The sequence below is a fragment of the Gemmatimonadaceae bacterium genome (genome assembly GCA_030647905.1).
Lineage (GTDB): Bacteria > Gemmatimonadota > Gemmatimonadetes > Gemmatimonadales > Gemmatimonadaceae > UBA4720.
In genome coordinates this window covers 57,672-114,544 of sequence record JAUSJA010000027.1, presented here as the reverse complement: position 1 = coordinate 114,544, position 56,873 = coordinate 57,672, and the positions used below count along the sequence as shown (strand labels likewise).

General features: G+C 63.8%; 57 protein-coding genes, 1 tRNA gene and 1 pseudogene (2 of these 59 cut by a window edge). 38 read left to right on the top strand and 21 right to left on the bottom strand.

All coding sequences use genetic code 11. The features are described from left to right. From feoB to Q7S20_09505, 6 genes are all read left to right on the top strand, one after another. Positions 1-1,937, top strand: partial view of a ferrous iron transport protein B gene (feoB, locus tag Q7S20_09530; GenBank protein MDO8502074.1) — the 3' portion only. 64 nt of this gene lie to the left of the window's left edge; the window shows 1,937 of its 2,001 coding nt (coding positions 65-2,001); its start codon lies beyond the left edge, outside the window; it ends in the stop codon at positions 1,935-1,937. Then, a complete protein-coding gene (locus Q7S20_09525; protein MDO8502073.1) occupies positions 1,934-2,077 on the top strand; it encodes a hypothetical protein in 144 nt (47 codons plus the stop codon). The genes feoB and Q7S20_09525 overlap by 4 nt, the downstream gene beginning before the upstream one ends. 192 nt (positions 2,078-2,269) lie before the next feature. After that, positions 2,270-3,550: a hypothetical protein gene (locus tag Q7S20_09520; protein ID MDO8502072.1), complete on the top strand. Its 1,281-nt coding sequence runs from the start codon at positions 2,270-2,272 to the stop codon at positions 3,548-3,550. 128 nt (positions 3,551-3,678) lie between these two features. Next, entirely contained in the window at positions 3,679-4,350 is a 672-nt protein-coding gene (locus Q7S20_09515; GenBank protein ID MDO8502071.1) for a heavy metal response regulator transcription factor, read from the top strand. Continuing rightward, positions 4,331-5,818, top strand: a complete 1,488-nt coding sequence (locus tag Q7S20_09510) for a heavy metal sensor histidine kinase (protein ID MDO8502070.1) — start codon at positions 4,331-4,333, stop codon at positions 5,816-5,818. Before Q7S20_09515 ends, Q7S20_09510 begins: the two co-directional genes overlap by 20 nt. Positions 5,819-5,858: 40 nt before the next feature. Continuing rightward, the gene (locus tag Q7S20_09505; protein MDO8502069.1) at positions 5,859-6,395 is read left to right on the top strand and encodes a multiheme c-type cytochrome; all 537 of its coding nucleotides are present in this window, start codon (positions 5,859-5,861) and stop codon (positions 6,393-6,395) included. Positions 6,396-6,429: 34 nt separating this feature from the next. Here Q7S20_09505 and Q7S20_09500 read toward each other — a convergent pair whose 3' ends face one another. Beyond that, positions 6,430-7,881 (bottom strand): DUF2867 domain-containing protein, encoded by a 1,452-nt coding sequence (locus tag Q7S20_09500; protein ID MDO8502068.1) that lies wholly within the window; start codon positions 7,879-7,881, stop codon positions 6,430-6,432. 322 nt (positions 7,882-8,203) lie between these two features. Between Q7S20_09500 and Q7S20_09495 the strand changes: the two genes are divergently transcribed. Beyond that, positions 8,204-8,497, top strand: a complete 294-nt coding sequence (locus tag Q7S20_09495; protein MDO8502067.1) for a BrnT family toxin — start codon at positions 8,204-8,206, stop codon at positions 8,495-8,497. Then, positions 8,472-8,804, top strand: a complete 333-nt coding sequence (locus Q7S20_09490; GenBank protein MDO8502066.1) for a BrnA antitoxin family protein — start codon at positions 8,472-8,474, stop codon at positions 8,802-8,804. Before Q7S20_09495 ends, Q7S20_09490 begins: the two co-directional genes overlap by 26 nt. Positions 8,805-8,827: 23 nt before the next feature. On the opposite strand, the gene Q7S20_09485 is transcribed toward Q7S20_09490, so the two are convergent. The 3 genes from Q7S20_09485 to Q7S20_09475 form a co-directional block, all read right to left on the bottom strand. Continuing rightward, a complete protein-coding gene (locus tag Q7S20_09485; protein ID MDO8502065.1) occupies positions 8,828-9,328 on the bottom strand; it encodes a ferritin in 501 nt (166 codons plus the stop codon). 98 nt (positions 9,329-9,426) lie between these two features. Then, positions 9,427-11,058, bottom strand: a complete 1,632-nt coding sequence (locus Q7S20_09480; GenBank protein MDO8502064.1) for a GMC family oxidoreductase — start codon at positions 11,056-11,058, stop codon at positions 9,427-9,429. A 19-nt stretch (positions 11,059-11,077) separates the two neighbouring features. Beyond that, entirely contained in the window at positions 11,078-11,482 is a 405-nt protein-coding gene (locus Q7S20_09475; protein ID MDO8502063.1) for a tetratricopeptide repeat protein, read from the bottom strand. A 192-nt stretch (positions 11,483-11,674) separates the two neighbouring features. On the opposite strand from Q7S20_09475, the gene Q7S20_09470 reads away from it, so the two are divergent. Continuing rightward, entirely contained in the window at positions 11,675-12,889 is a 1,215-nt protein-coding gene (locus Q7S20_09470; GenBank protein ID MDO8502062.1) for an MFS transporter, read from the top strand. Here Q7S20_09470 and pnuC read toward each other — a convergent pair. Further along, complete coding sequence (gene pnuC / locus Q7S20_09465) at positions 12,886-13,467, bottom strand: nicotinamide riboside transporter PnuC (protein ID MDO8502061.1); 582 nt, start codon at positions 13,465-13,467, stop codon at positions 12,886-12,888. The genes Q7S20_09470 and pnuC overlap by 4 nt on opposite strands. A 125-nt stretch (positions 13,468-13,592) precedes the next feature. Here pnuC and Q7S20_09460 point away from each other — a divergent pair, with 125 nt between their 5' ends. After that, positions 13,593-14,273, top strand: coding sequence for a M15 family metallopeptidase (locus Q7S20_09460; GenBank protein ID MDO8502060.1), 681 nt, complete (start codon positions 13,593-13,595; stop codon positions 14,271-14,273). Here the strand turns inward: Q7S20_09460 and Q7S20_09455 are convergent. Beyond that, the gene (locus Q7S20_09455; protein ID MDO8502059.1) at positions 14,228-17,569 is read right to left on the bottom strand and encodes a glycosyl hydrolase; all 3,342 of its coding nucleotides are present in this window, start codon (positions 17,567-17,569) and stop codon (positions 14,228-14,230) included. The two genes, Q7S20_09460 and Q7S20_09455, sit on opposite strands and share 46 nt — an antisense overlap. 133 nt (positions 17,570-17,702) lie before the next feature. Between Q7S20_09455 and Q7S20_09450 the strand changes: the two genes are divergently transcribed. Beyond that, the gene (locus Q7S20_09450; protein ID MDO8502058.1) at positions 17,703-18,050 is read left to right on the top strand and encodes a hypothetical protein; all 348 of its coding nucleotides are present in this window, start codon (positions 17,703-17,705) and stop codon (positions 18,048-18,050) included. 15 nt (positions 18,051-18,065) lie between these two features. On the opposite strand, the gene moaC is transcribed toward Q7S20_09450, so the two are convergent. Genes moaC through Q7S20_09435 form a run of 3 tightly spaced genes read right to left on the bottom strand, consistent with a single transcriptional unit; the run spans position 18,066 to position 22,264 of the window. Further along, a complete protein-coding gene (gene moaC, locus Q7S20_09445) occupies positions 18,066-18,545 on the bottom strand; it encodes a cyclic pyranopterin monophosphate synthase MoaC (GenBank protein ID MDO8502057.1) in 480 nt (159 codons plus the stop codon). Beyond that, entirely contained in the window at positions 18,542-19,615 is a 1,074-nt protein-coding gene (locus Q7S20_09440; GenBank protein MDO8502056.1) for a hypothetical protein, read from the bottom strand. The genes moaC and Q7S20_09440 overlap by 4 nt, the downstream gene beginning before the upstream one ends. A gap of 12 nt (positions 19,616-19,627) precedes the next feature. Beyond that, the gene (locus tag Q7S20_09435) at positions 19,628-22,264 is read right to left on the bottom strand and encodes a DUF5916 domain-containing protein (protein MDO8502055.1); all 2,637 of its coding nucleotides are present in this window, start codon (positions 22,262-22,264) and stop codon (positions 19,628-19,630) included. 134 nt (positions 22,265-22,398) lie between these two features. Between Q7S20_09435 and Q7S20_09430 the strand changes: the two genes are divergently transcribed. The 7 genes from Q7S20_09430 to Q7S20_09400 all read left to right on the top strand — a co-directional run bounded on the left by Q7S20_09430 (position 22,399) and on the right by Q7S20_09400 (position 26,378). Further along, complete coding sequence (locus Q7S20_09430) at positions 22,399-23,022, top strand: type 1 glutamine amidotransferase domain-containing protein (protein ID MDO8502054.1); 624 nt, start codon at positions 22,399-22,401, stop codon at positions 23,020-23,022. A gap of 100 nt (positions 23,023-23,122) precedes the next feature. After that, the gene (locus Q7S20_09425; GenBank protein ID MDO8502053.1) at positions 23,123-23,740 is read left to right on the top strand and encodes a hypothetical protein; all 618 of its coding nucleotides are present in this window, start codon (positions 23,123-23,125) and stop codon (positions 23,738-23,740) included. Further along, positions 23,733-24,113, top strand: coding sequence for a transcriptional regulator (locus tag Q7S20_09420; GenBank protein ID MDO8502052.1), 381 nt, complete (start codon positions 23,733-23,735; stop codon positions 24,111-24,113). The genes Q7S20_09425 and Q7S20_09420 overlap by 8 nt, the downstream gene beginning before the upstream one ends. A gap of 19 nt (positions 24,114-24,132) precedes the next feature. Beyond that, positions 24,133-24,864 carry a di-trans,poly-cis-decaprenylcistransferase gene (locus Q7S20_09415; protein MDO8502051.1) on the top strand — a complete coding sequence of 244 codons (732 nt, stop codon included), beginning with the start codon at positions 24,133-24,135 and terminating at the stop codon, positions 24,862-24,864. Positions 24,865-24,966: 102 nt separating this feature from the next. After that, positions 24,967-25,503, top strand: a complete 537-nt coding sequence (locus Q7S20_09410) for a Spy/CpxP family protein refolding chaperone (protein ID MDO8502050.1) — start codon at positions 24,967-24,969, stop codon at positions 25,501-25,503. 64 nt (positions 25,504-25,567) lie between these two features. Then, on the top strand, positions 25,568-25,783 hold the full coding sequence (locus tag Q7S20_09405) for a hypothetical protein (protein ID MDO8502049.1): 216 nt from the start codon (positions 25,568-25,570) through the stop codon (positions 25,781-25,783). Positions 25,784-25,874: 91 nt separating this feature from the next. After that, a complete protein-coding gene (locus Q7S20_09400; GenBank protein ID MDO8502048.1) occupies positions 25,875-26,378 on the top strand; it encodes a hypothetical protein in 504 nt (167 codons plus the stop codon). A 9-nt stretch (positions 26,379-26,387) separates the two neighbouring features. On the opposite strand, the gene Q7S20_09395 is transcribed toward Q7S20_09400, so the two are convergent. Then, positions 26,388-26,564: a hypothetical protein gene (locus Q7S20_09395; protein MDO8502047.1), complete on the bottom strand. Its 177-nt coding sequence runs from the start codon at positions 26,562-26,564 to the stop codon at positions 26,388-26,390. 54 nt (positions 26,565-26,618) lie between these two features. On the opposite strand from Q7S20_09395, the gene Q7S20_09390 reads away from it, so the two are divergent. The 6 genes and pseudogenes from Q7S20_09390 (at position 26,619) to Q7S20_09365 (ending at position 30,891) form a co-directional block, all read left to right on the top strand. Further along, complete coding sequence (locus tag Q7S20_09390; protein ID MDO8502046.1) at positions 26,619-26,762, top strand: hypothetical protein; 144 nt, start codon at positions 26,619-26,621, stop codon at positions 26,760-26,762. Continuing rightward, positions 26,762-27,670 carry a YegS/Rv2252/BmrU family lipid kinase gene (locus tag Q7S20_09385; protein MDO8502045.1) on the top strand — a complete coding sequence of 303 codons (909 nt, stop codon included), beginning with the start codon at positions 26,762-26,764 and terminating at the stop codon, positions 27,668-27,670. The genes Q7S20_09390 and Q7S20_09385 overlap by 1 nt, the downstream gene beginning before the upstream one ends. A 42-nt stretch (positions 27,671-27,712) precedes the next feature. Then, positions 27,713-29,059 carry an amidohydrolase family protein gene (locus Q7S20_09380; protein MDO8502044.1) on the top strand — a complete coding sequence of 449 codons (1,347 nt, stop codon included), beginning with the start codon at positions 27,713-27,715 and terminating at the stop codon, positions 29,057-29,059. Positions 29,060-29,623: 564 nt separating this feature from the next. Further along, on the top strand, positions 29,624-29,953 hold the full coding sequence (locus tag Q7S20_09375) for a hypothetical protein (protein ID MDO8502043.1): 330 nt from the start codon (positions 29,624-29,626) through the stop codon (positions 29,951-29,953). 47 nt (positions 29,954-30,000) lie between these two features. Then, a pseudogene (locus tag Q7S20_09370) lies at positions 30,001-30,234 on the top strand (ISNCY family transposase). 237 nt (positions 30,235-30,471) lie between these two features. Then, entirely contained in the window at positions 30,472-30,891 is a 420-nt protein-coding gene (locus tag Q7S20_09365) for a hypothetical protein (GenBank protein MDO8502042.1), read from the top strand. 184 nt (positions 30,892-31,075) lie between these two features. On the opposite strand, the gene Q7S20_09360 is transcribed toward Q7S20_09365, so the two are convergent. Continuing rightward, positions 31,076-31,148 (bottom strand) — tRNA-Asn (locus Q7S20_09360). 130 nt (positions 31,149-31,278) lie between these two features. Between Q7S20_09360 and Q7S20_09355 the strand changes: the two genes are divergently transcribed. Then, positions 31,279-32,082 (top strand): SDR family oxidoreductase, encoded by an 804-nt coding sequence (locus Q7S20_09355; protein ID MDO8502041.1) that lies wholly within the window; start codon positions 31,279-31,281, stop codon positions 32,080-32,082. On the opposite strand, the gene uvrA is transcribed toward Q7S20_09355, so the two are convergent. The 3 genes from uvrA to Q7S20_09340 form a co-directional block, all read right to left on the bottom strand. Next, complete coding sequence (uvrA, locus tag Q7S20_09350; protein MDO8502040.1) at positions 32,079-34,916, bottom strand: excinuclease ABC subunit UvrA; 2,838 nt, start codon at positions 34,914-34,916, stop codon at positions 32,079-32,081. The genes Q7S20_09355 and uvrA overlap by 4 nt on opposite strands. Before the next feature lie 151 nt (positions 34,917-35,067). Beyond that, positions 35,068-35,328 carry a GlsB/YeaQ/YmgE family stress response membrane protein gene (locus Q7S20_09345; GenBank protein MDO8502039.1) on the bottom strand — a complete coding sequence of 87 codons (261 nt, stop codon included), beginning with the start codon at positions 35,326-35,328 and terminating at the stop codon, positions 35,068-35,070. 34 nt (positions 35,329-35,362) lie between these two features. Further along, positions 35,363-35,629: a GlsB/YeaQ/YmgE family stress response membrane protein gene (locus tag Q7S20_09340; GenBank protein ID MDO8502038.1), complete on the bottom strand. Its 267-nt coding sequence runs from the start codon at positions 35,627-35,629 to the stop codon at positions 35,363-35,365. 54 nt (positions 35,630-35,683) lie between these two features. Here Q7S20_09340 and Q7S20_09335 point away from each other — a divergent pair, with 54 nt between their 5' ends. The 6 genes from Q7S20_09335 to Q7S20_09310 all read left to right on the top strand — a co-directional run bounded on the left by Q7S20_09335 (position 35,684) and on the right by Q7S20_09310 (position 43,098). Continuing rightward, positions 35,684-37,615 carry an ABC transporter ATP-binding protein gene (locus tag Q7S20_09335; GenBank protein MDO8502037.1) on the top strand — a complete coding sequence of 644 codons (1,932 nt, stop codon included), beginning with the start codon at positions 35,684-35,686 and terminating at the stop codon, positions 37,613-37,615. Between the two features lie 78 nt (positions 37,616-37,693). Next, complete coding sequence (locus tag Q7S20_09330; GenBank protein MDO8502036.1) at positions 37,694-38,488, top strand: Stp1/IreP family PP2C-type Ser/Thr phosphatase; 795 nt, start codon at positions 37,694-37,696, stop codon at positions 38,486-38,488. Beyond that, positions 38,481-38,699 carry a hypothetical protein gene (locus Q7S20_09325; GenBank protein MDO8502035.1) on the top strand — a complete coding sequence of 73 codons (219 nt, stop codon included), beginning with the start codon at positions 38,481-38,483 and terminating at the stop codon, positions 38,697-38,699. The genes Q7S20_09330 and Q7S20_09325 overlap by 8 nt, the downstream gene beginning before the upstream one ends. Before the next feature lie 25 nt (positions 38,700-38,724). Continuing rightward, positions 38,725-39,849 (top strand): 4-hydroxyphenylpyruvate dioxygenase, encoded by a 1,125-nt coding sequence (gene hppD / locus Q7S20_09320; protein MDO8502034.1) that lies wholly within the window; start codon positions 38,725-38,727, stop codon positions 39,847-39,849. Positions 39,850-39,884: 35 nt separating this feature from the next. Next, entirely contained in the window at positions 39,885-41,078 is a 1,194-nt protein-coding gene (locus tag Q7S20_09315; GenBank protein MDO8502033.1) for a homogentisate 1,2-dioxygenase, read from the top strand. 25 nt (positions 41,079-41,103) lie between these two features. Continuing rightward, positions 41,104-43,098 carry an acetoacetate--CoA ligase gene (locus Q7S20_09310; protein ID MDO8502032.1) on the top strand — a complete coding sequence of 665 codons (1,995 nt, stop codon included), beginning with the start codon at positions 41,104-41,106 and terminating at the stop codon, positions 43,096-43,098. Positions 43,099-43,142: 44 nt separating this feature from the next. Here the strand turns inward: Q7S20_09310 and Q7S20_09305 are convergent, their stop codons facing one another. The 5 genes from Q7S20_09305 to Q7S20_09285 form a co-directional block, all read right to left on the bottom strand. Further along, positions 43,143-44,378 (bottom strand): HD domain-containing protein, encoded by a 1,236-nt coding sequence (locus Q7S20_09305; protein ID MDO8502031.1) that lies wholly within the window; start codon positions 44,376-44,378, stop codon positions 43,143-43,145. Positions 44,379-44,393: 15 nt separating this feature from the next. Further along, the gene (gene pckA / locus Q7S20_09300; protein ID MDO8502030.1) at positions 44,394-46,016 is read right to left on the bottom strand and encodes a phosphoenolpyruvate carboxykinase (ATP); all 1,623 of its coding nucleotides are present in this window, start codon (positions 46,014-46,016) and stop codon (positions 44,394-44,396) included. 34 nt (positions 46,017-46,050) lie between these two features. Next, on the bottom strand, positions 46,051-48,324 hold the full coding sequence (locus tag Q7S20_09295) for an NADP-dependent malic enzyme (GenBank protein ID MDO8502029.1): 2,274 nt from the start codon (positions 48,322-48,324) through the stop codon (positions 46,051-46,053). Between the two features lie 70 nt (positions 48,325-48,394). Then, complete coding sequence (locus Q7S20_09290) at positions 48,395-48,895, bottom strand: DUF4440 domain-containing protein (GenBank protein MDO8502028.1); 501 nt, start codon at positions 48,893-48,895, stop codon at positions 48,395-48,397. A 16-nt stretch (positions 48,896-48,911) separates the two neighbouring features. Continuing rightward, on the bottom strand, positions 48,912-49,043 hold the full coding sequence (locus Q7S20_09285; protein ID MDO8502027.1) for a hypothetical protein: 132 nt from the start codon (positions 49,041-49,043) through the stop codon (positions 48,912-48,914). Positions 49,044-49,301: 258 nt separating this feature from the next. On the opposite strand from Q7S20_09285, the gene Q7S20_09280 reads away from it, so the two are divergent. Both Q7S20_09280 and Q7S20_09275 read left to right on the top strand, forming a co-directional pair. Further along, positions 49,302-50,330 (top strand): cytochrome b N-terminal domain-containing protein, encoded by a 1,029-nt coding sequence (locus Q7S20_09280; protein ID MDO8502026.1) that lies wholly within the window; start codon positions 49,302-49,304, stop codon positions 50,328-50,330. A 10-nt stretch (positions 50,331-50,340) separates the two neighbouring features. Further along, positions 50,341-50,907, top strand: coding sequence for a hypothetical protein (locus tag Q7S20_09275; GenBank protein MDO8502025.1), 567 nt, complete (start codon positions 50,341-50,343; stop codon positions 50,905-50,907). 43 nt (positions 50,908-50,950) lie between these two features. On the opposite strand, the gene Q7S20_09270 is transcribed toward Q7S20_09275, so the two are convergent. Continuing rightward, a complete protein-coding gene (locus tag Q7S20_09270; protein ID MDO8502024.1) occupies positions 50,951-51,115 on the bottom strand; it encodes a hypothetical protein in 165 nt (54 codons plus the stop codon). A 267-nt stretch (positions 51,116-51,382) separates the two neighbouring features. On the opposite strand from Q7S20_09270, the gene Q7S20_09265 reads away from it, so the two are divergent. The 5 genes from Q7S20_09265 to Q7S20_09245 all read left to right on the top strand — a co-directional run bounded on the left by Q7S20_09265 (position 51,383) and on the right by Q7S20_09245 (position 56,152). Then, positions 51,383-52,057: a response regulator transcription factor gene (locus tag Q7S20_09265; protein MDO8502023.1), complete on the top strand. Its 675-nt coding sequence runs from the start codon at positions 51,383-51,385 to the stop codon at positions 52,055-52,057. A gap of 200 nt (positions 52,058-52,257) precedes the next feature. Continuing rightward, positions 52,258-53,664 (top strand): HAMP domain-containing sensor histidine kinase, encoded by a 1,407-nt coding sequence (locus tag Q7S20_09260; GenBank protein MDO8502022.1) that lies wholly within the window; start codon positions 52,258-52,260, stop codon positions 53,662-53,664. An 836-nt stretch (positions 53,665-54,500) separates the two neighbouring features. Then, positions 54,501-54,818 (top strand): DUF5676 family membrane protein, encoded by a 318-nt coding sequence (locus Q7S20_09255; protein ID MDO8502021.1) that lies wholly within the window; start codon positions 54,501-54,503, stop codon positions 54,816-54,818. A gap of 57 nt (positions 54,819-54,875) precedes the next feature. Then, on the top strand, positions 54,876-55,463 hold the full coding sequence (locus Q7S20_09250) for a DUF2933 domain-containing protein (protein ID MDO8502020.1): 588 nt from the start codon (positions 54,876-54,878) through the stop codon (positions 55,461-55,463). A 53-nt stretch (positions 55,464-55,516) separates the two neighbouring features. After that, positions 55,517-56,152, top strand: a complete 636-nt coding sequence (locus Q7S20_09245; protein MDO8502019.1) for an isoprenylcysteine carboxylmethyltransferase family protein — start codon at positions 55,517-55,519, stop codon at positions 56,150-56,152. 78 nt (positions 56,153-56,230) lie between these two features. On the opposite strand, the gene Q7S20_09240 is transcribed toward Q7S20_09245, so the two are convergent. Next, positions 56,231-56,873: the 3' end of a copper-translocating P-type ATPase gene (locus Q7S20_09240; GenBank protein ID MDO8502018.1), read on the bottom strand. Its footprint extends 1,460 nt past the window's final position; 643 of the gene's 2,103 nt are visible here — the last part of the coding sequence; the start codon falls outside the window, past its right edge; it ends in the stop codon at positions 56,231-56,233.

Genomic DNA, 56,873 nt, shown 5'->3' with positions numbered 1-56,873 from the left:
TTCGGGTGGCGCTCATCGGGAACCCGAACAGCGGGAAGAGCACGCTGTTCAACGCACTCACGGGTATGCGACAACGCGTCGGGAACTTTCCCGGCGTCACCGTGGAGCGCGTCGAGGGCGGCTATACCCACGACGGTGCGTCGCGGGTGATCGTCATCGACCTTCCCGGCAGCTACAGCCTCGTCGCGGAGTCGCCGGACGAGGCGATCGCGCTCGATGTGCTCAACGGCACGGCGCCGGGAGTGCCGCCCGTCGACGTGATCGTCGTGGTCGTCGATGCCGAGAACCTCGAGCGCAACCTGTATCTGGCGACGCAGATCCTCGAGCTCGGACGTCCGACGGTGATCGCGCTCAATCGCGCCGACCGCCTCGCCGCCGCCGGCATCCAGGTGGACGTGCCCGCGCTCATCCACGAACTGGGCGCCGTGGTGGTGCCCGTGGTGGCGACGCGGCACGAGGGCATCGATCGCCTGCGGCACGCGATCGCCCTCGCGCCGTCGTTGCCGCTCTCCACGATTGGGGCAAGCGGCGCGCTGTCGTCGACAGGCGGCGACGACATGGCGTCTGCGGGCGCCGACGCCGACCGTCGCTACCGGTGGATCGGCTCGGTGCTGGAGCGCACCGTGTCCCGAAGCGCGCGGACGGCGCACGCGGTCAGCGACCGCGTCGACGCCATCGCGTTGCACCGTGTGTGGGGTCCGTTGATCTTCCTCGCGTTGATGACGCTGGTCTTCCAGGTGATGTTCACCTGGGCTCGCCCGCTCGGCGATGCGGTGCAGGCGCTCATTGACGCGGCGGGATATCTGCTGCGCGCGGCGTTGCCGGCGGGCGAGCTGCGCAGCCTGCTCGTCGATGGAGCGCTCGGGGGCGTCGGCAGCGTCGTCGTGTTCCTGCCGCAGATTGCCGTGCTCTTTCTCTGCATCGGACTCCTCGAGGATTCCGGCTACATGGCGCGGGCGGCGTTCGTGATGGACAGGTTCATGCGTCCGCTCGGGCTGCAGGGGAAGAGCTTCATTCCCCTCATTTCCGGTTACGCCTGCGCCGTGCCGGCGATCATGGCGACGCGCACCATCCAGCAGCCGAAGGAGCGCGCGGCGACGATCATGGTGTTGCCGCTGATGAGTTGCTCGGCGCGCCTGCCGATCTACACGCTGCTCATCGGCGCATTCGTTCCGGCCACGACCGTGGCGGGCCTGTTCAACCTGCAGGGACTGACGCTGCTCGGCATGTATCTCCTCGGCACGGTGGCGGCGCTGGCGGCGGCGGCGGTCTTCCGGCGCACGCTGCTGCGTTCGGCCACGCGGGCACTGATCATCGAGCTCCCATCGTACAGTTGGCCGAGCGCCCGGGTGCTCGCGTCGTCCGTGTGGCAACGGGTGCAACTGTTCCTGCGCAAGGCGGGCACAATCATCTTCGCGATCTCCGTGCTGCTCTGGGCGCTGGCCAGCTATCCCAAGCCGGCGGCGGAACGGGTGCTGTCGCAGGAAGCGCGGCTCGAGCAATCTGCGCTGGGCCGCATCGGCCACGCGATCGAACCGGCGGTGCGGCCGCTCGGATACGACTGGAAGATCGGGGTATCGATGGTCGCCTCGTTCGCCGCTCGCGAGGTGTTCGTGTCGACGATGGCGACGATCTACGGTGTCTCGAGCACGGAGAGTGCGCCGCAGGCGCTGGCGTCCCGCCTGCGCGCGGAGCGGAATCCCGCCACCGGGACGGCCGTGTACACGCCGCTCGTCGCGATCGGATTGATGTGCTTCTACGTCTTCGCGCTGATGTGCACGAGCACTATCGCGGTGACCATGCGCGAGATGGGCGGCGGCGTGCGCGGCGCGGGCTGGGCGGCGCTCCAGTTCGCCTACATGCTCGGCCTCGCCTACGGCGCGGGGCTGCTGGTGTACCGGGGTGGTCTCGCCCTCGGCATCGGAGGTGGCGCGTGACCGCCATGTGGGTACAGCGCGTGATCGCGGCGGCCATCGTGCTGATGTGCGCCGCGTTTCTCGCGCGGCGCGCGTGGAGGGCCGTCTCGGGCGCGGCACGCCCGCGCGGCGGCGGCGGGTGCGGGCCGGGATGCGGTTGAGGCGAGGCGCACTGCTGATGGGCGCACCGGGTCACAATGAGAGCAGGGCGCGGAGTGCACGCCACGCCAGATGACAGAACTGTAATCTCCCGGTCATCCTCCGGTCAGCGAGCGGGTCACAGACTTATTCGCACTGGGAGCACCGACCGACTGCGTACGCTCCCGCACTCACCCGCAACCGGACCGGCTTTCATGAAAAGACATGCATTGGCACTAATTGCGTTGGTCGCGCTGCTCGCACCTGCTAACCTCCACGCAATTCCTGCGTGGTCGCGTCAGCTCGGCGTGTCGTGCTCGATGTGCCACGCCACGCCAACCAACCAGCTCACCAAGGAAGGGCTGGACTTCCTGAAGAACGGGCACCGGTCCGAAGCGCTGAAGTTCAACGAGAAGGACCAGAAACTGGAGAACTACTTCAGCCTCCTGTTCAAGGCCCGGTTGACCAACGACCACTGGGACGCCGCGCGCACGGGGAACCTGTACGCGAACCGGGCGCTGACGCAGTTCGAGCTACACTCGATGGCCATCTACAGCGGCGGCGCGCTCAGCAACCGCCTGTCGTACTTCGCCGAGATCTACCTGAGTGAGAACACCGGTTCGACGTCCGGCAGCAACATCGTGCAGGGTGACGCGTCGCGCAAAAAGCTGGCCGAGGCGTTCCTGCAGTACAACGCACCGATCGGCAGCGGCGAGCAGGCGTTCCTGAAGGTCCGGGCCGGCTCGATCGTGCCGGAGCTGATGCACGTGTTCGGCGTCGGCGCGCGCAGCGCCGAGCAGCGCGCGATTGTGCTGAATGAGGCGCTGGCTGGCAACAGCAACACCTACCGCCCGTTCACCCGCCAGCAGGGGCTCGAAGCATCGATCATTCACAAACGCTTCGACGTCTCGCTCGGCGCGCTGAACGGTTCGGATGCGTCCACTACGAACTCGCTCGACGCCGACCGCGACAAGGACTTCTACGCGACCGCGCTGGTGAACCTCGACGACAACGCGTCGGGCATCGGCGTGATGCGCTACAACGGCAAATTCTCCAACTACAAGACCAAGCAGGATCCCAGCACCGACATCGTGTTCAAGGACGCATTCAACAAGACCGGCGTCGTCGGCCGCTTCGTGCGCGATAATTGGCGCGTGGTCGGCACATACTTTGCCGGCGAAGAGACGATGAATGCGGCCGGGAACAAGACCAACAACGCTGGCTACTACGCGCTGGCGGACTACAACTTCAACGAGAAGTACGGCGTGTACACCCGCTACGACCGCCTCGATCCGAACACCGACCTCAAGAGCAATGAAGTGTCGATGATCATGTTCGGCGTGAACGGTTACTTCTTCCAGAGCGAGAAGTCCGGCGCGCGTTGGAATCTCGAGTACACGCTGAAGAACACCTACCTCAATGGCGGCATCTCGACCGCCGGCACGACGAAGTACACGGATGGCAGGCTGTTCGGCCAGCTTACGTGGGCCTTCTAGCAACTCGTATGTTTGAAGCGTCGCTCGACCGGACCGGCACGGTGCGCCAGCTCCGGTCGAGTGACGCGCCCCCCCGGTTCTGATTCGGACGGGTTGGCGGCCGGCCTTCTCCCCCTTCGGGTACCGTCATGCGCATTCTCATCGTGGACGACGAGCGCAAGGCCGCCGACTACCTGCACCACGGACTCACTGAGTCCGGCTTCGTGGTTGACGTGGCGCTCAATGGCGATAACGGGCTGTCCCTCGCGCTGAGCGAGTACTACGACCTCATCGTTCTCGACGTGATGATGCCCGGCCGCGATGGATGGTCGGTGCTCACGTCCCTGCGCCGCGCCGGCCGCCAGACGCCCGTGCTCTTTCTGACGGCCCGCGACACTGTGGTCGACCGGGTCAAGGGGCTTGAGGGCGGCGCCGACGACTACCTGGTGAAACCGTTCGCGTTCTCCGAACTCCTCGCCCGCATCCGATCGATCCTGCGGCGCGGGCCGAGCCGGCAGCTGGAGACGCTGACCGTCGCCGACCTCGAGCTCGACATTCTCCGGCACCGCGCATCGCGCGCCGGACAGCGTCTCGATCTCACGCCCAAGGAGTTCGCGCTGCTCTCGTTGCTCGTTCGGCGGCGAGGCGAGGTGCTGTCGCGCACGCTCATTTCCGAGCTGGTCTGGGAGATGAACTTCGACAGCGACACCAACGTCGTGGACGTCGCGGTGCGCCGGCTCCGGACGAAGGTCGACGATCCGTTTCCCCTGAAGCTCATTCGGACCGTGCGCGGAGTCGGGTATGTCCTCGACGAACAGTAGCCCACCGCACGAGGGCACTGTCGGTACGCGCGCGCGCCGGCCGTGGTCAATCGCCGGCCGACTGACCCAACATTACGCTGGATCAACCGTCGCGCTCCTGCTCATCGCCGCGAGCTTCCTGTACTGGGGACTCATCCGTGAACTGCACCGACAGGACCGGCGGCTCGTGGCGAGCAAGTTGCTGGTGCTGCGTCACCTGGTGGCGCAATACCCCACCAGCGCCGACGCGCTCTCCAGCGAGATCGAGCACGAGGCCGGCGAGGGAGGCCCGCTGCAGTATTACCTTCGGATCGTCGACGGCCGTGGCGTCACCCTTCTCGAGACTCCGGGGATGGACACGCTCGTCCCGTCGTCGGCCTTTCCACCGCCGACCAGCGGGCCGGTCGGTCCGGACGAGTGTTCGGCGTGCAAGGCAAGCGACGACCACCGCTATCTGCTGCTCGCCGCTACCGGCACAGCGACAGGAGTCGGCGCCGAGTACCGCCAGCTGCAGGTGGCACTGGACGTCTCGGCTACGACGCAAATCCTTGCGGACTACCGCGCGAAGCTGATCGCGGTGCTCGGCCTGGGCCTGCTCGCGGCGGTGGCGGTGGGCGTGGTGGTCGCGCGCGTCGCACTGCAGCCGGTCAACGACATCTCGCGCCGCGCGCAGGCCATATCCGCCAGCCGGCTCGACGCCCGGCTCTGCGACGAGCGGCCGTGGCCCACGGAACTGCGCGGACTGGCCAGTGACTTCGACGCCATGCTCGATCGCCTGCAGGCCGCATTCACCCGCCTCTCCCAGTTCTCAGCCGACCTTGCGCACGCGCTTCGTAACCCCATCAACAACCTGCGCGGCGAGGCCGAAGTGGCGCTGGCGCGCGCGCGAACCCCGGAAGAGTACCAGCAGGTGCTTGGATCGAGCCTCGAGGAACTGGTGCGACTGTCGCGGCTTATCGACGGACTGCTCTTCATCGCGCGCGCTGAGGATCCCAACCACGCCGTGGAACACACGCGCTTTCCTGTCCGGCGAGAGCTGGATGCCGTGTGCGACTTCTATGAAGCACTCGCCGCCGAGCGCCATATCGGCGTGGAGTGCGAGGGTGACGCCTGGCTCAATGGCGATTCCGTCCTCTTCCGGCAGGCCGTAAGTAATCTGCTAGCCAACGCGCTCAATTACACGCTGAACGAGGGCCGCGTGACGATGACCGCTACGCAAAAAGTTGACGGTGGCGTGGAGGTGCGAGTGAGCGACACGGGGCCCGGCATTTCTACGTCCCATCTGCCGCACGTCTTCGAACGATTCTATCGGGTCGAAGAGGGGCAGGCACGCGTCACCGGCGGAGCCGGACTGGGATTGGCAATCGTGCAGTCCATCATGCAGTTGCACGGTGGTAACGCCCGCATCGAAAGCGCGGTGGGGCACGGCACGACGGTACGGCTTGAGTTCCCGGCGGTGGTGCCAACCGCGGACGCGGCCGCCACTTGAACTTTCATCGTACGTCCAATCAAACGACCAGGGGGATCACGTGACACGGTGTATTTTTCGGATCGTAGGCGTCACATTCGCGCTCCTTCCCGGCGCCGCGTTGGCGCAGGAGAAGTCAGTGGGCAGCTACGTCGGCGTCGAGCAGTGCGTCATGTGCCACAAGTCGGAGAAATCGGGCAACCAGGCCGGCATCTGGAAGCAGTCGAAGCACGCGGAAGCGTACAACACGCTGTCGACGCCGCGCGCGGATGAGATCGCCAAATCCAAGGGTCTTGCGGTGCCGGCGAAGGACGCGCCCGAGTGTCTGGAGTGCCACACGATGCGCAGCAGCGAGCCCGAGCACCGGAAGCTCGGCGTGCAGTGCGAAGCCTGCCACGGCCCGGGATCGGCGTACCGGAAGATGTCGGTCATGAAGGACAAGGCACTCTCGATTGCCGCTGGGATGACCCCGCACGAGGACAAGGCCGCGATTGAACGGCAGTGCCGTTCCTGCCACAACGAAAAGAGCCCGACCTTCAAGGAGTTCAACTTCGAGGAGCGCTGGGCGAAGATCCGGCACCCGAAGCCCGCTGCGTAGCCGGCCCGCCGTTGCGCGTGGCCGCTGACGCTACCTAAGAGCGTGGCGGTTTCGTGCCCGCGCGCTCGGCGCGGCGCGCGATCGCGTGCGACATTCCGGCGAAGAACAGCTCGTGGATGGGGTGCAGCAGGTACCAATAGAGCAGGCCGAGGAAGCCGTACGGCTCGAAGAACGCCGTCTGCACGAGTAGCGCGCCCCCTCCGGGCCTGTTCGAGGCCTCGAATTGCAGCCACGCCCGGCCCGGGACTTTCATTTCGGCACGCAGGCGGACGAGGCGTCCCGGGTCCACCGCTTCCACCCGCCAGAAGTCGAGCGCGTCGCCCGGACGCAACTCGTCGGGGTTGCGGCGTCCTCGTCGCAATCCGACGCCTCCCACGAGCCGATCCATCGCCCCTCGCAGCTTCCATCCCCCTTCGCCATAGAACCAGCCGCGTTCACCGCCGATCCCGGAGAACGTCGCGAACAACTCGGCGGCGCTGGTTGCCGACTCGACCCGGCGTTCGTCGAGGATCATTCCTTCGGAAACCTTGAGTGTGACTCCCGGCTGGAGTCCGGTCCGCGCACCGGTCCAGTAGGTCTCGACGTCGCCCGATTGAATGCGCTGCAGCGCGCGCCGAACCGCCTCGTGGTATGGGATGAGTGCCACCGCGAACAACGCTTCTGCAGCGTGATCGTGCACCACGACTTCGTTGCGCATGCCTTCGATCAGCGCGCGCGAAATCGACGTCGGGATTGGGGTGATCATATGGAGGAACAGCGCCGACAGTCTCGGCGTCGGCACCGGGAGCGGAATGAGAATTCGAGTGAGTTTTCGCGCTGCTGCGTAGCCCAGCATCATCTCGCGGTACGACAGCACGTCGGGACCGCCGATCTCCAGTGTGCGCCCCACCGAACCCGGCTCTTGCAGCGCGAGCGTCAGGTAGTCGAGCACGTTCGCGATCGCGATCGGCTGGCAGCGCGTCGCCATCCATCGTGGCGTGAACATCACGGGGAGCCCCTCGGTGAGGTACCGGATGATCTCGAACGAGATGCTTCCCGAGCCCACGATCACCGCGGCGCGGAACTCTGTGACTGGCACCCCGGAGGAACGCAGGATGCGGCCAACTTCGTGCCGCGACGCGAGATGCGGAGAGAGCGCTTCGTCGGCCTTGCCAAGCCCGCCGAGGTAGATGATCCGACGCACGCCGGCCGCGCTCGCGGCCATGCCGAAATGCTCGGCGGCCATCCGGTCGTGGTCCTCGAATTTCCCCTTGCCCTGCGTCATGGAGTGGATGAGGTAGTACGCGACGTCCACGCCCTCCATCGCCGGGAGGAGGCTTCCAGCATCGAGCGCGTCCCCTCGGCGGACGTCGACCCGCTCCCAGCCGCGTCCGGAAATGTGCGAGGGATCCCGTGCGAGGCAGACGATCTCGTGCCCCATGGTGAGCAGGCGCGGAATGAGGCGACCCCCGACGTACCCGGTGGCGCCAGTGACGAGGATCTTCATCGTCGCTCAGAAGGGACGTCAGAGTCCAGTTTCCAAAGCGTAGTCCTGGGAGTGCTCAAGAGACGCTACCTCACTGACCGAATGGACAACTACGAATGGTTTATTGGCCGGACTGTCGGCGGCCAATCCAAGAAGCTGCCTAACCAATTTGACGGTGACTCATCCTCTCTGCGCGAGATCGCACATGATTGGAGTGCGTTCAGAAGCATAGCCGCAACTCGCCTTGGTCGCCGGGCGGAGTTGAGCAACCCGTACGGCCTTGGAACGCTGGACGGATCTGCCGACTCTTGCGCTAGCGTATATACATACGTAGATTATCCCGGTGGAATATGACTGGGATCCCGCCAAGAACGACGAGAACCTCCAGCGCCGAGGGTTCGACTTCGCGTTTGCGTCGCAGATCTTTCGCGGCATCTACGTCCAGTATCCGGATGATCGGGCCGACTATGGCGAGCGACGGATGATCGCGTTGGGCCTCGCTGAGGGTTTGCCACTCAGCGTCGTCTTCACCGATCGGATCCGCACGGATGGGACCCAGGTTCGGCGTATCATCAGTGCACGCGTAAGCAATCGCAAGGAGCGCACGCGATATGGAAAAGCGATCCAGGTTCTCTAACACCGCGAAGCACGGTCAGGCCGACTTGGCGCGCCTCCGCCGGATGACGGACGCCGAGATTGAGCGCACCGCGCCATCGGAGCTGCCGTTTCTTCCCGACAACTTCTGGAAGGACGCGCGCGTTGTCGTGCCGTCTACGAAGGAGGCCATCTCGTTCCGCGTGGATGCGGATGTGCTCGAGTGGTTTCGCGCGGCCGGCCCGCGGTACCAGTCACGCATGAACGCCGTGCTGCGCAGCTACGTCGAGCACATGGGACCACCTGCACGGCGCCGACGCACCGGACCCACTGCGAACAAGGAACGTTGAATGTCCCGCCAAGTCGCCAGGCACTACTTCTTGGCTTCCGCATCTTTCCCAAGGTGGCGGTCCAGGAAGTAGATCGCCGAGTTGGACGGCCCGATCCTCTTGACTTGTTCGAGAATCGTCTTCGCCGTCTTCTCCTCCTCCACCTGCTCGGTGACAAACCACTGCAGCATCGTCTGCGTCGCGTAGTCCTTCTCCTGCGACGCAAGCGCATACAGGGCGTGGATGCTTGCGCTCACACCCCGCTCTTGCTTCAGCGTCGACTCCCAGATCTCGACGGTGGACGAGAACTCGGCCTGCGGCTCAGGAATCGCCTTCAGCACAACCCGGCCATCGCAATCGTTCACGAAGTCGAAGATCTTCATGGCGTGCGATACCTCCTCGCGGGCCTGCCGTCGCATCCACTGGGCCGAGCCCTGGAGGTTGGACGCTTCCAAGTGGGCGGCCATCGCCAGGTAGAGGTAGGCGGAGCCGAGTTCCGCGTTGATCTGGTCGTTGAGGGCGCCTTGCAGCTTCGGACTCAGCATTGTTTGTATCTCCCGGTAAGGTTGCTGAGACGCTAGCGTACCTGGGCCGACGCTGCAAGCATCGGCGTCCGGCCATCGGCGTCCGGCCATCGCTGGACTCAGACTCGTCGGGTGGCAGCCGGCAGCCGGCTCATGGCGTACTCGGCTAGCGCGGTGATCGTGAGACTGGGATTGACGCCTGGATTAGCGGGCACAATCGAGCCATCCACCACGTACATGCCCGGATAGTTGTGCACCTGGAAACCCAAATCCACCACGCCCTGTTCCGCGTCGCGCCCAATTGGGCAGCCGCCCAGGATGTGCGCGGTCGTCGGAATATTCAGGAGACTCTCGTTCAGCGCACCCAAGGCGATGCCATTCGTCCTGGCAGCGAACGCGCGCGCCACGCGGTGGGCAATGTCGATCTCGGCTTGTACGGGGCGCTCGCGGTCTCGTTCGGAAACCAACCTGCGGCGAAAGAGCGTGGAGAGATGCCGCTTCCAACGCAGGCGCATGAAATTGTCCGTCGTCTGCATCACCAGGAGGATCGTAGTGCGCCGCGCCGTCGGGGGAAGCAAACGCGCATTTACAAAATCAATCGGATGACGGACCGTCGTCCAGATAATCTTGAGGAGCCGCGCCAGGATGTTGTTGCCGGCTTCGATCAACGGCGCCGCCGTCAGGAACAGCATCAGAGATGAGCCCGCGGGATAACGCACCGGCTCAACCCGCGTGACCGCATCCGCGCTGAAAATCGAAGTGATCGCAACGCCTTTTGAAAAGTCGGCTTGGCGATCACGATTGAGGATGGCAAGGAGTGCTTCGCTGTTCGTCCGCACCATCTCGCCGAGGCGGGGCGAAAGATCGGGAAGCGAGCGCGTGATGTTGCGGCAGCGGAACAAGAGACCCAGCGTGCCCAGGACGCCCGCCGACAGCACGATGTTGCGTGCGCGAACCCGCTGCGGCGGCTTGAACAACCACCCAGTGGAGCGGTGATATTCAATTTCGTAGCGCGCGCCATCGGGCTGCAGTGCCGGTAGTGGGTGGATGTCATGCACCCGGGCTTCCGCTTGAATCTGCGCGCCCCACTTTTCGGCAAAATAGAGGTAATTTTTGACGAGCGTGTTCTTGGCGTTGTTGCGGCAGCCGACCATACACGCACCGACGTGCTGGCAACCCGCGCGCGCCGGGCCTTCGCCGCCGAAGTAGGGATCGGGAACCGTCTTGCCTTCCTCACCGAAAAAGACGCCGACCTCGGTTGGGCCAAACGTATTCAACTGCCCCAGCTCTTCGGCGATCGCTTTCAACGCGCGGTCGGCGGGCCATTCGCGCGGATTCGCGGTCACGCCCAACATTCGGCGCGCTGTATCGTAATGCGGACGCAGGAGGGTCTTCCAATCGGCGAGATCGCGCCACGCCGGCGCATCGAACAACTCATCGCCCGGTTCCAGGAGGACGTTGGCGTACCCCAGACTGCCGCCGCCAACGCCGCTGCCGTGGAGAATCAGCACGCCGTTGAGGAGCGACATTTCCAGGATACCGAAACAGCGCAGCGCGGGCAGCCACAAATACTTCCAGACGATCCAGTTGCTGCGCGCGAAATCCTGGTCGCGGTAGCGCTTGCCGCGCTCCAGCACGAGCACGCGGTAGCCCTTTTCCGTCAGGCGCATCGCGGAAACGCTGCCGCCAAATCCGGAGCCAACCACCACATAGTCGAATGTTTCTGAGTTCGCAACTGCCGCTTGTCCCAATGACACTCTGCGTCCGATCCTACATCGCCGCGACGATCGTCTGGAATCGCGGTAGCTGGCGCAGCGAGTCGAGATCCGAATCATGCTCCACCCAGTCCTTCTGGCCGTATCCCTTGTCCACGGCCTTCTCCAGGCAACTGAGCGCCTCGTCCGGATTGCCGAGCATCGCGTACATGCAGGAGATATTGTAGAGCAGCAGGGGATCGTCGGGATTGATCGCCAGCGCACGCCGCGCATAATCGGCGGCGTCCGCGCTCATGTTGGCGAACGGCAGCACTGCAACCGATTTCGCCGCCGATACTGCCGCCTGCGGAAGTGTGGCGGTATCGGTCGGAGTCGCGAGTATTTCGCTTCCAAGGGCCTGAGCGAAGAGCGCGGTGGACGTGAAACGAGCGGTGGGGTCCGTCGCCATCGCCTTCGTCACGGCCCGTTCGATGTGGTCGGGGACGGCGCCGCGCGCAACCGTTCGATGGGGAGAGCCAAGGCCGATACCGGAATGGGAGCCGACCTGCGGAACCTATGGACGGGCAAATTACAGTCAAGAAGCGCATTGGGGCAAAGGACCGTGTTCAGCGTCCCGATGCCGGCCACGGGCAACGGGTTAGTTTCTCTCCGCATGAATGGTGACTCCCATCCCCGCCGATGGCGCATCCTCGCGCTTCTCTCGCTGGCAGAGCTGCTCGGAATGTCGCTCTGGTTCGCCGCGAGCGCCGTGTCGGCGCAGCTTGCGGCGCGGTGGTCGCTCGATGCGGCCCAGACCGGATGGCTGACGACGATCGTTCAGCTCGGGTTCGTCGCCGGGACCGCCGTATCGGCGACGCTCAATCTCGCCGACGTGATACAGTCGAGGAAACTGTTCGCGATGTCGGCGATCGCTGGCGCCGCGGTGAATGCGGGCATTCTCGGGGCTCCGGGTTACCCGGCCGCGCTCGCCTTGCGGTTCCTGACCGGCTTCTGTCTCGCGGGCGTCTATCCCCCGGCGATGAAAATGATCGCGACATGGTTCAGGACTCAGCGGGGACTGGCGATCGGGACGGTGGTCGGCGCTCTCACCGTGGGAAAGGCGACGCCGTACCTCGTGCATGCGATACCGGATGTCGGCGTCTCATCGGTAATCCTGACTGCCTCGGCCGGCGCCTTCATCGCCGGTGTCCTCGTGCTCGCCGGCTATTCCGATGGTCCGTACCCGTTCGCGCCGCGGGCGTTCTCGTGGGGACTCGTCGCCACCGTGGCGCGCGTGCGAGAATGGCGACTCGCTACAGGGGGATATCTCGGCCACATGTTCGAGCTGTACGCGTTCTGGACGTGGATTCCTGCGTATCTCGCCTCGAGCGCCGCGCTGTCGCGTCCGAACCGCGACTCGTCGGCGCTGGTGTCGCTGATTGCCTTCGGGACGATCGCTGTCGGCGGGGCCGGATGCGTATGGGGAGGACTGTTCGCCGATCGCTTCTCGCGTGAGAGACTGGTGACGATCGCGCTCGCGACCAGTGGTACTTGCTCGCTGATCGTCGGACTCTTCTACGGAGCGAGCATGTGGATCCTCGCGCCGGTCGCGCTGGTTTGGGGATTCTTCGTCGTCGCCGACAGCGCGCAATTCAGCGCGCTCGTCACGGAGTCGGTGCCAAGCCACGCGGTAGGGACGGCGCTCACGGTTCAGACGTCGCTCGGCTTTCTCCTCACGATGGTGACGATCCAGGCCGTACCGTTTCTCGCCGCGCGTATCGGCTGGCAATGGTCGTTCGCGATGCTCGCGCTCGGCCCGGCTGCTGGCATCGCCGCCATCCACGCGCTCGCGCGCGTGAAACGATCGCCTGCCAAAGCGACGGGTTAGACGGGAACGAGCTCGGCGCGGGCGTCCGCGACCGTCTGCCGCCACTTGGTGTATCCCATCGCCGACAGGACGAGGAACACGAAGTAGAGCACCGCCGTCACGTAGAGTGACTTGTAGATGTACATCCCGATGTAGACGACATCCACGGCGACCCATATCAGCCAGTTTTCGAGCAGCTTGCGCGTCATCATCCACTGAGCGACGAGACTCGTGCTGGTCGTCATTGCGTCGAGATAGGGAAGGGCGGCGTCGGTGCTCCGGGCAAGGAACGTCCCGATCACGGCCGTGCCGATGCCGCCAAGGGCGATCAGGAAGAGGCCGAGCCGCGCTCCCGTCCGGGTGACCGGAAGCCCGGTACGATTCTTTCCTCCGTAGAGCCAGTGATACCAGCCGTACGCGTTGAGCACGACGTAGATGACCTGCAGGCCCGTGTCGGCGTACAGCTTTGCCTCGTAGAAGACGACGATGTAGAGCCCCACGTTCACGATCGCCGTCGGCCAGCTCCAGATATTCTGCCTGACGCTCAGGAAGACACTCACCACCCCGAAGACGGCCGCGATGATTTCCAGTGAGTTCATGCGACGAGGTGTACAGGATGACGAGTGAGCATTCCCCTTTCCCTGAGCGAGGCGGGGAATATACGGGCGAGGAGTGGCGCGGCCCAAGGCTGACACCGCCGGTCGCGCCCGCATATCTTAGCAGGATGTCATTCCGATTTATGCGCGCCGCGGCGCTGCTCGTACTTCTCAGTGGCTGCGGCGTTCTGCACCGGCGGGCTCCGGAACCGGTTAACACTCCCGAGCTGCCGACGGTTTCCGACGAGGCCGCCGACACTCTGCTCGTGGACCTCCAGCGGGTGGACAGCTCGCTCGTGGTGGACATGCGGTATGCCACGTCGAACAACTTCACTGGCGTGCCATTACCGGGGTACGAGGCGAACAAGGCTTATCTACGCGCCGAAGCCGCGGCCGCGCTCGCGCTCGTGAACGAAGATCTCCACGCTCAGGGCTACGGCCTCAAGATATTCGACGCCTACCGGCCCGTGCGGGCAAGTGAAGCGATGGTCGCGTGGACGCAGCGCGCGAATCGCGGCGATCTCCTTCGCGACGGCTACATCGCCGCGCGAAGCCGGCACAACCTCGGAGTCGCCGTGGACCTGACGTTGGTCAACACGGCGACCAAGTCCGAGATAACGATGGGTACCCCGTTCGACAACTTCTCAGCTGCCGCGCACACGATGAACGCGCGCGGATTCCTCGCGAAGAACCGGCAGATCCTGAAGAAAGTCATGGAGCGCCAGGGCTTCGTGAACTACGAGAAGGAATGGTGGCACTATAGCTACACGGTCGAAAATCCCGTGAGGTTCGATCGCGTGATCCGTTGACTCTCGGCTGTGCTCTCGACGATCGGAGGAAGACTCACGGCGCTCAGATCCCTGTTCAGGATGGGGAGCGACTGGTTGAGCGCCGATCGGATCCTGCCGAGCTGCGCGTCGAGCTGCGCAGACAGGATGCGATAGACCTCCAGCGTCTGACTGGTCGGACGCGCGTCGGTGCTGGCGGCCACGCCGGCAAGCGCGGCGATCTTGTTGTTCAGGCGGATGGGGTAGTTGAGCGGATCCTGCCCCGAGCGGTTCTGCACCTGATAGATCTCCCGCTCAGCGGCGGAAAGCTGGCTCTCGAGCGCGTTGGCGCTTGACTCGAACGCGCTTCGCTTGTCGGCCGGCATGCGCCTCGTCCTGTCGGCGATCTGCGAGCGGATGTTGCGGACGAGCTTCACGGCGTCATTCGCCTTGCTGATCTCGTCTCGCACCTTCAGCAGAAACGCGAACTGGTCCTCGAGATCGGCCTGCGTCGCCTTCGACCGCGGGTCCTTCACCACCTTGAACGACTCGGACTGTGTCACGCCGTTGACGCGCATGTGTACCGTGTAGCTGCCCGGGACGGCCACCGGACTCTGCGTGCCGGCTGCCCACATGATGATGTTCTCGAACGTCGACGCGTCCGGATAGCGGAGGTTCCACGCGAACGTGTTCAGACCCGCGCGATTGGATACACGCGGCGGAGCCTGCTGGCGACGTGGCCCGTCCTCGCTCACGGTCTCTTCGCCGCGGGCTTCGGTGCGGACGCTGGTGTCGGCGGGGAGTCCGGCCCGCTTGAGACTGTCGGCTCGCGCGGTGCGGATGCTGTCGGCGCGCAGGGAATCCCGCGCGGCCTGCGGACCCTGGTTGCTCGTGAAGGTACGGATGACTTTGCCCGTGCGATCGAGGAATTCCATCGTCACGGTCTGGTTCGGCGCCTTGAGCCAGTAGTACACGATCGCTCCCGACGGCGGATTCAGTCCCGTGGGATGACCGCCCGCGGCGCCCGTGCCGCCGCCGCCGTTGAAGTTCGCGCGATACACGTCGCGCGGCTTGAACAGATGCGCGGCGGCAGCCGTGATCGCGGGGTTCATCTGACGCATCGCCGAGACGTCGTCGAGGATCCAGAATGAGCGGCCGTGCGTCGCCGCTACGAGATCGCCTTCCTTCACAGCGAGATCGTGAACCGGTACGAACGGCAGATTGCGCCGCAGCGACTGCCATGCGCCGCCATTGTTGAAGCTGACCCACACACCGCGTTCCGTGCCGGCGAACAGCAGGCCACGGCGCACCGGGTCTTCACGGACGACGCGCACGAACTCGGTCGGCGGAATTCCGTCCACGACGAGCTGCCACGTCGCGCCGTAATCGGTGGTGCGATAGATGTAGGGCCGCATGTCGTCCATCTGGAAATGATTGGACGCCACGTATGCCGTGCCCGGCACGAAATGCGAGGGCTCGATGATGGAAATGCGGCTCCACTCCGGAATGTTCGGCGGCGTGACGTTTTTCCACGACTTGCCGTTGTCGCGCGTCACGTGCACCAGCCCGTCATCCGAACCCGCCCAGATCACTCCGGGCGTCACCGGTGACTCGGCGATCGCGAACACAGTCGCATAGTACTCGACCGACGTCTGGTCCTTCGTGATCGGACCGCCCGATGGACCGAGTGTCCGCGGATCGTGGCGCGTGAGGTCGGGGCTGATCGGCTCGAAGCTCTGGCCGTCGTTCTTCGACCTGAACACGACGCTGCTTCCGACGTAGATCGTCTTCGCGTCGTGCGGCGAGATCACGATCGGGAAAGTCCACTGGAAGCGGTACTTCGCATCCGCGGCATCGTGGCCCATCGGATTGTCGGGCCACGGATTGATGTTGCGCTCGAACCCGGTGCGCTGATCGTGGCGGGTGAGCAGGCCACCGTACGAGCCGGCGTAGATGATGTCCGGATCGTCCGGCCGCACGGCGATATACCCGCTCTCGCCGCCGCCGACGTCGTACCACTGGTCTCTGGATATTCCGCCCGGCGAACGGCTTGGTCCGCAGAGCGTCGAGTTGTCCTGCTGCGCGCCGCAGACCCGATATGGAAAATGATTCGTGGTCGTGACGTGATAGAACTGCGCCGTCGCCTGGTCCTGCTCGGTCCACGTGCGCCCGGAGTTGAACGAGACGTTCGCGCCGCCGTCGTTGCTCTCGATCATCCGGTTGTTGTCAGTCGGCGAGATCCAGAGATCGTGATTGTCGCCGTGCGGCACCTGAATCGGACGGAACGTCTTCCCGCCGTTGGTGGAGCGATACATTCCCGTGTTGAGCGCATACACGGTACTCGTGTCCTTCGTGTCCGCGAAGATGCGTGTGTAGTACCACGCGCGCTGGCGGAGATTTCTCTCGGAGTTGGTCTTCGTCCACGTCGCGCCCGCGTCATCGGAGCGAAAGACTCCACCCGAATCCGCTTCGATGAGAGCCCACAGCCGCCGCTGATTCGCCGGTGAGACCGTGACGCCGATCTTGCCCAGTATTCCTGAGGGGAGTCCCGGATTACGCGTGATGTTGGTCCAGTTCTCGCCACCGTCGGTGGATTTGAATATTCCGCTTCCGGTGCCGCCGGAGACGAGCTTCCACGGCTTGCGGTAGGCATGCCATAACGATGCGTAGAGCGTGTTCGGGTCGGTCGCGTCCATCGCCAGATCCACGGCGCCCGCGGAATCGCTCTGGAACAGCACGCGGCGCCAGCTCTTTCCGCCGTTCTCCGACTTGAATACGCCGCGCTCCGCATTCGGTCCCCACACATGTCCCAGGGCCGCGACGTAAACGATGTCCGGATTTTTCGGATGGACGCGAATGCGGCCAATCTGTCTCGTGTCGGCCAGTCCGATGTATGTCCATGTCTTTCCCGCGTCGGCGGACTTGTAGACGCCGTCCCCGTGCGACACGTTGCCGCGGATCGCGTGCTCGCCGGTCCCGACGTAGACGATGTCCGGATTCGACTGGCTGATCGCGATCGCGCCGATCGTACCTCCGAAAAACTTGTCGGTCACCGGCGCCCACGTCATGCCGCCATCGGTCGTCTTGAAGACACCGCCGCCCGTCGTGCCGAAGTAGTATTCCCACGGCCGGCTGGCCGAGCCCGCGACGGCGACCGAGCGGCCTCCACGGAACGGTCCGATCTCCCGCCACTTGAACGCCGCGAAGGCGGCCGTGTCGTACGGTGCGGCGGATGATGCCGAAGGTCTGGACGCGGTGGTGCTCTGCGCGTCCGCTACGAAGGGGATAGCCGCGATCAAGGCGGCCGAGGCGACGATGCGGAATTGCTTTCTGTGCACGGCGGGCTGCTCCGGGGGGTGGGGGCTTTGAAGGCCTCTAACTAGCCGATCAGGCGCGATATCGGCAAGGGCGCCGACACCGCGGGACGCGTCTTGCAGGTAGATCGGTTGGCCACCACAACAGGGAGACAGGATGCATTTGCCGCCAGACGGATCGGAGCTGCGCAACGAAATGCTGGACCCGCACCGGAGGCAGGAGCGCGCGGACGCCGCTACGGAGATATCTGGCCGCCTTCTGCAGAAGGGTGTGGAAGTCAGTGCCGACGAAGACGCGGCGCAGCTCGCGGACCTGCTCAGCGCCGTCGAGCTGTTCGAGAACGCGGTGATCGAGCGCGGCGGCGATCTCATGGTGAACATGCCGAGCTCCACCGATCCTCAGAATCCGGAGTTCGTTCTCCCCCCGCGCACGGCGGACGAGGATCTCACGGCCTACATTCGGCGGATCAGCGACGCCGCGAAGCAGCTCGCCGCGGAAGTGTAGTGCCGAAAGCGCGGCTCAGCCCGGGCTCTTCCAGTCTCCCGACGCTCCACCGCTTTTCTCGATCAGCGCGATCTCACTGATCGTCATTCCGCGATCCAGCGCCTTCGCCATGTCGTAGATGGTGAGGAGCGCAGCCGCGGCGGCGGTCAGTGCTTCCATCTCGACACCGGTTCTGTCGAGCGTGCGCGCATATGTCTGTACCCGCACGCCGGGAAGCGTATCGTCGAGAACGAACTCCACGCCCACGTCGGTCAGCGCAATCTGGTGGCAGAGGGGGATCGTGTCGGACGTGCGCTTGGCGGCCATGATTCCCGCGATTCGGGCGACCGCGAGCACGTCTCCTTTTTTCAGCGCATTGGCGCGAATGGCGTCCAGCGTCGTCGCCGACATCCTGATCGCACCCGACGCGCGGGCGAAGCGGTCGGACCGGTTCTTCGCGCCTACGTCAACCATCCTTGCGTGGCCGGACTCGTCGGTGTGAGTGAGATCGCTCATCGTACAGCGGCTGAGAGATCGCGCAGCAGGCTCGATGTGATGAGCTGCGGATTGACGTTCCCGCCGGCGAGGAGTCTGGCGCGGCCTACACTGTCGGCCGCGCGGCTGACTGCAAGCGCGCGCTGCTCATTGCCATCGTGAAGCGCCGCCCGCATGCGCTCGGCGAGTATCAGGATGAGTGAATCGAGCACGTCTGTGAAGCTACCGCGGGCTCCCGATGCTCCCACAGCCATCGCCGCCGCGTGGCGCTCTGATACCTGCGGTGCGGCGGCGGCGTCGAGAAGCCGGCGGGCCGCCGCCATCGCACGGCCCCGCGCATCGTCGCCGAACAGCGTGCCGGGCGCACCCGAAGCGAGCTGTATGCGCTCGTTGATGGATCGGGCGCCGTGGGCTGTGTCGAGCGCTTCTTCCACGACCGGATCCGAGAGGAATGCCCTGACCGCGGGCTCGGGCAGCGGCGCGACACGCACCGCCACCGTGCGCGAGCGAATCGTCGGAAGAAGCGCACCGGGCTCGCTCGACGTGAGAATGATGTTCGTGTTATGCGCCGGCTCCTCGAGCAGCTTGAGAAACGCATTTGCCGCCTGGTCCGCGCCTTCCTGCGATACCATCCGCTCGGCGTCGCCAATCACGAAGACCTTGCGGCTCCCGATCGCCGGCGACATGACGGCTTCCTGAACGATGGCTCGCACCGTGGCGACGAAGATCCCTTCATTGCCTGGTGGGGCCGCGTAGAGTCCCCCGTTGGAGACGCGTTCGGCGATCGCGTCCTGGTAATCGTCCCTGACGTCGGCGAGATCGGGGTCAGCGTCCTTGAGCCGCGGTCGGGGGAAGTACCAGTGGAGGTCCGGATGTGTGAGATTGCGGGAGTACTGGCAGTTCCTGCACTTCCCGCAGGGGCGAGGGGGATTCTCACAGAGCAGCAACTGGCCAAGCCAGAGGGCGAGTCGCTGCTTCCCCGTGCCGCGCGGACCGTGCAAGAGCAGGCTTGCGGGAAGTGAGCCGGCGCCGGCAGCGCGCGACAGGCGGGTCCGGAGTTCTTCGTGGCCGTAAAGGTCTACAAGAGGCATAGTGTGGACGCCTTAGAAATTCACCCAGTAATTCGCCTTCACGAGGACGGTGTTGTCGGGACGAATCTTCAAAATATCCGGGAAATCGCCGAACCCGCTGAATGTTGGATTGCTTTCCGAGCCGGTTCTCCCGTGCTGCCAGGCGACGAAAAGCACCGACCCGGGCCGATATTCCCAACGCAGTACGGCGGTCGATCTCAGCTGGAGAAAGCGAAAGTCGGGACGCCCGAAAGAGAATTCGGCTACGCCATCCGCATTGTAATCGGTTGAGCATACACCCGTATTTCCACAGGTGAATCCAGGCAACGGGGAAAAGCGATTCGCGAGACTCTTCGCCGCCGGATCTACAACCTGCTTGAAATTGTCATACGAACCTGATGACACGAATGGCTGGGCATAGAACTCGAATGAAAGTTTGGGATTGACCGTCCAGTTGAGGCGATTGGTGAGGTACACCGTTTTCTGGTGAATTTCGCCGAGCACATACCGCGTCGAGTCCAACGCCCGCCGAGCTGTCACATACTGGTAGGGATCATCCGACGGCGAGTACCTGGTCGTCACGCTGCCATTCAGTGTCTCACTCGCCTTCCAGTAGAGAGTTTGTGCGACGGATCCCGCGCGCGGACCAGTGGTAAAGGCGGCGTTCCAGTAACCTTCCATGCCAAAGGCAATATTGCGTCTACGATCGGTCGTAATTCTCAGAAAGTGGGCATGAAAGGGATCCGTACGAAGTGATGGGCCTCCGCGCAAACATGTTATGCAACGCCGGCTGAAATCCACATTCATCGGATTTGCCATAAGCGTCCAGTTATTTTTAAACGTGGCCCCCACATAGACGAATGGAAAAAAAGTTTCGATCAGCTCCCCGCCGGTAGTCCATCTTCGCCATCCGGTAGCGCTGATCTGATAATCCCTGAAAACCCCCTTCGGACGTGTATGATTGTAGCCCGCTCCAACGCGTAAATCGCGATTGTCGCCTCCAAACTGGAATCCCAGGTCGTTTACGTCGAAGCCCGGAGAGGTTTGACTGGCCAACCCCCAGTAGGTCCACGTTCCCGTCTCCTTGCCGAAGTTTGCTGTCGCGGTCCAACCGCTGAGCTCCGTCCGGCTTGTGTCAAGGTCTGTATGACGAGCATCAGGACGCTGGTAATATCGAAAGGATGATCTTTGAGCGGCGGTGATAGCGGCTCTGCTTCCGCGGATATCGCTTCCGGCGATGTTCCAGCGCAATGCGTATGTCCCGTTCGCCCAGCGATGCACGCCGTCAGCAACACCGACGTATGACGAAGAGCGCAGAAACCTCAGCTCCGGAGTCAGCTTTCGATTGACGCCGGTTATCATTGCGCCGACGGTGTTCGATCCGTTCCTGAAATCCTTTTCCAGTCGTCCGACCAGATAATGCGTAAGCGGCTCAACTGGCGAATCACCGGAAACGTTTCCGGCTGAATCGCGCAGAAGCGCTTTTTCTTGAGCTGTCATAACGCTAACGAGTCCAACGTTGAAGCCGCGGACCTTCTTTCCGGTCAGTTTAGCCGCGCCGATAATTCGCGTCTGATCGGGAATCTCGACGCTACCATTCGGCGGCGGGGCCGCGCCGCTTTGCGGACTTCGCCCGATTCTGCGCGAATAAAACACCTGGCCTTGCTGAACGTAGGTTCCAAAGAGTCCGGAACCTTCCACGAAAAACGGCCGCTTCTCCGGAAAGTACGACTCGAAAGCGGACAGATTTACAACCGATGGGTCGGCTTCGACCTGACCGAAATCCGGGTTCACTGTAACATCCAGAGTCAAGTTGGACGTCAAGCCGAGTTTGACGTCTCCACCTCCACTAAGCCGCGTATCCACAGGCGGGGCGTACGAGCCGACGGAGCTTGCCTTGCGTGTCCGGCGTGAGCTCACTGTATATGGACGCAGTTCCAACCGCACGGGCTGGCTCAAGCTATCGAGGCCTGTCAATGTCCCAAAGCGCGATGCCAGACCACTCGTTTTTTTCGAGTATGGCATCCAGTAGGCGCGCTCGGATTTACGCTGAACCCGGCGCATCACCTGAAATCCCCAGCGATTGCCACGCCGATCGTAGCGCAGCTGCGTGAGCGGGATGCGGTACTCAGCCGTCCAGCCGGCGCTATCCACGCTGGTGACCACTTCCCAAACCGGATCCCAGGAGATATCGCTCGTGTACTCGTCCTGGTAATACACGTCCCGAATGGCGCCACTCGGATTTACCGCGAACTCGAAGGCCGTCCGCCTGTCGAAATAGGAATCGAAGAAAACGGAGATCTCGTCGGCCTGAACGGTGCGGTCGCGGCGCGCGACCTCGGAGATAATTCGTCTGGGCTCCGAATCGAAGGCGCGAACCCCAACGTAAATGGCGGATTCCGAGTAAAGAACGCGTACCTCGGTGCGCTCGCTGGCCGGGGTACCGTCGGAGGGATCCCTCTGGGTGAAGTCGGTCCCTGCTTTAACTGTTGCCCACGCGGTCTCATTGAGGTGGCCGTCAATGTGGATGCGTCCATCAGCCACACGCGCAGCGCGCAACTCCTTTGACGTCGGCGCGGAACTGCTCTGGCACCAGGCCGACGAGCGAGTACCCAGGAACGCAAGCAGCAACAGTACGCCGACCGTGCGACTCAATAAATCCTCGCGCAATCCGGGTGGCTGGAGGAAACGTGGGTATGGACGTTAAATGTGTACGCGCTCGGGATGTGCGTCAACATCGTCCAACTGTGGCACGTTTCCTGACTGGTCAGGACCGTGCCTGACAATAACGGCAGGGGGATTGAATGGCGGGAGATCTGACGGGTCGGAAGGTCGCTGTATTGGCCACGGACGGTGTCGAGCAGGTGGAGCTTACCGCGCCCTGGCAGGCGCTGAAGGAGGCCCGCGCCGAGGTCACGCTTGTGTCGCTCAAGGCGGGGACTATTCAGGGATTCATTCACGAAGAAAAGGCGGACACGTTCAATGTGGATCGTCTCGCCGGAGAAGTCAGCGCGCGGGATTTCGACGCCCTGGTTCTTCCTGGCGGCATCCGCAACACGGAAGCGCTGCGGGCGACTCCCGAAGCGGTGGGCTTGGTGCGTGGCTTCATGGAATTGGATAAGCCGGTCGCCGCGATCTGTCATGCGCCGCGCATCATCGCCGAAGCGGGCGCGCTCGAGGGCCGGACTGTGACATCGCATCCGGACATCGCCGAGGACATCCGTGCCGCGGGCGGATCATGGGTGGACAAGCAGGTGGCGGTGGACCAGAACCTCCTGACGAGCCGCAGGCAGGAGGACCTGCCCGCGTTCTGCGGCAACCTGATCGCGATGCTTGCGGAAGAGATCGATGAGCGGCGGCTGGACAAGATGGTGGAGCAGAGTTTCCCGGCCAGTGATCCGCTGCCGGGGCCGATCTCGCTGAGCTGACGTGAGCTGGGCGCCGTGACACTCCACGGGTTTGCGGGCGGCCGCGCTTTGTAGGGCAAAGTACTTGACATCCCTCGGGAAGCCGCCATATGATATGCACATGACATCGGTCCGCCCGCTCAGGCCACCGCCCCCGAAGGAGCTTTCATCGCTCCACGGCCGCGCGATGGACAACCTCGCGTTCATCAGGAACACGATGGAGGCGGCGGGCTCGTTCACCGCGGTTTCGGGATGGGGAATGGTTGCCATCGGCGTGATTGCGATCGTTGTCGCGATTGTCGCCTCGCTGCAGCAGACGGCGACGGGTGCGCTCAACATCTGGCTGGTATCTGCGATTCTATCGCCGCTGATCATGGTCTGGGCGATGGTCCGGAAGGCGCGGGCGGCGAAAATGCCGCTGCTCTCCGGGCCCGGGCGGAAATTCGTGCTCAGCTTCTCGCCGCCGATGATCGTCGGCGCACTGCTGACCTTCGTGTTGTATCGGGCAGGGATGCTCGAAGTGATTCCGGGCGTCTGGCTGCTTCTCTACGGTACCGCGGTGGTCGCCGGCGGTGCGTTCTCGGTGCAGATCGTTCCCGTGATGGGCCTCTGCTTCATGGTTGCTGGCGCCCTGTCGCTTTTCATTCCCGCAGACTGGAGCCACTGGATACTCGGTCTGGCATTCGGAGGTCTGCACATCGCGTTCGGTATCCCAATCGCCAGGAGTTACGGTGGCTAAGAATGGCGCGGCACGGGATGACTCCGGCACGCGCAGTCCAATGAAAGGCGCCGCGCTGCGCCGCCCTCCCGCGCAGAAGGCGGAGGAGCTCGATCGTCTCATACACGAGCGTCTGCGGCTCGGCATCGTCAGCGCGCTCGCGGTGAACGATTCGCTGAGCTTCAGCGACCTGAAGAAGCTGATGAACACGACCGACGGAAACCTGAGCGTGCATGCCCGCAAGCTTGAGGAAGCCGAGTACATCGCATGCACCAAGTCGTTCCAGGGACGGATGCCGAAGACGCAGTATCGTCTGACGGCGGCCGGCCGCCGCGCGCTCGAGCGCTACCTCGACCATATGGAAGCCCTGATCCGCGCCACCCGGGATCGTTAGCCCCCACGACATTCAGAACATGAGCACCAGCACTCCGCGCGGCATTCACGTCGCGATAATCATGGATGGCAACGGCCGATGGGCCACGGCGCGCGGACATCTCCGCACGGCCGGCCACATCGCCGGCGCGCGCACGGTCCGCAAGATCGTCGAGGCCGCGCCCGACTGCGGAATAGGCACGCTGACGCTGTACGCGTTCTCCGCCGACAACTGGCGCCGGCCCTCGCGCGAAGTTGCGCTGCTGATGCGCCTCTTCCGCCGCTACCTGGTCTCGGAGGTCGCCCGCTGCGTGACGAACGGCGTGCGAATGAAGATCATAGGCCGGCGCGATCGCATTCCCGCCGAGCTTCTCCGGGCGATCTGCAACGCCGAGAGCGCCACGCGCGAAGGCCGCACGCTCGAGCTGCGCATCGCGGTGGATTATTCCGCGCGCGACGCCGTGCTCCGCGCAGCGCGCCACATGCGCGCCGAGCCGCACGCCGACCTCGACGCCGAGCGCGCCGCGTTCGCGCGGCTGCTCTCGCAGGTTGACAACGGCGTTGGCGCCTCACGTGACGTTGACCTGCTCATCCGCACCGGCGGCGAGCAGCGGCTGAGCGACTTCCTGCTCTGGGAGTGCGCCTACGCCGAGCTCTACTTCACGCGCCGCATGTGGCCCGAATTCTCGCCGGCCAACCTCGCCGCGGCCGTCGAGGAATTCCACGCCCGCGAGCGAAGGTTCGGTGCCGTGCCCGAGGCGGCGGCGGGCTGATCTGCGAATGTTCCATCGAAGTTTCCCTAACGTCGCGCGTTCCACCACGTCTACCAGTTGTCACACGCACAAGGCGTAGGACGCTAACGATATGGAGGTTCGATGTCGAAAATTCGCACGGCTGCCCTTGGCGCCGTTGTAGCGGTTGGAATGGCGGTGATCGCCGGAGCCCAGGTTCCAGCGAAGCCGGACAGCACGGGTCGCGGGATGCGCGACGGCGGGCCGCGTCATGGCTGCATGGAAGGAGCGCGCGGCGGATGGATGCGCGGTCCGCGTGGACACTTCGGACGCGGACAGTGTCAGGGCCGCCTGATGGCGGAGCTCAATCTCACCGATGCGCAGAAGTCGCGCATCAAGGCCATCCACGAGAAGTATCAGCCGCAGCTCAAGTCGCTGCGCGAGCAGGGACAGACGCAGTTCAAGGTCCTTCGCGATGCACGGCAGAAGGGTGACACCTCAGCCGCGACGCGTCAGCGCTTCGCGCAGCAGCGCGAGCAGTCCCGTCAGCGTGTCACCGCGCTCCGCACGCAGGTGCAGAACGAAGTTCGCACGGTGCTCACCGCCGAGCAGCGGGCGAAGTGGGATGCCGCCGCGGAGCAGCGGAAGCAGCGTTTCGAGGGACGGCGCTTCTGGCTGTGACGTACGAGCATCCCTACATTTGGCCACCGTTCCCCAGACCACCAACCCATTCACGGGACACTGCATGCCGATCAAGGAAGGGAAGCGCTACTGCATCAACCACCCCAGCGCACGGATGAACCGCACCGAGACTCTGAAGGCTCTCGTGAACATGACGGGCGGCGCCACTGACGGAACGATCAATCCCAATTCGGGCCTCGTCGTGATGCCGTTCGTCTGCGAGGAGTGTGGCTATCTCGAGCTGTACGTCGCCGACAAGACCCAGCAGGAAAAGAAATAGCCGGTGGTGGGCGTCGATGTAGTGCAGATCCGGCGTCGAACGGGCACCTCGAGAGCTACACGACGTCGGTCTCCGAGTAGAAGGTGAGCACATGTTCAAGCTGAAGCCGATCTCGCGCGACGCCATTCCCCGCGCGATTCAGAAGGCCGAGCGCTATCGCCTGCTCAACCAGTCGTGGGCGGCAGAGAGCATCTGCCTCGACATCCTTGAGGTGGATCCGGAGAACCAGCAGGTGCTCGTGATGCTGGTCCTCGCTCTCACCGATCTGCACAGCGGCGTCGCGGTGTCGGGCGTGATGCGGGCGAAGGAGTATCTCGCGCGCATCACCGACGAGTATCAGCGCGCCTACTACTCCGGGATGATCGCCGAGCGAAGAGGCCAGGCGCTGCTGGCGCAGGGAGGGATGGGCTCCGGGGCGATCGTGTACGAGTCGCTCCGCGAGGCGATGGACTGGTACGAGAAGGCCGAGGCGATCCGGCCGGCCGGCAACGATGACGCGATCCTTCGCTGGAACACATGCGCGCGGGTTCTCAGCGGGAACAGCCATCTGGCTCCGGTGAGCGACGACGGGTACGAGCCGGTGCTCGAAGACTAGCGGGCGCGTTTACAAAGTCGTCCGGGGCTGAGCGCTGATCAGTCCCAGTCCCGCCAAGCGCTGCAGTCCGGGCAACGGAACCCATTGCGGCATTATCGCCGCATAGCCGCGCGGAATCACGAAGTGCATGGCTCCCGCGAAAATGAACAGAGCGGACAGAAAAAAGAGATTTCGCGGACGTTGCATCGTCCTATTATAGTCGGGTCCGAACGTCATGTATCGCATTGCACCGTTGGAGACGTGGATGAAGCTGTCACCGGGATGGCGATCTTCTCGTTCACGGACGCCGACAAGGCGCGCGTGTGGCCATTGCTCGCTGCCGGAGTATTCGCCGAGCGCGCGGATATTCCCGCCATGCCCTGGAAGCAGCTGGGCACACATTGATGGATGAGCGCGTCTGCGTCATCGTCAACCCGGTAGCGGGAAGAGGACGCGCGGCGCGAATGATTCCCGAGATCTCGGCGCGGTTCGCCGAGATCGGCGTGAGCGACATCCGGACGACCGCTCACAAGGGCGACGAGGCCGGTAGCGCCAGGCAGGCCATCGCCGACGGGTTCACCACTCTCGTCGCGGTTGGCGGCGATGGCACGACATCCAATGTCGCGAACGCCATCCTTCACTCCGGGAGCGACGCGCGGCTAGCAGTCATGTCCGCGGGGACAGGTAACGACTTCGCCAAAGTGCTCGGCACGGAAAGAGCGAGCGCCGAGACGATTGCGCGACTTTGCGTGGAGCCGGCCGGTTCGCGGGTGGATGTCGGCCGGATCGAGGACGTCTTCTTCGTCAACTGCTGCGGATTCGGGTTCGACGTCGCGGTGCTCGAGGAAATCAGGCGCACGCGATGGCTGCGTGGCAGCTCGGTGTACCTCTACACGGCGGTCCGTCAGATTTTCGGGTTCGCGGGCATCGAGGTGGAGGTAAGGTCGGAGGAATCACATCGTCCGGCGCAGCTGCACATGCTGCTGGTGATCGCGAACTCCGCGAATTTCGGCGGAATGTTCAGGATCGCCCCGAACGCATCAGTGACTGATGGCTGCCTCGACGCGGTTTCCATCCTTTTTCTGCCGCCGGCGCGCAGGATCGCCATGCTCGTGGCGGCGACGATGGGAGCGCACGAGAGCCAGCCAGGCTGCGTGATGGAGCGCTCGCGGTCATTCGAGTTGAAGTTCGAGGCGGCGCCCACGTACGAGACCGACGGAGAGCTGCACCGTGCGCGAACCGCTTCGCTCGACGTAATTTCCTGCCCGTTGGCGCTGCGGGTCGTTACCGGGCCTGCGCGAACGCTCAGTTGATATGACATCGAAGGACCACACTTCACAAATGAGATTACCGTGATGACTCGCATTCGCGCCGCGCTCGGCCTGCTCCTCGCCGCCCTATTTGTCACGACGGCCGTGCCGGCATCGCGCGCGCAGGCACCGGCCGCTCAGACTGCACCGCCGGAGACTGTCGTGCTGAAGGCGGCGCGGATGATAACCATCGCAAGCCCGGCGGTAGTGCTGAATGCGGCGATCGTCGTGACGGGCGACCGGATCGTCGCCGCCGGGCCGGCGTCGAGCGTCGCAGTGCCCGCGGGGGCGCGCGTAGTGGAGCTTGGCGACGTGACGCTGCTTCCCGGCTTCATTGATGCGCACACTCACATCACCGGACGCACGCTTGGCGATCCCATGGCGGACCTCTCCAGCGTCAAGGATTACCCGGGCTACGCCGCCATACTCGGTGTGTCGAACGCGCAGAAGACGTTGATGGCCGGGTTTACGTCCATTCGCGTCGTCGGCTCGGGCGACTTCGGTGACATGGCGCTGCGCCAGGCGATTGACGACGGGAGAGCGATCGGTCCGCGAATGGCGGCGGCGGGGCATGCCCTGGGAATCACCGGCGGACACTGTGACGACAACGGTTGGCGTCCGGGACTTCTCGAGCGGAGCTACCGTGAGGGAGTCGCGAACGGTCCCGAAGAGGTACGGGCGGCCGTGCGGTACCAGGTGAAGTACGGCGCCGACGTCATCAAGGCGTGCGCGACCGGGGGCGTGTTATCCGAGGGTGACGCTGTCGGAGCGACGCAGTACACCTACGAGGAGATGAAGGCGATCGTGGACGAGGCGACCAAGCTGGGCCGCAAGGTTGCGGCGCACGCCCACGGAACCGAAGGAATCAAGATTGCCACGCGCGCCGGTGTGGCGTCCATCGAGCATGGCTCGTTCCTCGATGAGGAAGGCGCAAAGCTGATGGTGCAGCACGGGACAATTCTCGTTCCGACGTTGATGGCCGGCGCGGGGGTCGAAGGCTTCGCGAAAAATGGCGTGCTCAAGGGTCTGCGTGCGGAAAAGGCGCTTGCCGCGGCGGCAGCCATGAGAAACGGCATCCGGCTCGCCGCCGCGCATAAGGTGCAGATCGCGCTGGGTACCGACGCCGGTGTCATTCAGCACGGGACCAACGCGCGCGAGTTCGGATTGATGGTGGAGTGGGGAGGACTGACTCCGATCGCATCGCTCACCGCTGGCACGCTGAACGGGGCGAAGCTTTTCGGCTGGGAGAAACGCGTCGGCTCGATCGAGGCGGGCAAGCTCGCCGACATCGTCGCCGTGCTGGGCAATCCGCTCGAGGACATCCATCGCACGGAGCACGTGAGCTTCGTGATGAAGAATGGAGTTATCTACAAGGGGGCGGGCGCCAGGTAGCGCCCGCCATCACGCGGATTTGGTCTCTCCGGCGCGCATGGTCGCGGGCTCACGCGCGGTGGTTCGCCGGACGGCTTCCCAGGCGAAGCACGGCAGTGCCGCATGCCTCCACAACAAGGGAAGGGTCACGGCTGTCGGACTTATCTGGTATACATACACCACGTGGGAGACCCTGGAACACTCACGTAAGACCCGTCAGGAAGAACAGTCAACGCAGGAGCGAGAGCGCGATGAACGCCGGGGGAGCCTCGGGACGGGTGTCTTGGCGGAGCTATATGACCCCGGCACTGGCGAAGGTATGGGCGTTCCACGCTTCCTCGGTGTGGCGCAGCCGACTGAAACCACGCAGTACCGCCTCACGTAGGGTCCGTGGCCGAGGCGACCATGCCGCGGCGTCGGACCGCAGCGTTCACCTGTTCCGCTTGCGGCATAATGGGCGTTAGCTAGAGCGCGTCCTGAAACTCACGACGTGGTGTTAACGCGATAGAAAAGAGTGGCGCACCCGTGATGGTGTTCTCACGGTCTGCTTGTAGGTTTGCTTCTCGTGACGTCAAGGTGGCACTGATGAACGTGGGATCCCGACTCGCCGTAACGATCGTTCTGGTGCTCGCCACCGGTTTCTGGGGAGTCGTCGTCACTTTCTCCGATTCCCCGACGAGCTGGTCGCCGGGCATGGTGGCCGCGTACGTCGCGGTGTGGCACATCCCCGGCGCGCTCATCGTCGGGTATCTGTATCCGCGCAAGTGGTGGCTCGGGTTGCTCGTCTGCTGGGGCGCGTTGCTCGTGATGGCGGTGTCCGCGCCCGGAATCGCCGCCGCCACGTTGCTCGTCGCCGGCGTTGCGGCGTATCTGGGTCGAGCGCTCGCGATGCGACTCGCCCGGCGGGCCCCGTAGGCCAACCATTTTCTACCGAGAGAGGTCTCCCACATGATTCGCATCTCGTTCGGAATCCTGCGCGCCGCGGACTGGCCGTGCTCGACATGGTGAAAAGCAGCTGGGTCTACCGAAAGCTCCGCGCATTTCGCGCCGGGATCGAGAGCGTGATCTCGCTCCTCAAGCGCGCCTTCGGGCTGGACCGCTGCACGTGGAAAGGCGCGACTGGCTTCGTCGCCTACGTGCGAATGGGAGTGCTCACGGCCAACCTGCTCACTCTCGCGCGACACCGATTGGCCTGAACCTCCACGCAGCCAACTTCACCGCGCCGAAGAAATCGTTTTTCTCTCCGGCGTGGCTTCGATCTGGCCGTCAGTGTCAAAAGGCGCGCCCGCACGCCGTACAAAAACATCGTCACGCAACATCAAGCCAAAGCCGCACACAAAAGGCCTCACAACGAATGCAGGCTTGACTCACCGCCCGACAGAAACCACCGTTTCAGGACGGACACTAGCTAGCAACCACAGGAGGCGTTCCTCATGACTCGGCGCTCCAAGGTCTGGCTGGTGGTGGCCGTGCTCTTCATCGTCGTCAACCTGGCCGGCGCGGGGATCGCCGCCGCGGAGGGGGAACTGCTCCATACCGGCGTACATGCCGGGCTGCTGCTCCTCGGCGCGTACCTCGTGTGGCGGCTCGCACCGAGGCGCTACGCGCGCCGTATCTGGCGCTGGGGGGGGTCGGCGATCCCTGACCTACCCCGCGAGTTCACCGACGGCTTGACGCACCTCGAGCAGTCCGTGGACGCCGTCGCGATCGAGGTCGAGCGGATCGGTGAGGGGCAGCGATTCATGACGCGCTTCTTCACCGAGAACGGCATCCCGCGGACGCCCGGCGAGGGCGCCGCGGAGCCGATCGAGATCAAGGCACGGGAGGCGGCGCCGGACATCCCCCGTTACTGATCTTCAGCGAGTTCGGGTAAGCGCTTTCGCGCGACATGTGCGTACGTGTGCGGAATCCCCGCGCCGGGGCCTCACCCCAATTTCATGAAGGTCAGTAGTTGGTTGGGTGCATAAAAAGAAACAGGCTCGGGCAAGTTCGCCTGAGCCTGTTCCCTAACTACTTGTCATGGACCCACTTACAAAGCTCCCGAGGAGGGACTTGAACCCCCGACCCGGTGATTAACAGTCACCTGCTCTACCACCTGAGCTACTCGGGAATGGTCTGAGAAAACTACGCCGGGCGAAGACCTAAATCAACCGCGATGGCTCGTCGCATGCGCCTTGCCGTTGGATGCCGTCTATTATCCACTCCAGCCCGCCAGGACGTCCCTCCATATCCCAGACAAGATGACCACCACGTCAAAATCAAATCAGAAAAAGACCGCCCTCGTAACCGGGGGCTCGGCCGGCATCGGCCTGGAGCTCGCAAAGCAGCTCGCCGCCCACGGTCATGATCTCATCCTCGTCGCGCGCCACCGCGATGCCCTCGAGGCCGCGGCGGGGACTCTCGAAGGAAAGTACGGCGTCAAAGTCATGGTCATCGCGTCGGATCTCGCGGATCCGGCGTCACCGCAAAGATTGTTCGATGCCGTCACGGCGGAGGGAAAGCGCGTTGATTTCCTCATCAACAACGCTGGCTTCGGGCTGGGCGGCGAGTTCAGCGACACCGACCTGGATCGCGAGCTGGACATGATCCAGGTCAACATCGCCGCGCTCACACACCTCGCGAAGCTGTTTCTTCCGGCAATGCTGCAACGCAGGGAAGGGCGCGTCATGAACGTCGCCTCCACTGCCGCATTCCAGCCCGGCCCTCTGATGGCGGTGTACTACGCAACCAAGGCATACGTCCTCAGCTTCTCCCAGGCGCTCGCCGAGGAGCTGCGCAATAGCGACGTCACGGTGACATGCCTCTGCCCTGGCGCGACGGCGACGCATTTCGCCAAAACGGCGGGCACCTCCAATTCCAGATTGTTCACCAGGCTCGGCGTCGCCGCAGCCGATGACGTTGCGCGGTATGGCTACGCGGCGATGATGCGGGGAACGCGTGTCGCGATCCCGGGCGTGCGCGACAGGATCATGGTGCAGGCGGAGAGGATCGCACCGCGCGCGCTCGTCACGAAGCTCGCGCGCATGGCGCAGGAGAATCGCTAGCGCGCCACGCGTTGCCGCTTCTCGGTCGCGACAGGCAATGGTGACTTGCGCAGGATGGGCGCGAGAAACTGTCCGGTGTACGATTGGGGCACCGCGGCGATCTCTTCGGGCCGGCCCATCGCCACGAGGAGTCCGCCACCGATGCCGCCTTCCGGCCCTAGATCAATGATCCAGTCCGCGATCTTGACGATGTCGAGATTGTGCTCGATGAGAAGCAGCGTGTGGCCATGCTCGATCAGCCGGTCGAGAACCTCAGTGAGCTTCCGGATGTCCTCGAGGTGCAGCCCCGTCGTCGGCTCGTCCATGATGTACAGCTTGCGCCCGCGCTTCCGTCCCGCTGCGGCCAGCTCGCGCGCGATCTTGATTCGCTGCGACTCACCGCCCGAGAGCGTCGTCGCCGGCTGACCGAGGCGAAGGTATCCCAGTCCGACCTGCTGGAGCTGCCACAGCGCCTGGCCGAGCTTCTCCTCGCGCGGGAAGAACCGGATCGCCTGGTCCACGGTGAGCTCGAGCACGTCCGCGATGCTCTTCCCATTCACCTTGACGTCGAGCACTTCCGGCTTGAACCGCTTGCCCCCGCACGCGTCGCACGGGACATGAACGTCGGCCATGAACACCATCTCGACCTCGAGCGACCCGGCGCCTTCACAATCCTCGCACCGCCCGCCCTCGACGTTAAAGCTGAACGTGCTCGGCGTGTACTTGCGCTGCCGCGCGACCAGCGCGTCGGCGAAGATCGATCGGATCTGGTCGAACGCCTTGATGTACGTGACCGGATTCGACCGGGGCGATTTACCGATCGGGCTCTGGTCTATCATCACGACTTCGTCTATCGCATCCCAGCCGGTGAGCGTCGAATATGATCCGACCGTTTCGCCGAGGTGACGCTTGGCGGTGTTCTCGCCCTCGATCAGCGTCTCGAGCGCGCGGAACAGGACGTCATGCACGAGAGTGCTTTTTCCCGACCCGGAAACGCCGGTGACCACTGTCATGGCGCCGAGCGGAATCCGAACGTCAACGCCCTGCAGGTTGTGCTCTCTCGCGCCGGTGAGCGTGATCCATCTTGGACCCACCCGTCTGCGCTCCAGCGGAAGCGGAATCTCCCGCTCCCCGGTGAGATACTTTCCGGTAAGGGGACTCTCGTGCACGCGCGACATTGGTCCGGCGAATACCACCTCGCCGCCATGCTCTCCGCTGCCCGGACCGAGCTCGACCATGAAGTCCGCCGCCTCGATCGCCGCCAGGTCGTGCTCGACCACCAGAACGGTGTTGCCCGAGTCGCGAAGCCGCTTCAGGAGACCGAGGAGGCGGCTCATGTCGCGCGGATGCAGTCCGATGGATGGCTCGTCGAGAACGTAGAGAGTGTCCACGAGCTGCGATCCGAGTGAGTTCGCGAGACCGATTCGCTGCGCTTCACCGCCGGACAGCGTGCGCGTCGCACGGTTGAGCGACAGGTAGTCGAGTCCAACGTCGCGCAGAAATCTGATCCGCTCGCGCGCTTCGCGCAGAATCGTCTCGGCGACCGACTGCTCGAACTCCGACAGGACGAGCTCATCCACCCACTCGCACAAACGGCCCACAGCGAGGTCCGAGATCTCGGCGATGGTGCGGCCGTCCACCCGCACGTTGAGCGCTTCCGGCTTCAGCTTGGCGCCGTGGCAGTCGGGACATTCCTGCGCCGTCTGGTACTGGCGAAGGAAGATCCGGATGTACTGCTTGTAGCGTTTCTCCTCGAGGTCGGAGAGGAAGGGCAGGATGCCCTTGTAGCCGCGGGTGCGTGCGTTGAGGAGGATGTGCTGCTGCGACGCGGTGAGCTCGCGCCACGGCTTGTCCATCGGAATGTCCTCGCGCCTCGCGAAGTCGGCGAGAGCGCGCCGCTTGTTGTCGTAGCGCGGCTTCGTCCACGGATCTATTGCACCGTCCCGGAGAGTGCGGTCGGGATTGCAAACGATGAGAGACTCGTCGTACTCGAGCACCGCGCCGAAGCCATTGCATCGCTCGCACGCGCCGCGTGGATTGTTGAACGAGAACAACTGGGGCGACGGCGCCGGTGCGCGGGCGCCGTCGTAGGGACACTCGAATCTTTCGGTGAAGCGAAGCTTCTCCAGCGTATCCGCGAGAACGATTACGCACTCGCCATCGCCGTCGGCGAAAGCGGTTCCGATGGCGTCGTTGAGACGTGCTCCGACATCGTCTGACAGCGCCAGTCGGTCCACGACTACCAGCACCTCGGCGACCCTGGTGAGATCTGTATTCGATCCGGCGAGGTCGTCGAGATGCAACATTGCGCCACTGGCGTAAACGCGCAGAAAACCCTGCGCGCGCAGATTCTCCACCACGACCGCGTGCGTGACGCGCTCGGAAAGGCGGAGCGGGAAAGCGACGTAGAACCGGATTCCAGGCGACAGCCGAAGCACCGTATCGGCGACTGACTGCACCGTGTCGGATTTCATCTCGCGCGCGCAGACCGGGCAGTGTGTGTGTCCGACGCGTGCCCACAGGAGGCGGAGGTAGTCGTAGATCTCGGTGGCGGTGCCGACCGTGGAGCGCGATGTCTTGGTCAGATTCCGCTGCTCGATGGCGACAGCGGGTGACAATCCGTCAATGGAATCGACGTCCGGCTTTTCCATGCGTTCGAGAAACTGGCGGGCGTATGCCGACAGCGATTCGACGTACCGGCGCTGTCCTTCGGCGTAGATCGTATCGAAGGCGAGGGACGACTTGCCCGATCCCGAGGGCCCGGTGATGACAGTGAAGGTGCGGCGCGGAATCTCGAGATCGAATCCCTTGAGATTGTGCTGTCGGGCGCCGCGGATGACGATGCTCTCTTTCACGTTTGCAAGTTATTCACTCGGGGGCGGCAATGCCGAAGAAACCCCGATTCCCAGAGCGCTTTACCACAGATGCACAGATGGGCACAGATGAAAACCCCGGGGTTTTCATCTGTGCCCATCTGTGCCATCTGTGGTAAAAAACGCTCTTGAACTAAAGGCGCCTCACCAATCTCCCGGCGAGGAGCAGGACGATGGCCCCTAAGGTGGAGAGCGCGACCGATCTGAGATCGAAGCTGCCGGCGGATACGGTGCCCCAGCCGAAGCGGGTTCCAATGAACCCGCCGATCACCGCGCCGATGATTCCGAGCAGGATCGTGACGATGCAGCCAGATGGATCCCGCCCTGGCACCAGGAACTTGGCCAATGTTCCCGCTACCAGACCGAGAAGGATCCAGTAGAGCCAGAGCGGCATGGACTACTCCCTCACCCTGCCGAGGCCGTGGCCGCTATGGTACTCGAGTACGGCCCCGCGTGGACATTCTGTAGATCCAGAGAAGAATCAGCGCTCCGACGACCGCGAGCAGCATGCTCTGGAGCGAGAAGCCCGTCAGCGGGGCTCCCATCAGCGTACTGCCGAGGAAACCGCCGATGACTGCGCCGACAATACCGATGATCATCGTGACGATGATTCCACCAGGGTCGTTGCCCGGCATAATTGCCTTGGCAATCGCTCCTGCGATCAGGCCAAGGACGATCCATGCGAGAAAATTCATCTCTCCTCCGTAGGGTGAAATGAGCCCAGATAGCTGGACTGCAACCTCGGGGGAGTGCAACCTGCGTACCATTCCCCCGACGTCGGTGGCGTGGCGACATATCTGCCGTTACCATACCGCTGGATGTCGAGCCCCGCAACCCTGCACGAAGAAGACGCGCTGGCGAGAACATATGACGCGCGCCTCATGCGGAGGCTGCTGAAGTATGTCCGCCCGTACAAGGCGCTCGTCGCCGCCGCGCTGGCGCTGCTTCTCATAGAAGGCGTGCTTCAGCTCGCCGGTCCTCTCCTCACACGGCAGGTCATAGACGTCGCCCTTCCGAAGCGCGACGAAGGAGCGATCGTGCGTGCCGCGATTCTCTTCGCTGTCACGCTCGTCGCCCAGTTCATCTGCTCCTTCGGCGAGGCGATGCTGACCAATCTTCTCGGCCAGAGCGTGATGCGTGATCTCAGGATCGAGATCTTTGCGCATCTTCAGCGCCTGTCCGTCGCCTTCTTCGACAGAAATCCCGCCGGCCGCCTCATCACCCGCGTGACGTCCGACGTCGAGACCCTGAACGAACTCTTCACCTCGGGTGTCGTCTCCGGACTCGGCGACCTCTTCGCGCTGATCGCGATCGGCGTGACGATGTTTCTCCTCGATTGGCGGCTGTCAATTGCGGTGCTGCTCGTGATTCCTCTGGTGGCAGGAGTGTCCGACTGGTTCCGCACCGGCGTTCGCGACGCCTATCGCGACATTCGGACCCGGCTCGCGCGCATCAACTCCTTCCTCCAGGAACGCATCACCGGAATGCGCATCGTGCAGCTGTTCGGAGGCGAGGAGCACGAAGCGGAGCGATTCAGCAAGCTGAACGCGGACCATCTGGAGGCGCACAAGAGGTCAATCACTGTATACGCCATCTATTTTCCGGCGATCGAGGTGCTGACGTCAGTTGCGGTCGCGCTGCTGGTCGTCGTCAGCGCCTCGCTCGTTCACGCCAATACTCTCACCGTGGGCGCGCTGGCCGCATTTCTCCAGCTCAGCCGGCGATTCTACCAGCCGCTCCAGGACCTCGCCGAAAAATTCAACATCCTTCAAAGCGCGATGGCGAGCTCGGAGCGGATCTTCATGCTCCTCGATACTGAGCCCTCGACTATCCCGATTCGCACTGGGCCGCGCGAGCGGCAGAGGATGAAAGTCGAGGTGCGTTTCGACGGAGTCTGGTTCGCTTATGACGTCGGCCATGTCGCCGGCAGGTCTTCGGGCGCGCCGGCAGAGCCGGAGTGGGTGCTGAAGGGCGTCTCGTTCACGGCCGAGCCGGGCAGGACGCTCGCTATCGTCGGGCATACCGGTGCGGGCAAGACCACAATCGTGAACCTGCTGATGCGGTTCTACCGGCCGCAGCGGGGCAGAATCCTCGTTAATGGCGTGGACATCGAGGAGATGCCGCTGGACGAGCTGCGCGGGCTGATCGCCTACGTTCAGCAGGACATTTTCCTCTTCGCGGGCGACGTCGCGACGAATATCCGGCTTTCGAATCCGCTCACCGACGACGAGGTCGCGGAAGCGGCGGCGAAGGTCGGCGCCGACCGCATAGTCCGCCGTCTGCCCGGTGGCTATGGCCAGCAGCTTGGCGAGCGGGGAGCTTCACTCAGTGTCGGGGAGCGTCAGCTGCTGTCATTCGCACGGGCCGTGGCAGCCGATGCTTCGCTGTTGATTCTGGATGAAGCGACGAGCGCCGTGGACAGCGAGATCGAGGCGGAGATTCAGCGCGCCCTGGCGATTCTCATGGAGGGGCGCACGACGATCGCCATCGCCCACCGGCTGAGCACCATCGTCAGCGCCGACGAGATTCTCGTCCTGCACCACGGCGAGGTGGTCGAGCGGGGGACCCACGAAGCCCTCCTTGCGCGGGGCGGACTCTACGAGCGCCTCTGGCGGCTTCAGAGCGGGGAAGAAATACTTCGGGCAGGACAACGCTTGCTGCCCCCGTGGACTGTGGCGTAGTTTGTGTACTGAGTTAACCTTTTTGTGAGCCAATCCATTGACATTTTCTTGCCCGCGCATCGCGGGGAGCGCTCATTAGTGCACCTGGCTGTCTCAGCTAGAACCGATACGGGCAGGCTGCGCAAGGGGAACGAGGACAACCTCTACGCCGACGCCAACGAGTACCGCGGCCTCTTCATCGTCGCGGACGGCATGGGGGGCCATGCGGCGGGCGAGATCGCCAGCCAGATGGCCGTTGATCTCATCGCCAGCGAGCTCGCCGACGTCAACGATCTCGCGGCCGAAGAGGCCGGTCGGAGGCTGGCGTCCACTCTTCGCCTCGCCAACCGTCAGGTCTTCCAGCGCACGATGAGCGAGGTGGAGAAGACGGGAATGGGCAGCACTGCGTCGGCGCTTCTTCTGTCCGACACGCGCTATATGATCGGGCATGTCGGCGATTCGCGCATCTACCTGGTCCGCGACGGCGAGATGAGGCAGCTGACGCGAGATCACTCGCTGGTCCAGGAGCAGGTGGACGCCGGGCTCATCACGGCCGAGCAGGCGAGGCATCATCCGCAGAGCAACGTCATCACGTGCTGCATCGGCATGAGCAACGAGATCGAGCCCGACATCATCACCGGTGAGACACAGGTCGGCGACGTCTTTCTCCTTGCCAGCGACGGTCTTACGGGAATGGTCGAGGACAAGCGGCTCCAGCAGCTTCTTCAGTCACGCGCTACGCCGGAGCGCATCGTGAATGCGATGATTGCGGACGCGAACAACAATGGCGGAATAGACAACATCACGGCGATCGTCGTGAAAGTCATCACCTCCGACACACGGTTTGCGACGGGGGAGGTAACCCCCGTTCCGCAGGGCCGGTCGCATGGATGAGGCTGGCTACCCGGCTCCTCCTTCCGCCGACGGGACTGAAACAGTCGCCGCGACAGCTCAGCTCTACCTCGGCAACATACTTTACGCCATCGAGCTCGCCGCGCTCGGGCTCGAGGAACAGCAGAAACCCGCCGACGCGGCGTTTTATCGCGGGATAGCCCGCAAGCTTGCCGAAGCGCGCGGGAGGGAACGGGCAACGGGTAACGGGTAGCAGGTAACGGGTAACGGAGAAAACCATGGCAACCGCAGCATTGCCCGCGCCGTCGACGGCAACGGATACATTCCCCATCAACGGCACCGACTTCATCGAGTTCTACGTCGGAAACGCCAGGCAGGCCAGTCACTTCTATCGCTCCGCTTTCGGATTCGAGCTCGTCGCCTACCGCGGGCCTGAGACCGGCTTCCGCGACGCCGCCAGCTACCTCCTCCAGCAGGACAAGGTCCGCTTCATTTTCACGACGCCCATCAGGTCATCGGGTGCGATCGCGGATCACATTCACAGGCACGGTGACGGGGTCCGCGACATCGCGCTGTGGGTGGACGATGCGCGCACCGCGTTCGCGCTTGCCGTCGAGCGCGGGGCGAAGTCGGCGATGGAGCCGACCGTCATGAAGGACGACAGCGGTGAGATCGTGATCGCCGCGCTTCACACTTATGGCGACACGATCCACAGCCTCGTCGAGCGGAGCGACTATCGCGGTCTGTTCATGCCCGGCTTCGTGCCGCTGACGTCGGTATACAAGCCGAAGCCGGCGGGTCTCAGGTACGTTGACCACTGCGTCGGAAACGTCGAGCTGGGCGCGATGAACAAGTGGGTCGGCTTCTACGAGCAAGTGCTCGGCTTCACCAACATTCTCTCGTTCGACGACAAGACCATCGCCACCGAATATTCGGCTCTCATGTCGAAGGTGATGTCGAACGGCAACGGGCGCATCAAGTTCCCGATCAACGAGCCGGCACAGGGGAAGAAGAAGTCGCAGATTGACGAGTACCTCGAGTTCTACGACGGTCCTGGAGTGCAGCACATCGCCATGGCCACGGACGACATCATCACCACCGTAACCGGGCTGCGCGATCGCGGCGTGGAGTTCCTGCGCGTTCCCGCGACATATTACGACAGCGTCACCGAGCGTGTCGGCAAGATAGACGAAGACATCGCGCCGCTGCGTGACCTCGGAATTCTGGTGGACCGCGACGACGAGGGGTATCTGCTCCAGATCTTCACCAAGCCCGTCGAGGACCGCCCCACTGTCTTCTACGAGATCATTCAGCGGAAGGGCGCGAAGAGTTTCGGGGCGGGAAATTTCAAAGCGCTGTTCGAGGCGCTCGAACGCGAGCAGGACCTTCGCGGGAATCTCTGAAGCACGTCGACAGGTCGCACCTGGGGAGCAGCTGAATGCCGAACTACCATACGCTTGGATCCATTCCCCGGAAGAGGCATATCGCCTTCAGGAAGCCCGACGGCGGGCTCTACGCCGAAGAGCTGATGGGGCACGATGGCTTCACCGGGACGTCGTCTCTGCTTTACCACATCTATCCGCCGACGATGGTGAAGTCAGTGCGCCGTGTGACGGAGACGAAATACGAGGCGGACGATGATCGGACTCTGCATCACCGCCACTTCCTCACGTCGCGCGTGAAGAAGGGTGGCAGCCCGACGCTCGACCGGATGCCGCTCCTGTTCAATCAGGACATCGCGATGCTCTACGTCGAGCCCGACAGGAACGACGATTACTTCTATCGTAACGCCCAGGGCGACGAGCTGGTTTACGTCAGCAAGGGGAAGGGCGTTCTCGAGACGGTGTACGGCGACCTTCCCTTCGGAGAGGGCGATTATCTTGTCGTGCACCGCGGCATCCTGCATCGCTACCACCTGAACCTCGAAGGCGAGCAGACGAAGCTGCTGGTGATGGAGAGCCGCGGGCACATCCGCACTCCCAAGCGGTATCGAAATGAATTCGGACAGCTGGTGGAAGGCGCGCCTTACTCCGAGCGCGACATCCGGCGTCCGCTCGAGCTGAAGTCTCACGACGAGAAAGGCGACTTTCCGCTCCTCGTGAAGCAGTACGACGGGATCAACGAGATTGTGCTCGATCACCATCCGTTCGACGTCGTCGGTTGGGACGGCTATTTCTACCCGTGGGCGTTCAACATCATGGACTTCGAGCCGATCGTCGGGCGAGTGCACCAGCCGCCGCCGGTTCATCAGACGTTCCAGGGCGACGGATTCGTCGTCTGCTCGTTCTGCCCGCGGCCCTACGACTTCCATCCCGACGCGATTCCTGCGCCCTACAACCACAGCAACGTGGACTCGGACGAGGTTCTCTACTACGCGTCGAGCGAGTTCATGAGCCGCAAGGGAATCGAGTTCGGCAGCATCACGCACCATCCCGACGGAATTCCGCACGGTCCGCATCCGGGGCGCGCGGAGGCGAGCATCGGCGCCAGGTACACCGACGAGCTGGCGGTGATGATGGACAGCTTTCGTCCGCTCAGGGTCGCGAAGGCGGCGACCGCGATCGAGGACCCGGCTTACCACAAGTCGTGGCTGGACGTGCAGCACGGGCAGTTCAGCCCGCCGACGAGCTGATTTGGCCGCAGTCCCGGTATCCGCTGTGAATCAGGATAGCACCAGCGAGCCGATGTGGATTCCGTCGGCGGAGCGCGTGGCGCAGGCGAACATGTCTGCTTTCCTGCGACATGCCGACGCCGGCGGGTCGTACGACGACCTCTATCACTGGTCGGTGCTCCACCCGGAGAAATTCTGGCCGGCGATGTGGCGGTTCGCCGGACTTGTCTCGGCGTCGCGCGGCGACGACGAGGATCCCTGGGACGAGATCGTGCGCGGTGTCGACCGGATGGCGCCGCCCGACCACGATCACGGTCCCCGCTGGTTCATCGGTGCGCGGCTCAACTTCGCCGAGAATCTCCTTCGGTATCGCGACGAGCGCGACGCGATCGTCGCATGGAACGAGAGCGGCCGGCAACGCGTGCTGTCGTACGCCCAGCTTCACGACGAGGTGGCACGCGTGGCGGCGGCTCTCCGTGAGCATGGCGTTCGCGCGGGGGATCGCGTGGCGGGGTTCATGCCCAACATCCCCGAGGCGGTCATCGCGATGCTGGCGGCCGCTTCGATCGGCGCCGTGTGGTCGTCGTGCTCTCCCGACTTCGGCGTGCAGGGCGTGCTCGACAGATTCGGACAGATCGAGCCGCGCATTCTCTTCTGCGCGGACAGCTACACGTACGCAGGCAGGAAGATAGACTGCCTCGGGCGAGTCGCTGACGTCGTCGAGCGGATTGAATCAATCGAGCAGGTGGTCGTGGTAGCCTATGGCGACAGGCAACCGGACATATCACACCTGGCGCACGCGGTCCCGTGGAACGAGTTCTCGGCGAGCGCGTGGGGTAGCGTCGAGTTCGAGATGCTGCCGTTCGATCATCCGCTGTACATCCTGTATTCGTCGGGGACGACGGGCCTGCCGAAGTGCATGGTGCATGGCGCCGGCGGAACTCTGCTCCAGCATTACAAGGAGCTGCTGCTGCACGCCGATCTCAAGCGTGAGGACCGCGTCTTCTATTTCACCACGCTTGGATGGATGATGTGGAACTGGCTGGTGAGCGCATTGGCGGTCGGTTCGACCATCGTGCTTTACGACGGGGCGCCTTTTCCTTCGCAGGCCGACGCGCTCTGGGACATGGCGGCGCGCGAGAAGCTCACCGTCTTCGGGACGAGCGCAAAGTACCTGGCGATGTGCGAGAAGAACGGGCTCGAGCCGGGTGCATCACACGATCTGTCGGCGCTGCGCACTATTCTCTCGACGGGAAGCCCGCTGGCGCTGCACAGCTTCGACTACGTGTACTCGAAGATCAAGCAGGACGTCCATCTTGCGAGCATCAGCGGCGGCACCGACATCGTGTCGTGCTTCGCCGGCGGGAATCCCATCGGCCCGGTATATCGCGGCGAGATCCAGTGCCGCGCTCTCGGCATGGCGGTGCACATATTCGACGAAGAGGGCCATCCGGTGGTGGAAGAGCCGGGGGAGCTCGTATGCACCCGGCCCTTCGTCAGCATGCCGGTCGAGTTCTGGAACGACCCCGACGGATCGAAGTATCGCGCTGCCTACTTCGAGAAGTTTCCGAATGTGTGGCGGCACGGCGACTGGGCCGAGCTCACCGGCCACGACGGAATGATCATCTACGGCCGCAGCGACGCGATACTCAACCCCGGCGGCGTGCGAATCGGGACGGCCGAGATCTACCGGCAGGTGGAGCAGTTGCCGGAGATCGTCGAGAGCGTCGCCGTCGGTCAGGAGATCGGCGAGGGGGCATCGGGCGACGTCCAGATCGTGCTCTTCGTCCGGCTGCGCGAAGGCGACACGCTGGACGATGCGCTGCGCGACCGCATCAGAAAGCAGATAAGGGACAACACGAGCCCGATTCACGTCCCGAAAAAAATCGTCCAGGTGAGCGATATTCCGCGGACCATAAGCGGCAAGATCAGCGAGATTGCCGTCCGCGAAGTGCTGCACGGCCGGCCGGTGAACAACACCGATGCGCTGGCGAACCCTGAATCATTGAAGCTGTTCGAGAAAGGAGCGCAGGGAGTGTGACCCCGCCGCCCGTGGCGCCAACGCACACGGCGGGAACCCGCTGATTACGCCTGCATTGCGTCGAGAATCGCCTTGACGCGGCCTGGCGCTATCTCCATTCGCTTCGCGACGAAAACGCGAAGCCACCGCGCGCTCCGGTAGAGCTCCTCGGAAAGCGTCGGCAGGTTGATCGTCCCCGGCCAGCCTTCGCCGGTGAGCCGCTCCACCTCGCCACTGCGCCGCTGCACCGGGATGTCGAGCCCCAGCATCTGCGTCTTCATCGGGAAATCGAGAAGCACGTCACCCGGTGCCATGCCAAGCTCGCGGGCGAGCTCATCTTCCGCTTCGCGCGTGCGCTCGCGGTCGGTCGAGATCCATTCGCCGAATCCGTCATCGAGCTGGCTTGCGGGCCATTCCAGCGCGCGCTTGTAAAGATGCCTGCTCCGAAGCGCATCGAGAATCGGCGTGGGATGCGCGTGCTCCAGGCGATGCAGCAGCCCCTCGTCGGTGTACGACGGCAGAAGCTCGGCGTCAATCGCGCCGATGCGGAGAGCGTCATCCACCATTCGCTTGTACATCGCGGTCGCGCTGCGCACCCCGTGATGCCAGTAGACGTTGCGGTACATCTGATACTTCGCGAACAGCAGCGACTCGAGCGCCGACAACCCTTTCTCCAGAACCCCGAGCACGGGGCGTCCGGAGTGCGGGTCGTGCAGGATCAGCATCGAGTTCGTCAGACGGTCCACGTCTATCTCGCCGTATGGCACGCCGCACATGAAAGCGTCGCGCTTGAGATACTCGATCTTGTCGAGGTCGAGCGACCCGGAGATCAGCCCCTGCAGCGAGCTGGCGCTCGTGCCTTGAATGAGCTCGAACACGCGCTGCGGCGCGTCGGCGGCGATGCCATCGGCGAGGATCGACGCGACCTGCCCGGTGGTGATGAGCGGCCTGGCCACATCCTCGTGATGAAGCTGTCCGATCTCCTCGAGGGCATGGGAGAACGGATAGTGCCCGACGTCGTGCAGCAGCGCCGCCGCTCGCACGATTGCCTGCTCCTCGGGACCGACGTCCCGTGAGCCGTCACGTTCAGCGAGAAGCGCGAGCGAGCCGCGCGACAGGTGGTACGTACCGAGCGCATGCTCGAATCGCGAGTGCGTCGCGCCGGGATATACGAGATACGCGAGCCCGAGCTGCCGCACGTACCGCAGGCGCTGAAAGACTGCGGTGTCAACGAGCCGAAGTGTCAGCTCGTCTACCCGGATGTTATTCCACAGCGGGTCGCGCAGAATCTCGAATGTCATGCGCGACCCTTGTGCTCAGCCTTTGGGACCGGCGCCGAGAATGTCCTGGCTGGCGTCCGGGAACCTGGCGAAGTTCGCGCGGAACATGCCCGCGAGCTTCTTCGCCTGCTCGTCGTACGCGGCGCCGTCGGGCCATGTCCCGCGCGGGTCGAGAACTTCGGCCGGAACGTCGCCGATAGTCGTCGGTACGCTGAGCCCGAAGATCGGGTCCGCACGCAGCGGCGTCTCGTCGAGCGCGCCCGACAGTGCGGCACGGACTATCGCCCGCGTGTACGACAGCTTCATGCGCTTGCCGACACCGTACGGGCCGCCGCTCCAGCCGGTGTTCACGAGCCAGACGTTCGAGCCGTGTTCCTTGAGGAGCTTGCCGAGCATGTCCGCGTATTTCGTCGGAGGCCAGACAAGGAACACCGCGCCGAAGCAGGCGCTGAACGTCACCTGCGGCTCGGTGACTCCGCGCTCCGTGCCCGCGACCTTCGCCGTGTAGCCGGACAGGAAGTAGTACATCGCCTGCTCGGGGCTCAGCCGCGCTATCGGCGGCAGGACGCCGAAAGCGTCCGCGGTGAGAAAGACCACATTGCGCGGATGCCTGCCGCGGCCGTCAGCCACGAAATTCGGGATGTAGTTGAGCGGATACGACGCGCGGGTGTTCTCGGTGATCGCCTGATCCCCGAATTGCACCTGCTTCGTTGCCGGGTCCAGCCGCACGTTCTCGAGGATCGTGCCGAACATCTGCGTCGTACGGTAGATATCGGGCTCTGCCTCGGGCGAAAGGTTGATGACCTTGGCGTAGCAGCCGCCCTCGAAGTTGAACACTCCATCCTTCGACCAGCCGTGCTCGTCGTCGCCGATCAGGGCGCGCTCGGGATCCGCCGACAGAGTCGTCTTGCCGGTGCCCGACAGGCCGAAGAAGAGTGCCGTGTCGCCGTCGGCGCCGATGTTGGCGGAGCAGTGCATGGAGAGGACGCCCTGCTTCGGAAGCAGGTAGTTCATCACCGTGAACATGGCCTTCTTCAACTCGCCCGCGTAGCGCGTGCCGCCGATCAGGATGGTACGCTCGGCGATGTTGAGAACGATGAACGTGCCGGTGCGCGTGCCGTGCTTTGCAGGATCGGCCTGGAACTCCGGCGCGTGGAGCACCGTGAAGTTCGGGTCGAACGTCGGGAGCTCAGTCAGCCCGGGGCGAATGAACATGTTCCGCACGAACGCCATGTGCCACGCGTTCGGCGAGACGTAGCGGACGGATAGGCGATACGCGGGATCGGCGCCGCAGTAGAGATCCTCGACGAACAGCTCGTCGCGTCCGTTGAGGTATCGGCGCACATCCGCGAGAAGCGCCTCGTACTTTTCGGGTGGGTAGGGCTGGTTCACCTTGCCCCAGTCCACGTCCTTCTCCGACGACGGCTCCTTCACCACGAACTTGTCGTTGGGTGAGCGGCCGGTGTGCGGCGACGTCACCGCGACGAACGGTCCCATAGCGGCAAACTCGCCTTCGTCCCGCCGGGCGGCGGCCTTCATCAGCTCTGGCGCGATCAGATTCCAGTGAACCTGGCCCGACGGTGTCAGTCCCTGCCTACCGAGCCCGACGGTGCTCTCGCGCTGCACCGTCGCACGCTCCGGCTTCATCTCAGTGGCCATCCTTTCTATCCCTCAAATATGATTGTCTGTCTGTTCACACCGGCTGTCGCGCACCGAGAGGCGCGCCGCGAGACTGTGCGTCCATCACCGCGACTGCGGCCATGTTCACGATATCCTGCACGTCCGCGCCGCGCTCAAGCACGTGCACCGGACGGTTCATGCCGACGAGGATCGGACCGATCGCCGTCGCACCTCCAAGATGATTCAACAGCTTGTAGGCGATGTTGCCCGCACTGAGGTTCGGGAAGATGAGCACGTTTGCGCGCTCGGTGAGCGAGCTGAACGGATAGGCCGACCTGAGCAGCTCCTCGTCGAGCGCAGTATCTGCCTGCATCTCCCCGTCCACCACGATTGCGGGATCGCGCTGCCGGAGCAGCTGCACCGCACGCGCCACCTTCTCCGCCTCGGGGTGGTGCACCGACCCGAAGTTGGAGAAGGAGAGCATCGCTATCCGCGGCGTGATCCCCAATGTGCGAACGATCCGCGCAGCCGAGTACGCGATCTGCGCGAGCTGCTCGGCGGTCGGATCGATATTGACCGTGGTGTCTCCGCAAAAGATAACATGCTTTTCGAAGACGAGCATGTAGAGGCCGCTCACGACCTCGGCGCGCTGATACGCCCCGATCACCTGGAGCGCGGGGCGGATCGTCTCCGGGTAATGCATGTTCACGCCCGAGACGAGCGCATCGGCGTCGCCTTGCGCGACCATGACGGATCCGAAGTAGTTGCCGTTGTACAGCAGCTGGTGCGCTTCGCTGAGGCTCAGTCCCTTTCGCTGCCGTTTGCGCCAGAGGTAGTCCGCGTAGGCTTCGCGACGCGGCGAATTCGATGGGTCCTCGATGCAGATGTCGGCGAGCGGGATCCCGTTTTCCTTCGCGATGCGCGCGATGTTGTCGGGATTGCCAAGCAGAATCGGCTCGGCGATGCCTTCGTCCACGATGAGCTGCGCTGCGCGGATGACTTTCGGCTCTTCGCCCTCGGGGAAGACGACCTTCCGCGGATCGCGCACAGCGCGATTGATGATGCCGCGCATGACGCCGCGCGCGCGTCCGAGACGTGCCTCGAGCTTATCCCGGTAGTCGTCGAGGTCAATGAACTGGCTCGTGGCGCCGGTGGCGACCGCGGCCCAGGCGACGGCGGGCGCGACCCAGAGCAGAATGCGCGGATCGAACGCGTAGGGAATGAGATAGTCCGGACCGAACTTGACAGATGAGAGCCCGTACAGGCGCGACACGCTTTCGGGCACGTCCTCCTTGGCCAGCAGCGCCAGCGCGCGCGTAGCCGCCATCTTCATCGCCTCGTTCACCTCCGTCGCGCGGACGTCGAGCGCGCCGCGGAAGATGAACGGAAACCCGAGTACGTTGTTGACCTGGTTGGGGTAATCGCTCCGGCCTGTCGCGATGATCGCGTCGGAACGGACCGCGCGGATCTCCTCCGGGAGAATCTCCGGATCGGGGTTGGCGAGGGCGAAGATGATCGGATTCGGCGCCATCTTTGCGACCATGTCGCCGGTCACGGCGCCCGCGACTGACAGGCCGACCAGGACGTCGGCGCCGTCGAGCGCTTCCGCGATGGTGCGGGCGCTGGTCTCGTTGGCGAAGCGCGCCTTGTACGGATCCATGGTTCCCGCACGGCCCTTGTAGATCACGCCCTGGCGGTCGTTCAGGAGGATGTTTTCCCGCTTCACGCCGAGCCGCACGTAGTGCTCGGCGGTGGAGATGGCGGCCGCGCCCGCGCCGGAGAACACGCAGCGCACCTGTGTGATGTCGCGGCCAGTGATCTCGAGCGCGTTGAGCAGCGCCGCGCCGGAGATGATCGCGGTGCCGTGCTGGTCGTCGTGAAAGACCGGAATGCGGAGCGTCTCGCGCAGCTTCTCTTCTATATAGAAGCAGTCAGGCGCGCGAATGTCCTCGAGGTTGATGCCACCGACGCTGGGCTCGAGGAGCTGGCAAAAGCGGATTACGTCGTCCGGATCCTCCGAGCCGACTTCGAGATCGAACACGTCGAGGTCGGCGAATTGCTTGAAGAGGTTGGCCTTCCCCTCCATGACCGGCTTGGCCGCGAGCGCGCCGATGTTGCCCAGCCCGAGGACCGCGGTGCCGTTGGTGACGACCGCGACGAGGTTGCCCCGCGCCGTGTACTTGTAGGTGTCTTCGGGGTTTTTCTGTATCTCGAGGCAGGGCTCCGCCACGCCTGGGGAATAGGCGAGGGCGAGGTCGCGCTGGTTGTTGAGCGGCTTGGTGGCAACGACAGCGATCTTGCCAGGCCGCCCCGATGAGTGGTAATCGAGGGCGTCTTTACGCTTCATGGATTCGGCTTTGGACCCTGCAAGTTACTTGAAACGGGGAGGTTGGGGCAGCGAGGGTCGCCTGGGGATCTCAGCTGGCGGGCGCGCGACGGGTGCGTGACGACCAGTGGATGGACCGGATGCGCCATCCGCCTGAGTCCTTTGTGAGCACCATCGATTCAACCCCGGACGAATTGATCTGCCTTCCGTTGTACTCCCCCTGGGTCGTACTTGTGCCGACCGTCCACGCTGTCGAGCCCTCGACAGTGAGCTTCAACGGCCCGCGCGTCTCCTGAACTGCTTTCGCGAAGGCGATGTCGCCGGCGAGGTGGTGCGACCGATACTCCGCTCTGGTCTCCGTTCCCCCGCTCTCGAGGATCATCGCATCGGGAGCGAGAAGAGCGAGCGCGCTGGCGCTGTCGGCGTTTGCGAGCGCCTCGTGAAAGGCGCCCACCGTGGCGGCTACCGCTGCAGAGTCAGCATGCGCGGAATTTGCCGGCGACTCTGCCGTATCCGGCGGCCCTGCCGCGCCCAGTGTTACCGCTGCGGCGATGCACGCAGCCCCGATCTTCACGCCAGATGGAAAACGCACTGTTCAACTCTCCTCGTTATCGGTAGAGGCGGTGATCCCATTTCGCCTGCGGCTCCACGACCAGCTTGCCGCGAACCATGTTCATTCCGCAGGCGAATATGAACTCGCCTGCTTCATCGGGCGAGTAGCCGCCCTCAACGGTGTCCATCAGTGCGCTCCCTCCCCGGGGGGTAATGTGAATGCCTCGAAACGTCTCCAACCCCCTTCAAGACACGGGCCTGACAATTTTACGCCGCGTAAAGCAAAAACGTTCCACTGGCGGTTCGCACGTTGCGTGGGCGATGTGCCGGGGCTAGCTTTTGCTTTGAATAAAATCAGCCGGGCAGCGCTTCACACACGCTTGCCATGCGGCGAAGCTTCCTGCGAGGAGGACGACTTGCCCGATCAGCAGCAGACGGATACCGGCGTGGCTGACGCAGCGCCGAGGACTGCACGCGCTGCCGCCCGTGGCGGCGCGCGAGAACGCCTGGCGCTCGATGCAGTGGATTACCCCGTTCCGCCTTCGGCGAACCGTCTCGCCTACATGCTCGGCGGCCTCACTTTCGCCGGGATCACGCTGCTGATAGTGACCGGCGTGCTGCTCGATCAGTTTTACAACCCGAGCCCGGTGGGCGCGCACGACAGCCTGATGTACATAATGACGCGCGTCCGCCTGGGCATGTGGATTCGCGGGCTTCATTACTGGGCGACGAGCATAGTTCTGGTGTCGGTGTTCCTGCACATGAGCTATGTCTTCTGGCGGCGCAGCTATGTGAAGCCGCGCGAGGTGACATGGTGGGCGGGTGTCGGGCTCTTCGCGGTGCTCTTCGCGCTTGCGTTTACGGGCACCGTGTTGCGCGCCGACCAGGAGGGTGGCGAGGCGCTCGAGCACGCGATCGCCGGTGCAAAGATGACGGGGGCGATCGGTATGCCGCTAAGCCCCGACTTCACGGCCAGCACGAGTCTGCTGAGCCGGCTGCATAGCGCGCATGTGAGCCTTCTTCCGCTCGTCATGCTCGCGCTCGTGGCAGTCCACTTCTGGCTCATCAGGGCGATCGGAATAAACGCGGCTGAGCCGAAGACGAGCCGGTTCTCCGACCACCTTCCGAAGCTGGTGGGATACTCGCTGCTGCTCGTCGGTCTCGCCGGTACGCTCGCGGCTTTCTTTCCGCCGGGGATCGGACATCCGTCGGTCGAAGGCGTGGAGCTGACCAAGCCGTTCTGGCCTTTCCTCTGGATCTACGCGGTCGAGAACCAGTTCGGGATGTGGGGAATGGTGATCGCTCCGATAATCATCTTCGGGTTCCTTTTCATCATTCCGCTGGTCGACAGGCCCCGCGAAGGACATCCGCGGCACGGTCTCCTGACCATCGTATCGCTTATCATGCTGTCCCTGTACGTCGGTGGCATCATCTACGGAGTGTTCGCACCACAACAGCAGCACATGGGAATGTGAGGAGGCAGGCATGAGGAGATTTCTGGCAATGGGCGTCGCCGCGGCAGTCGCGCTTTCCGCGGGAACTTCGTCGGTGGCGTATGCGCACGGCGGCGGCGTGCTGAGAGTAGCCTCGAAGCAGGTTGGTGTAGGCGGCACCATCAGCATGACCGGCGAGAAGCTCGGCAACAATGCCAACCTGAAGGCAGAGCTGCGCGGTGTACTGGACAACTATGTTCTCGGAAGTGTGCGAACGGGGGCGACTGGCGCGCTTGCCGCAGGCGTCACGGTACCGGTCGCGGTTCCTGCAGGAGTTTACACGCTGGTGCTGATCGCCGCCGACGGCGACATCGCAGGGAGAACTGAAGTGACGGTTGGTCCTCCGGCAGTCGTTGCCGCGGCGGCGAGCGGCATGCCGCAGATGGCCGCCGGCGGAGAGATGGCTGACATGCCGGGAATGAAAGCCTCCGCGGAAATGATGAAGATCGAGACCCGCACGACCCCGGTCGAGTGGACGATCATCGGCGCTCTGATCCTGCTCAGCTTCGCTGGCGGAGCAGCGTTGCTGGCGAAGTCCCGGAGCGCCCGGGCGCAGTGAGCGCTGGCTTCTGCGGTCGTCGTCCCGACCTGGAAGTGCGGGCCTACTTCTTCGGTCCCATGTTCATCTTGCTGTGATCCATGCCAGGCATTCCCTTCATCGGGTCGGGCTTGGCGGGAGGCTTCGTTGTGGTGACCTTCGATCGCTTGACGGTGCTGGCTGAAGCGGATTCCAGCCTGCCCGGCGCGGGCGTCTCGTGCGACTTCATGCGGCTCGGCGCGACAGGTGCCGGCATATCCAGTGGACCGGCACCGGGAGAGCATTGCCAGATTCGGAAGCGGGATGAAAGGGATCGAGGTGCTCGCGCGCGCTCTTGGCTAGCCAAGCTGGAGGTCATGCGCGGCTGCCACCGTCCGGCACGGCCTGGAATATCATGGGGGAAACCCTTACAGCGTTAGGCATTTACCCGGCTGCGAGAGAAAAAGGTTTCTGCGATGCTGCAAGCAATGAATCACGCCGATCGACAGGAGGAGGCATGCAGCGCATTCTACTGATAGACGATGATCCGAGTGTCACGAGCGTCCTGAAGCGAGGACTGGCATACGACGGCTTCTCGGTGGACGTTGCGTCATCGGGCCAGCAGGCACTTGCCATCGCGCGAGATCATGCACCTGACCTGGCGATCCTGGATATCATGTTGCCCGGTATCGACGGCTACGAGGTGCTGGCGCGTCTGCGCCGCGTCGACGAGAACTTGCCCGTGCTGATGCTTACCGCCCGTGACAGTGCCTCGGACCAGGTGAAAGGACTTGAGCTCGGGGCGGACGACTACGTCGTCAAGCCTTTCCGATTCGAGGTTCTGATCGCGCGAATCAAGGCGTTGCTCCGACGTTCCGAGATCGACCATCCGGAAGTGATGCGGTTCGCCGATCTGTCGCTCGATACGGGGACGAGGCAGGCGCAGAGGGGCGACCGGGTGATTGACCTGACGTCAACGGAGTATGAGGTGCTGCGTCAGTTCCTCATGCGCCCCCGGAGGGTCATTCCGAAACATCTCCTGATGGACCGTGTGTGGGGCTTCGAAGTCGCGGGCAGCTCCAATATCGTCGAGGTATACGTGAAGCAGCTTCGCCACAAGCTCGAGGCGGCGGGGGAGATGCGGCTGATACATACCTTTCGCGGCGCGGGATACGTCCTTCGAGAGGCTTGAGACTCTGTCGTTTCTCCCAACGCATGAGCAGCAAAGGAGGGAACCAACGAGGCGTCGACTCGTCATAGCTGGCGTAGCCGCTGTGTTATTCGGCATCCCTCTGTATGACCTCAGCCAGCCTTGCCGGAACGATTCGGAGAACTCCCCGTTCGCTGAGAATACTGCGATGATGGCGTTATCCGCCAGTCGTCGGCGCTGACATGTCGCTTCGGCTGCGCCTTGCCATGTGGTACGCTGGTCTCAGCGTCCTGGTTGTAGCGGTTGCCTGTATCTACAGCTATGCGGTGCACAATCGCACGCACTATGATGAGCTGGATCGCGTCATCCATGAAACCGCAATACGTCTGGCGGATGAGTTGGCGGAAGCGCCCGGAGCGCGCGCTCTCATTCTCGGGCGTCCGGTCGGGTCGGGGGTCAGGCTTCTTAACGAGCGTGGTGAAACGCTGTTTCAATCGTCTGCGGCCGCCGATGCACCTCTCATCGATCTTCAGAAACTTCGCGCATCGACGAATGCGCGTGCTTATGCAGCGGTGGCACGTATTGCTCCCTCCATTCATGACAGTGGTACCGGACGTGGATGGTTCGGGCTGGTTTACGGTCAATCGGGCGAGCGCTACCGGGTATTTGTGATACCGGTTGAGGGTGGAGACTACCTCGCTCTGACGACACCGCTGTCGCGCATCGACCGCGCGATGCAAAGGTTCGCCATTCTGATGTTGGCGATTGGCGCAGCCGGGGGCGTCGCAGCATTCGGAGCCGGATGGGCGATTGCCGGGCGCGCGCTGTATCCTGTGGCGGCGCTCACTGAATCTGCGGCGACGATCGCGCGGTCCCGGGAGTTCTCGCGGCGAGTGGCGGAGAGCTCATCGCGTGACGAGCTCGGCCGTCTGTCGCGGACCTTCAATGCGATGCTTGCAAGCCTCGAAGCGGCCTACGATTCCCAGGTGCGTTTTGTATCGGCGGCCTCTCATGAGCTCCGGGCGCCTCTCACGGTGGTCCAGGCGAACCTCGACCTGCTCCAGTCACGTGAGCTATCCGAAGACGACCGCGCCATCTCCGTGCGCGAAGCATTGAGGGAGTCGGAGCGGATGGCGAGGCTCGTGGCGGACCTTCTGGTGCTGGCACGAGCCGACGCCGGAGTGCCGATTCGCCGTGAGTCCGTCGAACTGGATCGGGTCGTGCTCGACGTTCTGAACGAGACGCGCCATCTCACGCGGGGACAGCGGGTCGAGCTCACCCACCTGGAGCCCGGAACCGTTCTCGGCGATCCGGATCGGCTGAAGCAGCTTTTCCTCAATGTTGTCGAGAACGCCATCAAGTATACGGGAGGCCGCGGGCGCATCTCCGTCGAAATCCGACGAATGCCGGGCAGTATCGAGGTGGCGGTCAGCGATGAAGGCATCGGAATTCACGCGGAAGAATTGCCAAGGGTCTTCGACAGGTTTTTTCGCGCTGACGCGGCCCGCATGCGTGACCCGGCGGGAAGCGGGCTTGGTCTCTCAATCGCCCATTGGGTCGCAACCGAGCACGGTGGGTCTATTTCACTGAAGAGCTCGCCCGGTGAAGGAACCACAGTCAGGATCCGGCTTCCGGCAGGGGCTGCGTGAACATTGTGCCTCTTCCCTGATCGAGGCTTCAGTCTGCCGCGCCACGGTGAACCGGGGCTGAACGCTCGCTGAGCCGAGTCGCGGGCGACCTCGCGACACACCGCGTGCACTGCCCGGCGACGGCACGTATGGGACGGACATCCCCTTCGAGACTACCGATCACGAATGTCCGAATGGCTCGTTGGATCAAGATGTCATACAGCGCGAAGTATGATCGCCATGCTCGCTCCCACGCGTCGTCGTTTGAGAAGGTGTCGGCTGGTCGAATCACACGGACGGACGCGCCGACCGCATCTATGACGTCTTCAACCGACTGGCCTTCACGCCGGAGTTCAGCGACGAGCACGTCCACGGCATCGCGGAGCGAGGCGTCGAACGTGTACGCCGCGTGCGCGCGATCAAGGGCACGCGCGAGCTCGGCGCGCGCAGCCGGCAGCTTAGATCTTCGCCGGCTCGTACCGCTCCAGCACGGCCTTCCGTTGCTCGTATTCCTCGGTCGAGACCTGGCCGGCGGCGTGGCGACGGCTGAACGCCGCCGCGTACGCCGAGCTTCAGGTCGGCGTACGCCGAGCTTCAGGTCGCGGACAAGCGTTCACCTCTCCCTCACCTTGTCCTCAGGATCGGTCGCCAATGTTCCGTGCGAACCGAGCGCCGCGATGGTTTTTTTGAATCGACCCGCGATGGCGGATCGTGACCTGAACGCGAAAGTCGCGCGTACAGATTGCCGCTCCCCCGAGCCATTTCAGCCGGCCTTCAGGTTGGCATCAGCATCGGCATTCATTGTTCGCGCCAGGCGGAGAAACAGCACTGCAGCCCTCACTTCAAGGAGTGTCGTTATGAGATCCGATTGTGCCACACTCGATGCGCGCGCCTTTGGGTTCGCGGCAGGCACGGTCGCCGCGGCGATTTCCGCCGTCTGCGCCATTGCTTTAGCTATTGCGCCAGAGGCCACCAGGGCACTGGTGGGCTACTTGATCCATTCCGACCTGAGCGGCCTCGCACCCATGGTCACGTGGGGGAGTTTCATCACTGGCGTGGTCGGCTGGGGGCTTATTGCGGGGCTGGCGTTTTCCGCAGCCGCCGGGTTCTACAATCGGTTCTCCAGCGCAGCGCGGGCGGAACGCCGCGAGGCGGCCGCGCACGACGTTGTGTGAGCGAATCCGACATGGCGGCGGTTCCAGCTCAGTGGACGTCGCCACGAGGAGGTACCCGTGACGCGCAAGACCACGACCGTGATGTTGGAGAACGCCGAATGCGCTGGCGGCTCCGCGCATACCGTCGAGAAAGCCCTCCGAGAGGTTCCCGGCGTTTTGCGCGCCTATGTCAATCCGGCCACCGAGGCCGCCTACGTCGAGTACGACGCCGAACGGTGCAGTGAGGCCGATCTCGAGGTCGCAGTGGAATCGGTCGGCGTCCACGCGCTTCACCCGGCTGCGGCGCGACCGCCCGCTATCGTCCCGTTCCCTTTTCCCTCAGAGAGGCTTCCCCTGCGCGACACCGCCACTCGATCCAGAACATGGTGGGCATTCGCGGGCTTCGTCGCGATCTCCGGCTTTTTCCTGATCACCGAGCACCGCGCCCATCTCTTTGGCATCCTGCCGTTTCTCTTCCTCCTCGCCTGTCTGTTCCTTCACAGGTTCGGCCATGGCGGCGATGGCGGGCACGGGGGCCATGGCGGGCATGCTGCCGAAGTACAGGAGGGTGATGCCCGGGATCGCGACCAGGCGGCCCGGGCCGGCAACTACGAGCAGTCGTCCCGTGGGCATCAGCACCTCCCCCGCGCGACCCGCGACGATTGAAGGAGCTAGCCATGAGCAACAACTCACCCGCATACGGACTCTGGACGCTCGTCGTGATAAACTCGGCGATCTTCCTGATCTTCGCCTTCAGCTTCACGAAACCGAAAACCCGCCGGGACTGGCGCTCGTTCAGCGCCTTCTCGGCGTTCATCGTGGCGCTGTTCGTAGAGATGTACGGCTTTCCACTCACGATTTATCTGCTTTCCGGCTGGCTCGGACGGCGCTACCCGGGGCTAGATCTGACGTCACACGGCGCGGGCCATCTTTGGGAGACGCTATTCGGCTGGAGGGGGGACCCACATTTCAACCCGCTGCACCTCCTGAGCAATGTCTTGATCTTCGGCGGCTTCTGGCTTCTCGCGGCCGCCTGGAACGTGCTGTACAAGGCGCAACAGGCCGGTCATCTTGCCACCACAGGCCCGTACGCTCGCGTGCGCCACCCGCAGTACGATGGCTTCGTCGTGATCATGCTCGGCTTCCTTCTTCAGTGGCCCACGCTGCTGACGCTCGCGATGTTCCCGGTGCTCGTCGCCATGTATGTCAGACTTGCAATCCACGAGGAAGCCGACGCGCGCGCGACGTTTGGTGAGCCGTGGGAGCGCTACGCTGCACAGACCCCACGCTTTTTCCCACGGTTAGGCCGCCGTGACGAGAGTTGGCCGTCCCTGAATGCACGGAGGCCGATGTGAGACCCCACAACGGCTGGTGGTTTGGAGCTTTCGCGCAGCGCAAGGGAGGCGCGTATCGATCCCTTTCATACTCTCCGCTCACGCGATGCGCCGCAACCTGAGCGCGTTGCCCACTACAGACACCGAACTGAAACTCATGGCGGCCGCGGCAATGATGGGCGACAGGAGCACTCCAAAAAACGGATAGAGAACGCCAGCCGCGATCGGCACGCCAAGCGCGTTATAGATAAACGCAAAGAAGAGGTTCTGCCTGATGTTCCGCATCGTGTTCCGCGACAGTCGGCGAGCACGGATGATCCCCCTGAGGTCGCCCTTTACCAGCGTCACGGAAGCACTCTCCATCGCGACATCAGTGCCGGTCCCCATGGCGATGCCGACCTGCGCCTGCGCCAGCGCGGGAGCGTCGTTGATACCGTCGCCCGCCATAGCCACGAAACGCCCATCCTTCTGGAGGCGCTTCACGACATCGATCTTCTGGTCTGGTAGCACCTCGGCGATCACCTCGTCGATCTTCAGTTGCCTCGCCACGGCCGCTGCTGTCGTGCGACTGTCTCCCGTCAACATCACGATGCGGATGCCCTCGTCGTGAAGCGCGCGAATCGCCTCAGGCGTGCTTTCCTTGACAGGGTCGGCGACTCCAATGAGGCCCGCAGGCTCACCGTCGATCACGACGAACATGACTGTCTGTCCTCCGACACGCAGCGCCTCTGCCTTTTCCGCG

Coding starts and splice junctions, on each gene's coding strand:
- Q7S20_09520 (MDO8502072.1), top strand. CDS start 2,270: ATGAAAAGACATGCATTGGCACTAATTGCGTTGGTCGCGCTGCTCGCA.
- Q7S20_09515 (MDO8502071.1), top strand. CDS start 3,679: ATGCGCATTCTCATCGTGGACGACGAGCGCAAGGCCGCCGACTACCTG.
- Q7S20_09510 (MDO8502070.1), top strand. CDS start 4,331: ATGTCCTCGACGAACAGTAGCCCACCGCACGAGGGCACTGTCGGTACG.
- Q7S20_09500 (MDO8502068.1), bottom strand. CDS start 7,881: ATGAAGATCCTCGTCACTGGCGCCACCGGGTACGTCGGGGGTCGCCTC.
- Q7S20_09490 (MDO8502066.1), top strand. CDS start 8,472: ATGGAAAAGCGATCCAGGTTCTCTAACACCGCGAAGCACGGTCAGGCC.
- Q7S20_09485 (MDO8502065.1), bottom strand. CDS start 9,328: ATGCTGAGTCCGAAGCTGCAAGGCGCCCTCAACGACCAGATCAACGCG.
- Q7S20_09470 (MDO8502062.1), top strand. CDS start 11,675: ATGAATGGTGACTCCCATCCCCGCCGATGGCGCATCCTCGCGCTTCTC.
- pnuC (MDO8502061.1), bottom strand. CDS start 13,467: ATGAACTCACTGGAAATCATCGCGGCCGTCTTCGGGGTGGTGAGTGTC.
- Q7S20_09460 (MDO8502060.1), top strand. CDS start 13,593: ATGTCATTCCGATTTATGCGCGCCGCGGCGCTGCTCGTACTTCTCAGT.
- Q7S20_09450 (MDO8502058.1), top strand. CDS start 17,703: ATGCATTTGCCGCCAGACGGATCGGAGCTGCGCAACGAAATGCTGGAC.
- moaC (MDO8502057.1), bottom strand. CDS start 18,545: ATGAGCGATCTCACTCACACCGACGAGTCCGGCCACGCAAGGATGGTT.
- Q7S20_09440 (MDO8502056.1), bottom strand. CDS start 19,615: ATGCCTCTTGTAGACCTTTACGGCCACGAAGAACTCCGGACCCGCCTG.
- Q7S20_09430 (MDO8502054.1), top strand. CDS start 22,399: ATGGCGGGAGATCTGACGGGTCGGAAGGTCGCTGTATTGGCCACGGAC.
- Q7S20_09425 (MDO8502053.1), top strand. CDS start 23,123: ATGACATCGGTCCGCCCGCTCAGGCCACCGCCCCCGAAGGAGCTTTCA.
- Q7S20_09415 (MDO8502051.1), top strand. CDS start 24,133: ATGAGCACCAGCACTCCGCGCGGCATTCACGTCGCGATAATCATGGAT.
- Q7S20_09410 (MDO8502050.1), top strand. CDS start 24,967: ATGTCGAAAATTCGCACGGCTGCCCTTGGCGCCGTTGTAGCGGTTGGA.
- Q7S20_09405 (MDO8502049.1), top strand. CDS start 25,568: ATGCCGATCAAGGAAGGGAAGCGCTACTGCATCAACCACCCCAGCGCA.
- Q7S20_09400 (MDO8502048.1), top strand. CDS start 25,875: ATGTTCAAGCTGAAGCCGATCTCGCGCGACGCCATTCCCCGCGCGATT.
- Q7S20_09395 (MDO8502047.1), bottom strand. CDS start 26,564: ATGCAACGTCCGCGAAATCTCTTTTTTCTGTCCGCTCTGTTCATTTTC.
- Q7S20_09385 (MDO8502045.1), top strand. CDS start 26,762: ATGGATGAGCGCGTCTGCGTCATCGTCAACCCGGTAGCGGGAAGAGGA.
- Q7S20_09380 (MDO8502044.1), top strand. CDS start 27,713: ATGACTCGCATTCGCGCCGCGCTCGGCCTGCTCCTCGCCGCCCTATTT.
- Q7S20_09375 (MDO8502043.1), top strand. CDS start 29,624: ATGAACGTGGGATCCCGACTCGCCGTAACGATCGTTCTGGTGCTCGCC.
- Q7S20_09365 (MDO8502042.1), top strand. CDS start 30,472: ATGACTCGGCGCTCCAAGGTCTGGCTGGTGGTGGCCGTGCTCTTCATC.
- Q7S20_09355 (MDO8502041.1), top strand. CDS start 31,279: ATGACCACCACGTCAAAATCAAATCAGAAAAAGACCGCCCTCGTAACC.
- Q7S20_09345 (MDO8502039.1), bottom strand. CDS start 35,328: ATGCCGCTCTGGCTCTACTGGATCCTTCTCGGTCTGGTAGCGGGAACA.
- Q7S20_09340 (MDO8502038.1), bottom strand. CDS start 35,629: ATGAATTTTCTCGCATGGATCGTCCTTGGCCTGATCGCAGGAGCGATT.
- Q7S20_09325 (MDO8502035.1), top strand. CDS start 38,481: ATGGATGAGGCTGGCTACCCGGCTCCTCCTTCCGCCGACGGGACTGAA.
- hppD (MDO8502034.1), top strand. CDS start 38,725: ATGGCAACCGCAGCATTGCCCGCGCCGTCGACGGCAACGGATACATTC.
- Q7S20_09315 (MDO8502033.1), top strand. CDS start 39,885: ATGCCGAACTACCATACGCTTGGATCCATTCCCCGGAAGAGGCATATC.
- Q7S20_09305 (MDO8502031.1), bottom strand. CDS start 44,378: ATGACATTCGAGATTCTGCGCGACCCGCTGTGGAATAACATCCGGGTA.
- pckA (MDO8502030.1), bottom strand. CDS start 46,016: ATGGCCACTGAGATGAAGCCGGAGCGTGCGACGGTGCAGCGCGAGAGC.
- Q7S20_09295 (MDO8502029.1), bottom strand. CDS start 48,324: ATGAAGCGTAAAGACGCCCTCGATTACCACTCATCGGGGCGGCCTGGC.
- Q7S20_09285 (MDO8502027.1), bottom strand. CDS start 49,043: ATGGACACCGTTGAGGGCGGCTACTCGCCCGATGAAGCAGGCGAGTTC.
- Q7S20_09275 (MDO8502025.1), top strand. CDS start 50,341: ATGAGGAGATTTCTGGCAATGGGCGTCGCCGCGGCAGTCGCGCTTTCC.
- Q7S20_09270 (MDO8502024.1), bottom strand. CDS start 51,115: ATGAAGTCGCACGAGACGCCCGCGCCGGGCAGGCTGGAATCCGCTTCA.
- Q7S20_09265 (MDO8502023.1), top strand. CDS start 51,383: ATGCAGCGCATTCTACTGATAGACGATGATCCGAGTGTCACGAGCGTC.
- Q7S20_09260 (MDO8502022.1), top strand. CDS start 52,258: ATGTCGCTTCGGCTGCGCCTTGCCATGTGGTACGCTGGTCTCAGCGTC.
- Q7S20_09255 (MDO8502021.1), top strand. CDS start 54,501: ATGAGATCCGATTGTGCCACACTCGATGCGCGCGCCTTTGGGTTCGCG.